The 56,493-nt window shown below is 60.3% G+C and carries 55 protein-coding genes, 2 tRNA genes and 2 pseudogenes (1 of these 59 only partly in view); 24 read left to right on the plus strand and 35 right to left on the minus strand.

The annotated features are described in order from the left end of the window. Positions 1–205 precede the first annotated feature (205 nt). Positions 206–430: pseudogene (locus tag QF010_RS30990) on the plus strand (hypothetical protein). 549 nt (positions 431–979) lie between these two features. On the opposite strand, the gene QF010_RS30995 reads toward QF010_RS30990, so the two are convergent. The 4 genes from QF010_RS30995 to QF010_RS31010 form a co-directional block, all read right to left on the minus strand. Continuing rightward, on the minus strand, positions 980–2,302 hold the full coding sequence (locus tag QF010_RS30995; protein ID WP_429534589.1) for a tyrosine-type recombinase/integrase: 1,323 nt from the start codon (positions 2,300–2,302) through the stop codon (positions 980–982). A 172-nt stretch (positions 2,303–2,474) separates the two neighbouring features. Then, positions 2,475–2,561 (minus strand) — tRNA-Leu (locus QF010_RS31000). A 195-nt stretch (positions 2,562–2,756) separates the two neighbouring features. Next, positions 2,757–2,830: transfer RNA gene (locus tag QF010_RS31005), tRNA-Cys, on the minus strand. Between the two features lie 204 nt (positions 2,831–3,034). Next, the gene (locus QF010_RS31010) at positions 3,035–3,256 is read right to left on the minus strand and encodes a DUF3079 domain-containing protein (protein ID WP_033055179.1); all 222 of its coding nucleotides are present in this window, start codon (positions 3,254–3,256) and stop codon (positions 3,035–3,037) included. A 169-nt stretch (positions 3,257–3,425) separates the two neighbouring features. Here QF010_RS31010 and QF010_RS31015 point away from each other — a divergent pair, with 169 nt between their 5' ends. From QF010_RS31015 to QF010_RS31035, 5 genes are all read left to right on the plus strand, one after another. Beyond that, positions 3,426–3,779: a hypothetical protein gene (locus QF010_RS31015; protein WP_033055180.1), complete on the plus strand. Its 354-nt coding sequence runs from the start codon at positions 3,426–3,428 to the stop codon at positions 3,777–3,779. Between the two features lie 87 nt (positions 3,780–3,866). Beyond that, complete coding sequence (locus QF010_RS31020; RefSeq protein WP_429534590.1) at positions 3,867–4,397, plus strand: iron transporter; 531 nt, start codon at positions 3,867–3,869, stop codon at positions 4,395–4,397. Next, a complete protein-coding gene (locus QF010_RS31025; RefSeq protein WP_033055182.1) occupies positions 4,398–4,730 on the plus strand; it encodes a cupredoxin domain-containing protein in 333 nt (110 codons plus the stop codon). Positions 4,731–4,752: 22 nt separating this feature from the next. Further along, positions 4,753–5,607, plus strand: a complete 855-nt coding sequence (locus QF010_RS31030; RefSeq protein WP_429509717.1) for an FTR1 family iron permease — start codon at positions 4,753–4,755, stop codon at positions 5,605–5,607. After that, positions 5,595–6,974: a 4Fe-4S binding protein gene (locus QF010_RS31035; RefSeq protein ID WP_429534591.1), complete on the plus strand. Its 1,380-nt coding sequence runs from the start codon at positions 5,595–5,597 to the stop codon at positions 6,972–6,974. Before QF010_RS31030 ends, QF010_RS31035 begins: the two co-directional genes overlap by 13 nt. A 29-nt stretch (positions 6,975–7,003) precedes the next feature. Here QF010_RS31035 and QF010_RS31040 read toward each other — a convergent pair whose 3' ends face one another. The 13 genes and pseudogenes from QF010_RS31040 to QF010_RS31100 form a co-directional block, all read right to left on the minus strand. Further along, the gene (locus tag QF010_RS31040) at positions 7,004–8,065 is read right to left on the minus strand and encodes a methyl-accepting chemotaxis protein (RefSeq protein WP_429534612.1); all 1,062 of its coding nucleotides are present in this window, start codon (positions 8,063–8,065) and stop codon (positions 7,004–7,006) included. A 33-nt stretch (positions 8,066–8,098) separates the two neighbouring features. After that, positions 8,099–8,665: pseudogene (locus tag QF010_RS31045) on the minus strand (MCP four helix bundle domain-containing protein); the annotation flags it as partial. A 51-nt stretch (positions 8,666–8,716) separates the two neighbouring features. Then, complete coding sequence (locus tag QF010_RS31050; RefSeq protein WP_033055186.1) at positions 8,717–9,412, minus strand: anaerobic ribonucleoside-triphosphate reductase activating protein; 696 nt, start codon at positions 9,410–9,412, stop codon at positions 8,717–8,719. Continuing rightward, on the minus strand, positions 9,409–9,576 hold the full coding sequence (nrdD, locus tag QF010_RS31055) for an anaerobic ribonucleoside-triphosphate reductase (protein ID WP_017338867.1): 168 nt from the start codon (positions 9,574–9,576) through the stop codon (positions 9,409–9,411). Before nrdD ends, QF010_RS31050 begins: the two co-directional genes overlap by 4 nt. A 32-nt stretch (positions 9,577–9,608) precedes the next feature. Beyond that, on the minus strand, positions 9,609–11,624 hold the full coding sequence (locus QF010_RS31060; protein ID WP_429534592.1) for a ribonucleoside triphosphate reductase: 2,016 nt from the start codon (positions 11,622–11,624) through the stop codon (positions 9,609–9,611). A gap of 390 nt (positions 11,625–12,014) precedes the next feature. Further along, positions 12,015–13,007 (minus strand): GTP 3',8-cyclase MoaA, encoded by a 993-nt coding sequence (gene moaA / locus QF010_RS31065; protein ID WP_429534593.1) that lies wholly within the window; start codon positions 13,005–13,007, stop codon positions 12,015–12,017. A gap of 24 nt (positions 13,008–13,031) precedes the next feature. After that, complete coding sequence (locus tag QF010_RS31070; protein ID WP_033059090.1) at positions 13,032–13,991, minus strand: peptidylprolyl isomerase; 960 nt, start codon at positions 13,989–13,991, stop codon at positions 13,032–13,034. A gap of 10 nt (positions 13,992–14,001) precedes the next feature. Then, positions 14,002–14,682 carry a respiratory nitrate reductase subunit gamma gene (gene narI / locus QF010_RS31075; RefSeq protein ID WP_033059088.1) on the minus strand — a complete coding sequence of 227 codons (681 nt, stop codon included), beginning with the start codon at positions 14,680–14,682 and terminating at the stop codon, positions 14,002–14,004. Further along, entirely contained in the window at positions 14,675–15,430 is a 756-nt protein-coding gene (narJ, locus tag QF010_RS31080) for a nitrate reductase molybdenum cofactor assembly chaperone (protein ID WP_033059087.1), read from the minus strand. Before narJ ends, narI begins: the two co-directional genes overlap by 8 nt. Before the next feature lie 2 nt (positions 15,431–15,432). Continuing rightward, positions 15,433–16,971: a nitrate reductase subunit beta gene (gene narH / locus QF010_RS31085; protein WP_046047388.1), complete on the minus strand. Its 1,539-nt coding sequence runs from the start codon at positions 16,969–16,971 to the stop codon at positions 15,433–15,435. 1 nt (position 16,972) lies between these two features. Beyond that, positions 16,973–20,746 carry a nitrate reductase subunit alpha gene (locus QF010_RS31090; protein ID WP_429509713.1) on the minus strand — a complete coding sequence of 1,258 codons (3,774 nt, stop codon included), beginning with the start codon at positions 20,744–20,746 and terminating at the stop codon, positions 16,973–16,975. A 68-nt stretch (positions 20,747–20,814) separates the two neighbouring features. Beyond that, a complete protein-coding gene (locus QF010_RS31095) occupies positions 20,815–22,212 on the minus strand; it encodes a NarK family nitrate/nitrite MFS transporter (RefSeq protein ID WP_033059082.1) in 1,398 nt (465 codons plus the stop codon). Then, positions 22,190–23,494, minus strand: a complete 1,305-nt coding sequence (locus QF010_RS31100) for an MFS transporter (protein WP_033059080.1) — start codon at positions 23,492–23,494, stop codon at positions 22,190–22,192. The genes QF010_RS31095 and QF010_RS31100 overlap by 23 nt, the downstream gene beginning before the upstream one ends. Positions 23,495–23,799: 305 nt before the next feature. On the opposite strand from QF010_RS31100, the gene QF010_RS31105 reads away from it, so the two are divergent. The 4 genes from QF010_RS31105 (at position 23,800) to QF010_RS31120 (ending at position 27,480) form a co-directional block, all read left to right on the plus strand. Next, positions 23,800–25,602 carry a HAMP domain-containing protein gene (locus QF010_RS31105; RefSeq protein ID WP_033059078.1) on the plus strand — a complete coding sequence of 601 codons (1,803 nt, stop codon included), beginning with the start codon at positions 23,800–23,802 and terminating at the stop codon, positions 25,600–25,602. Next, the gene (narL, locus tag QF010_RS31110) at positions 25,599–26,246 is read left to right on the plus strand and encodes a two-component system response regulator NarL (RefSeq protein WP_429534594.1); all 648 of its coding nucleotides are present in this window, start codon (positions 25,599–25,601) and stop codon (positions 26,244–26,246) included. The genes QF010_RS31105 and narL overlap by 4 nt, the downstream gene beginning before the upstream one ends. Positions 26,247–26,332: 86 nt before the next feature. Continuing rightward, the gene (locus QF010_RS31115; RefSeq protein WP_033059073.1) at positions 26,333–27,007 is read left to right on the plus strand and encodes a Crp/Fnr family transcriptional regulator; all 675 of its coding nucleotides are present in this window, start codon (positions 26,333–26,335) and stop codon (positions 27,005–27,007) included. Between the two features lie 74 nt (positions 27,008–27,081). Beyond that, on the plus strand, positions 27,082–27,480 hold the full coding sequence (locus tag QF010_RS31120) for a putative zinc-binding protein (RefSeq protein WP_429534595.1): 399 nt from the start codon (positions 27,082–27,084) through the stop codon (positions 27,478–27,480). An 807-nt stretch (positions 27,481–28,287) separates the two neighbouring features. Here the strand turns inward: QF010_RS31120 and ubiT are convergent. The 7 genes from ubiT to norR form a co-directional block, all read right to left on the minus strand. Next, entirely contained in the window at positions 28,288–28,758 is a 471-nt protein-coding gene (gene ubiT / locus QF010_RS31125) for a ubiquinone anaerobic biosynthesis accessory factor UbiT (protein ID WP_046046528.1), read from the minus strand. Continuing rightward, complete coding sequence (locus tag QF010_RS31130; RefSeq protein ID WP_429534596.1) at positions 28,752–29,642, minus strand: U32 family peptidase; 891 nt, start codon at positions 29,640–29,642, stop codon at positions 28,752–28,754. The genes ubiT and QF010_RS31130 overlap by 7 nt, the downstream gene beginning before the upstream one ends. A gap of 10 nt (positions 29,643–29,652) precedes the next feature. Next, positions 29,653–30,648, minus strand: a complete 996-nt coding sequence (gene ubiU, locus QF010_RS31135; RefSeq protein ID WP_033059066.1) for a ubiquinone anaerobic biosynthesis protein UbiU — start codon at positions 30,646–30,648, stop codon at positions 29,653–29,655. A gap of 214 nt (positions 30,649–30,862) precedes the next feature. Continuing rightward, positions 30,863–32,098, minus strand: coding sequence for a molybdopterin molybdotransferase MoeA (locus QF010_RS31140; protein ID WP_429534597.1), 1,236 nt, complete (start codon positions 32,096–32,098; stop codon positions 30,863–30,865). Further along, positions 32,095–32,649 carry a molybdenum cofactor biosynthesis protein B gene (moaB, locus tag QF010_RS31145; RefSeq protein WP_046052662.1) on the minus strand — a complete coding sequence of 185 codons (555 nt, stop codon included), beginning with the start codon at positions 32,647–32,649 and terminating at the stop codon, positions 32,095–32,097. Before moaB ends, QF010_RS31140 begins: the two co-directional genes overlap by 4 nt. 116 nt (positions 32,650–32,765) lie before the next feature. Beyond that, complete coding sequence (gene pdxH / locus QF010_RS31150) at positions 32,766–33,413, minus strand: pyridoxamine 5'-phosphate oxidase (RefSeq protein WP_429534598.1); 648 nt, start codon at positions 33,411–33,413, stop codon at positions 32,766–32,768. 88 nt (positions 33,414–33,501) lie between these two features. Then, entirely contained in the window at positions 33,502–35,031 is a 1,530-nt protein-coding gene (norR, locus tag QF010_RS31155; RefSeq protein ID WP_033059058.1) for a nitric oxide reductase transcriptional regulator NorR, read from the minus strand. A 156-nt stretch (positions 35,032–35,187) separates the two neighbouring features. On the opposite strand from norR, the gene ytfE reads away from it, so the two are divergent. Then, positions 35,188–35,862: an iron-sulfur cluster repair protein YtfE gene (gene ytfE, locus QF010_RS31160; protein WP_033059057.1), complete on the plus strand. Its 675-nt coding sequence runs from the start codon at positions 35,188–35,190 to the stop codon at positions 35,860–35,862. A gap of 75 nt (positions 35,863–35,937) precedes the next feature. Here ytfE and QF010_RS31165 read toward each other — a convergent pair whose 3' ends face one another. Continuing rightward, positions 35,938–36,378 (minus strand): CopD family copper resistance protein, encoded by a 441-nt coding sequence (locus QF010_RS31165; RefSeq protein WP_033059055.1) that lies wholly within the window; start codon positions 36,376–36,378, stop codon positions 35,938–35,940. Between the two features lie 25 nt (positions 36,379–36,403). Then, positions 36,404–37,594, minus strand: coding sequence for an NnrS family protein (locus QF010_RS31170; RefSeq protein ID WP_429509708.1), 1,191 nt, complete (start codon positions 37,592–37,594; stop codon positions 36,404–36,406). A gap of 573 nt (positions 37,595–38,167) precedes the next feature. Between QF010_RS31170 and QF010_RS31175 the strand changes: the two genes are divergently transcribed. Together QF010_RS31175 and QF010_RS31180 are read left to right on the plus strand one after the other, a co-directional pair. After that, positions 38,168–38,851, plus strand: coding sequence for a Crp/Fnr family transcriptional regulator (locus tag QF010_RS31175; protein WP_033059051.1), 684 nt, complete (start codon positions 38,168–38,170; stop codon positions 38,849–38,851). Positions 38,852–38,856: 5 nt separating this feature from the next. Then, positions 38,857–39,045, plus strand: coding sequence for a hypothetical protein (locus QF010_RS31180; protein ID WP_033059096.1), 189 nt, complete (start codon positions 38,857–38,859; stop codon positions 39,043–39,045). A gap of 185 nt (positions 39,046–39,230) precedes the next feature. On the opposite strand, the gene QF010_RS31185 is transcribed toward QF010_RS31180, so the two are convergent. The 6 genes from QF010_RS31185 to QF010_RS31210 all read right to left on the minus strand — a co-directional run bounded on the left by QF010_RS31185 (position 39,231) and on the right by QF010_RS31210 (position 44,944). Beyond that, positions 39,231–41,072, minus strand: coding sequence for a nitric oxide reductase activation protein NorD (locus QF010_RS31185; protein ID WP_429534599.1), 1,842 nt, complete (start codon positions 41,070–41,072; stop codon positions 39,231–39,233). Between the two features lie 77 nt (positions 41,073–41,149). Next, positions 41,150–42,580 (minus strand): cbb3-type cytochrome c oxidase subunit I, encoded by a 1,431-nt coding sequence (locus QF010_RS31190; RefSeq protein ID WP_033062195.1) that lies wholly within the window; start codon positions 42,578–42,580, stop codon positions 41,150–41,152. A 3-nt stretch (positions 42,581–42,583) separates the two neighbouring features. Beyond that, a complete protein-coding gene (locus tag QF010_RS31195) occupies positions 42,584–43,024 on the minus strand; it encodes a c-type cytochrome (RefSeq protein ID WP_033062194.1) in 441 nt (146 codons plus the stop codon). Positions 43,025–43,301: 277 nt separating this feature from the next. After that, positions 43,302–43,559, minus strand: coding sequence for a cytochrome C oxidase subunit IV family protein (locus QF010_RS31200; protein WP_429534600.1), 258 nt, complete (start codon positions 43,557–43,559; stop codon positions 43,302–43,304). 10 nt (positions 43,560–43,569) lie between these two features. After that, positions 43,570–44,157, minus strand: coding sequence for a cytochrome c oxidase subunit 3 family protein (locus QF010_RS31205; protein ID WP_429534601.1), 588 nt, complete (start codon positions 44,155–44,157; stop codon positions 43,570–43,572). After that, on the minus strand, positions 44,141–44,944 hold the full coding sequence (locus tag QF010_RS31210; RefSeq protein WP_046052673.1) for a CbbQ/NirQ/NorQ/GpvN family protein: 804 nt from the start codon (positions 44,942–44,944) through the stop codon (positions 44,141–44,143). Before QF010_RS31210 ends, QF010_RS31205 begins: the two co-directional genes overlap by 17 nt. A 199-nt stretch (positions 44,945–45,143) precedes the next feature. Between QF010_RS31210 and QF010_RS31215 the strand changes: the two genes are divergently transcribed. The 11 genes from QF010_RS31215 (at position 45,144) to QF010_RS31265 (ending at position 54,371) form a co-directional block, all read left to right on the plus strand. Then, entirely contained in the window at positions 45,144–46,832 is a 1,689-nt protein-coding gene (locus tag QF010_RS31215) for a nitrite reductase (RefSeq protein WP_033062189.1), read from the plus strand. 24 nt (positions 46,833–46,856) lie between these two features. Beyond that, entirely contained in the window at positions 46,857–47,171 is a 315-nt protein-coding gene (locus QF010_RS31220) for a c-type cytochrome (protein WP_033062188.1), read from the plus strand. Between the two features lie 16 nt (positions 47,172–47,187). Then, entirely contained in the window at positions 47,188–47,514 is a 327-nt protein-coding gene (locus QF010_RS31225) for a c-type cytochrome (protein WP_429534602.1), read from the plus strand. Further along, positions 47,511–48,689, plus strand: a complete 1,179-nt coding sequence (locus QF010_RS31230) for a cytochrome D1 domain-containing protein (RefSeq protein WP_429534603.1) — start codon at positions 47,511–47,513, stop codon at positions 48,687–48,689. Before QF010_RS31225 ends, QF010_RS31230 begins: the two co-directional genes overlap by 4 nt. A 1-nt stretch (position 48,690) precedes the next feature. Next, positions 48,691–49,149, plus strand: a complete 459-nt coding sequence (locus tag QF010_RS31235) for an Lrp/AsnC family transcriptional regulator (RefSeq protein WP_033062184.1) — start codon at positions 48,691–48,693, stop codon at positions 49,147–49,149. Next, positions 49,146–49,661, plus strand: coding sequence for a siroheme decarboxylase subunit beta (gene ahbB / locus QF010_RS31240; RefSeq protein WP_033062182.1), 516 nt, complete (start codon positions 49,146–49,148; stop codon positions 49,659–49,661). Before QF010_RS31235 ends, ahbB (QF010_RS31240) begins: the two co-directional genes overlap by 4 nt. Beyond that, positions 49,654–50,097, plus strand: coding sequence for an Lrp/AsnC family transcriptional regulator (locus QF010_RS31245; protein WP_033062181.1), 444 nt, complete (start codon positions 49,654–49,656; stop codon positions 50,095–50,097). The genes ahbB (QF010_RS31240) and QF010_RS31245 overlap by 8 nt, the downstream gene beginning before the upstream one ends. Next, complete coding sequence (gene ahbB / locus QF010_RS31250) at positions 50,072–50,587, plus strand: siroheme decarboxylase subunit beta (RefSeq protein WP_033062180.1); 516 nt, start codon at positions 50,072–50,074, stop codon at positions 50,585–50,587. Before QF010_RS31245 ends, ahbB (QF010_RS31250) begins: the two co-directional genes overlap by 26 nt. A gap of 205 nt (positions 50,588–50,792) precedes the next feature. Further along, complete coding sequence (gene nirJ / locus QF010_RS31255) at positions 50,793–51,971, plus strand: heme d1 biosynthesis radical SAM protein NirJ (protein ID WP_429534604.1); 1,179 nt, start codon at positions 50,793–50,795, stop codon at positions 51,969–51,971. Between the two features lie 70 nt (positions 51,972–52,041). After that, positions 52,042–52,881, plus strand: coding sequence for a uroporphyrinogen-III C-methyltransferase (gene cobA, locus QF010_RS31260; RefSeq protein WP_033062177.1), 840 nt, complete (start codon positions 52,042–52,044; stop codon positions 52,879–52,881). Then, a complete protein-coding gene (locus QF010_RS31265) occupies positions 52,878–54,371 on the plus strand; it encodes a cytochrome D1 domain-containing protein (protein WP_429534605.1) in 1,494 nt (497 codons plus the stop codon). The genes cobA and QF010_RS31265 overlap by 4 nt, the downstream gene beginning before the upstream one ends. Before the next feature lie 517 nt (positions 54,372–54,888). On the opposite strand, the gene QF010_RS31270 is transcribed toward QF010_RS31265, so the two are convergent. From QF010_RS31270 to QF010_RS31280, 3 genes are all read right to left on the minus strand, one after another. Then, positions 54,889–55,632: an SDR family NAD(P)-dependent oxidoreductase gene (locus QF010_RS31270; RefSeq protein ID WP_429534606.1), complete on the minus strand. Its 744-nt coding sequence runs from the start codon at positions 55,630–55,632 to the stop codon at positions 54,889–54,891. 110 nt (positions 55,633–55,742) lie between these two features. Then, positions 55,743–56,246, minus strand: a complete 504-nt coding sequence (locus QF010_RS31275; protein ID WP_429534607.1) for a nitrous oxide reductase accessory protein NosL — start codon at positions 56,244–56,246, stop codon at positions 55,743–55,745. 33 nt (positions 56,247–56,279) lie between these two features. Further along, on the minus strand, positions 56,280–56,493 hold the 3' end of the coding sequence (locus QF010_RS31280; RefSeq protein ID WP_429534608.1) for an ABC transporter permease. It continues 617 nt past the right edge of the window; only the last 214 of its 831 coding nucleotides appear in the window; its start codon lies beyond the right edge, outside the window; its stop codon occupies positions 56,280–56,282.

Genomic DNA, 56,493 nt, shown 5'->3' on the forward strand with positions numbered 1-56,493 from the left:
ACTGGATTCGGCCTCATCAATTCAACGATGGGTTGGCACCAGCGCAGGCCGAGGAAAAACTTAACGTCGTGTCCGGGATTAGTTGACCACTACAGTAGCCGGAAAACATGAGGTTACTTTAACCATCCTTAAGGCGCGCACTCTGAGTAACCCGACTGACATTTGTCCTGCTACGCTTCCGATTTCCTCGAACGGAGTCGAAGCCATGTCCGCCCCTGAATACTCTCTGTCTGACACCCTCGAACGTCTGTAAAACAATCAGCTGGCTTTGGAAGCGGCCATCATGGAGCTGGCGCTGCTAGTCGAGTGCCAAGGCCATGCAGTGACCGGTGAGAACAACCGTGGTGCCCTGCAGGCCATTGGCAAAAACGAGGGGTACATCCGCCAGGGCCTGGCCAAGCTGGTGCTTCAGCACCGCGGCGACGATTGAGAATCCTAATTCCATCATCAGCAGGACGCCTCATGATAGAAACTGATATCCCGGACGACATCGTAGTCAGAAGGTATTTAACTCCCCCTCAAATTCGAGTACCTCATAAAAAATAAGTCTCTTTACATGGCCAGTTACTCCGGCTTTTCAGACCAGCTCGAAGGAGGAATAACCGCTGCGGATTATATTCGTAATTCAAACGAGCCAGACCTGTTAAGTGCTGCAGACGGTGTCTACTGCGCAATAAAAAATCCGACTGAATGGCAGCGTATCGCAATCATCAGGCCTTAGAAATCAGATGCTAACCATCATTTTGCAAGTGTCTCCCAGTACTTCAAGCGGGTCCTGAACTTCAGATATCCAGCGGCTTATCGAAGAAAAATGAACGCTCATTAGAAACACTCAAGCATGGTGGTAACGTCCGTAGTCATTGCTCGAAGTTAACATCTCAGTGCTGAGCCCCGGAGCACGGCACACGAGGAAGCAGCAAAACTTTCCAGATTGAGGGCGAACAACCTTTAGCCCCCCTATGAAGCATTCGCGACACGCCTACTTCATCGCACCACGTTTGACGTTTAATCGTGTGGCATTCCGGCCGGCCTGATTCCCAAATTCATGAGGCGTGACATGCTCCCGAAGATTCGCCGTAAGGTACCTGCTCCACCAGTTCATGATCAACCGACGCTCTTCAATAAACTCTGCCTTGTGAATGTAGGCGGCTCTAACGCTGTTGCGCTCTCTATGACTCATTTGCCTTTCGATGGCCGTCTCAGACCACAGACCTGACTCGATCAGTGCGCTACAGGCCATTGAGCGGAATCCGTGACCACAAATCTCTGTCTTCGTGTCGTATCCCATGGTGCGCAACGCTTTGTTCACGGTGTTTTCTGACATCGGCTTCCAGGCCCTAGCATCACCGGCAAACACCAGGTCGAATGTGCCAGTGAGGGTGTGGATCTGTTCAAGCACGGCCACAACTTGCGGCGATAAAGGCACAAGATGAACATCGCCCGCCATTTTCGTCCCCCGTGTTGAATGGCGTACGTCCTCCAGCTCCGGCCGAGTATCCGGGATCTCCCATACGCAACGCTTAAGGTCGAACTCACACCAACGAGCGAAACGTAACTCACTCGAGCGAACAAACACGTGCAGCGAGAGCATGAGCGTTAGCCGGGTCAACTCTCGGCCCTTGTAGGCATAGATTCGTGCCAGTAATTCAGGCAGGCGTGACAGGGGCAATGCAGGCCGATGGGAGACTCGCGGCGCTTTGATCAAGCCCTGAAGATCGTACGCAGGGTTTATCGGAATAAGACGAAGGCGTTTTGCCTCACGCATAATACTTTGCAGGTATCTTTGTACCCTTAAGGCGACGTCAATCGTTCCACGTTTTCTGATCGCCTCCAAAGGTAGCATCAGATCATAAGTATCGAGATCAGCAATCGCGCGAGCACCGATAAACGGGAAAACATAGTTATTCAGACGGTTGAACACATTTTTGGAATGGTCGGGTGTCCATCTGGCCGACATGTTCTTGTGCCAGTCCAACGCAACGCTTTCAAAGGTACGGCCGTTGACAGCATTTTCCGTTTTGGCTTTACGCTTGTTCTCAACGGGATCAATGCCGTCTGCGAGCATCCGCTTCGCATCTAAACGCTTCTGGCGCGCATCGGCAAGGCCAATCACAGGATAGCTGCCGAGGGAGGTCAACCCCTCCCGGCCGTCAGGCTTTACGTACCTGAGACGCCAGCCTTTACGGCCATTGGGTTGGATTAGGAGATAGAGACCGTCGCCGTCGAAAAGTTTGTAGGGACGGTCTGTTGGCTTGGCTAAACGGCAAGCAGCGTCGGTAAGCGGAGCAGTTGTGCGCGACATAAGGGTACTATCCTTAATCGAACCAAAGACTACCCCTAACTTTACCCTCTAAATGACTGGATTCGAGAAGAATGGGCAAGATTCCGACGGAATGCTAAAACGAAAAAACCCGCCAGAAGGCAGGTTTTTCAAGGCTTCCAAAGAACTCAAAAGCGCTCTGTGGAATGCAAGATGGTGCCCGAAGCCGGAATCGAACCGGCACGCCCTTACGAGCGGGGGATTTTAAGTCCCATGCGTCTACCAGTTTCGCCATTCGGGCGGTAGCGCGGTGAAGCAGTCTGAAGACTGTCAAATAACGATCTGGCAGTTCTGACGCCTGTGCAGCAGAGGGGGAAATATATACATCCCGCTCCGGTGAAGCAAGTTCGCGACTGGCCTTTTCAAGACTAAATCTTGCAGGACAGTACAAATAAAAAAGCTCCGTAAATCATAGATCTACGGAGCTCGTTTAAAGTGGAGGCCGAGGTCGGAATCGAACCGGCGTAGGTGGATTTGCAATCCACTGCATAACCATTTTGCTACTCGGCCTCAAACATTTGATGTCATGTAGCACAACAACAAACGCGTACAAACTTGGAGTAAGATTCGTGATCTAACTCCTTGAAAACATTGAGCTTTTTCAGCGGTCAGTGCTTTCGATGGCGTGAATTATGTACTGATTTCCCGAGGCTGGCAACCCCTTGATTTCAAAAAAAATTCCGTCAGGTGGTTTCTATGTTTCCAGGGGGTTGCTCAGCCCTTCAGGCCGGGATCGTCCGTCACGTCTTCTACCGCGATCAACGGTTCAATGCCCCAGTCGCCATGCAGATACCAATCGTCTCCGATCATTTCGGCTGGATGCATTGTCCTGTCGGAGCCATTGCCGCACGCCAGGGAGTTTGCTGGACAGTACCTGTCGCAGCCCCAGCAAATGCGCTCGGGGTGCTTGGGGCTGATGGGAAAATTCTTGGCCATGTCGATCCCCGGTTTACCACTAGGATGTACCTCCAACCTACATCGCTCGCGCATAGGTGACCTTGATACGGATCAAGGTACGGCTAAGCTTGTCCTGCCGGGAAATCGGGTATGTCATAGCGTTTCCGGCCCTTGGGCAGCCACATAAAAACACCTGGAGAAGCTTCTTATGCCTGGTAAAAAAACACCTGCCGGAGATCAAAGCCCTGTTCGATTGTCGACCTGGGATGATGAAGTCGCGGAAAAATCACTCGACGCCGAAGCATTTTCCTCTCCCCCCGAATTGACCAATGCAGAACTGGTCCACCTTCGTGTCCGGGTGATTGCCCTGGAAAACCTGGTTATCGCGTTACTGACACAAGGTTCGGATCAACAGTTAGCCGTCGCCCGCGAAATGGCCGCCTACATATCACCCCGGCCTGGCTTCACCCAGCATCCTCTGACGATTCACGCGGCGGCGCAGATGAGCGACAGCGTCGACCGCGCCGAGCGGTTTCGCAAGCGTTCCAAGCCGCAGGCTTAATTGCTGAAAACTTGATAACAATCATTATTATTCGCAGGAAAGCTTCCTACACTCGGGCTCTTACTCGTTAGTGCCCAGGAAGACATCATGCGTACGACCTTTTCGCTGTCACTCGCCCTGCTCTTGCTCTCACCGTTGGCTCAGTCCAAGGAATACCCGATCGGGGAACCCCAGTTGTGTCCGGGGCTGGAAGTCGGGGCGGTGTATTTGCAGCCGATCGAGATGGCGCCTGCCGGCATGATGCGGGCCACCGCGGATTCCGATGTGCACCTGGAAGCCGACATCCGCGCCACGGCGGACAATCGACAGGGCTTTCAGGAAGGCAGTTTCGTGCCTTACCTCAATGTCTCGTTCAACCTGAAAAAACAGGGCAATGAGAACGAACTCAAAGGCGATTTCCACGCCATGGTCGCCAATGACGGCCCGCACTATGGCGACAATGTAAAGCTGCTCGGCCCAGGCAAATATCAGCTGACCTTCACCGTCCTGCCACCCGGTGGTCATGGGTCCCTTGGCCGCCATACCGATAAGGAAACCGGCGTAGCCCCCTGGTTTGAACGCTGCGAATTGCACTACGAGTTCATCTATGCCGGCATCGGTAAAAAAGGCGGCTATTGAATGAAGCGCCTGCAGATTGCCTGGCTGATGCTGGCCGGAGCAGTGGCGCCGTTCACGGCGTATGCCGAATTACCGAGCTATGAACTCAGCTTGCGCGATGGCCACTTCTCCCCTGCCTTGCTGGAGGTTCCGGCCGGACAGCGCTTCAAGATCATCCTGAAAAATATCGGCAAAGGGCCTGCCGAGTTCGAGAGCACGCCATTGCGGGTTGAAAAAGTATTGTCGCCGGGAGTGACAACCTTCGTGGTCATTCACCCGCTCAGGCCCGGCCACTACCCCTTCTTCGACGAGTTCAATCCGCAACTGCCCGAGGGCGGCATCCTCGCGAAATAACCCGTTCAAACACGGAGTTTCCATGAATCAATCAATGTTCATTGTCTGGCGCGAAAGCGTCGAGGCGCTGCTGGTGATCGGCATTCTCCAGGCCTGGGTCAGCCAGCAGCATCAAGGTGATCGACTGGCGAAGTACTTGTGGGCCGGCGTCGTGCTGGGGTTGATGCTGTCGGGGCTGCTGGCGGTGTTGATTCTGTTTGCCGGTGAGGCCATGAGCGGCTCGGCCAGTGAATGGTTCCAGGCCGCACTCGCGCTGGTGGCCAGCCTGCTGATCGTGCAAATGGTCGGCTGGATGCACCGTCACGGGCGCACGCTCAAGCACGATTTGCAACGACACGCCGATAGCCACCTGGCCCGGCAAGGTGGCGCAGGTCTGTTACTGCTGGCCATGCTCGCCGTCAGCCGCGAAGGCAGTGAAACGGTGGTCTTTCTCTATGGCGCCGGCGCGCAGTTGCGAGGCCCGCAGCTCGGTTTGTTTGCCATCGGCGGCGCAATGGGACTGGTGCTGTCCGCGCTGACCATTGCCCTGCTGCACAGCAGTCGCCGGTTCATCTCGTGGCAACGATTCTTTGCCATCAGCGAAGCTGTTTTGCTGGTACTCGGCGCGGCATTGCTGGTCAGCGGCACCGAGCGAGTCGGCGGCCAATTACTCGCCCTGGATTTACCGGAGGTGATGTACAGCCTCGTGGGTGATGCGCTTTGGGACAGCAGTGCCTTGCTCAGCGACAGCCATGGGCTGGGTGGTTTTCTCGCAGGGTTTGCCGGTTATCGTGCGACACCCAGTAGCATGACGTTATTGGTGCTGGCCGGTTATTGGCTGGCCGTCGGCGGTTGGCTGCGTCAACGGGCTACGGAAAAAGTCCCATGCCTGAGCTGAGTCGCCGCAATCAATGGTTGCAGTGCCTGGGCGACGGCATGCGTCGCCATGCGCCCGTCATTCGTGCTGTGCAGTGGGTCGTCGTGTTGTTCTACGCGTTGCTGTTGGTGATCCCGGCGGTGTTGCCGCTGCCGGACAGCCAGGCACGGCTGCTCGATAACCTGACCCTGTTCGCGCAGTTTTTGTTCTGGGGCGTTTGGTGGCCATTCGTGCTGCTGTCGATCGTGCTGTTCGGCCGACTCTGGTGTGGCGTTCTCTGCCCGGAAGGCTCACTCAGCGAATGGGCCAGTCATTACGGCAAAGGTTTGGGTGTGCCGCGCTGGTTGCGCTGGGGTGGCTGGCCAACCCTGGCGTTCTGCCTGACAACCCTCTACGGCCAGTTGATCAGCGTCTATGACTACGCCCAGGCGGCGCTGGTGATTCTGGGCGGCTCGACCGTCGCCGCGGTCATCGTCGGGTTACTGTTCGCCCGGGGCAAGCGGGTCTGGTGCCGTTACCTGTGCCCGGTCAGCGGCGTCTTCGCCCTGCTCGCCCGCCTGGCACCCGTGCATTTTCAGGTCGACGAACAACGCTGGATGGAAAACTCCGCACCTCGCCTGCCGCCGCCCAACTGCGCGCCCTTGCTCGATATCCGTCGCATGCAAGGCGCCAGTGACTGTCACGCCTGCGGACGCTGCAGCGGCCAACGCGGCGCCGTTCAACTGATTGCCCGTTCCAGCAACCAAGAGATTCTTCACGCAACGGCGCAAACGCTTTCACCGTGGGACGCGCGCCTATTGCTGTTTGGTGTGATCGGCCTGGCCATGGGCGCCTTTCAGTGGACGGTCAGCCCATGGTTCGTCGCCCTAAAACAAACCCTCGCCCAATGGCTAGTCGAGCACGACCAACTCTGGGCATTGCAGGACAACGCGCCCTGGTGGCTGCTGACCCATTACCCGCAGCTCAACGACAGCTTCAGCTGGCTCGACGGTTTCAGCATCGTCGTCTATCTGGGTTTGAGTTCGATGGTGTTGGGCACTGCGCTGATGATCCTTCTGCGCCTGACGGCTCGACTGGCGCAAGATCCTGCACTGTATTGGCCCCTGGCGCTGACACTCACGCCCTTGGGTGGTGCGGGATTGTTTCTCGGGCTGTCGGCCACAACGGTGAAATTGCTGCGCTACGAAGGTCTGTTGCTGGAGTGGGTACAACCGGCCAGGGCCTGTTTGTTATTGGCCGCGATGGGATGGAGCCTGCTGCTGGGATGGAAACGGCTGGACCGCGAAGGCCTTTCCCAGGTTCGTCGCTGCGCTGGCAGCACTTGCCTGTCACTCGCCATCGGCTTGGTAGGGTTCGGCTGGTGGTTGCTGTTCTGGGGCTGGGCCTGAGCCCCCGACACAACCACCCACCGGATCGACTAGACCTTAAAACGCGCCACCGTCTGGTGCAGCGCCCCGGCCATCTGCGCTAAATCGTGACCCGCCGTGTGAGTATGCTGAGCGCCGAGCAAGACCTGCTCGGACAAGTTTCGAATCCCCATCAGATTGCGATCCACCTCACGCGCCACCAATGCCTGCTCCTCCGTGGCGCTGGCAATCATCAGGTTGCGCTCGTTGATCTGCGAGATCGACCGGGTGATTTCATCCAGTGCATCGCCCGAGCGTTGCGCCACTTCCAGGGTGGCCCGCACCAGGTTGCTGCTGCTTTGCATGGCGGTCACCGCATGGCCGGTATCGAGACGAATGTTGCCAATCATCTGCTCGATCTCCTGGGTGGACTCTTGAGTGCGATGCGCCAGGGCGCGCACTTCATCGGCGACCACGGCAAAACCGCGTCCGGCATCCCCCGCCCGCGCCGCTTCAATCGCCGCGTTGAGGGCCAGCAAATTGGTTTGCTCGGCGATGCTGCGAATCACGTCCAGCACCTTGCTGATGTCCTGCACCCGGCCCGCCAGTTGCTCGATGCGTTGTGAGGTGTCGGTGACGCCATCGGCCAGTGCGCCGATTGAAACCACGGTTTCCTGAACCTGCTCACGCCCGCGCTGCGCGGTTTGTTCGGACTGCCGCGAGGCCTCGGAGGTGCTCACCGCATTGCGCGCCACTTCATCGACTGCTGCGGTCATCTGGTTCACTGCGGTGGCTGCTTGCTCGATCTCCAGCCCCTGCAATTGCAGGTTACTGCTGGTCTGGCTGCTGACCGCGCTCAGTTCTTCGGAGGAGCTGGCCACCTGGTCCACCGAGGTCGCGATGTGCCTGACCATGGCATTCAGACTTTGCTGCATCTGATGCATGTTCATCATCACGCTGCCGCCGACACTTGAGTTCACGGGCACCTGAATCGTCAGGTCGCCTAGAGCAATTTGACTCAAAAACCGTGCGGCATCATCCGGCTCGCCACCCAATGGACGGGTCACACTGCGCGTGACGACTACCGCCGCGGCAATGACCAGCGCCACACAGAACAAAAACAACCCGAACATATTGCGCCGGGCATCGCTGTACAGTGCCTGCGCTGCCTGTTCTCGGTCGGCGAATATTTTGCCTTGCAGCGCCATCAACTGATCCAGGCTGGCATAAACCTCGCGTTCGGCCGGCACGACCTTTTGTTTCAGCTGTGCCATGGCGTCATCGAAGGCCCCTTGCCGGATCAACACCTGCACTTGAGTGAACGCCGCAACGTAGGCTTCGCGATTCTTTTTCAGCGCGGCGTAAGCGGTTTTGCCCTCAGGCAAGTAGAACAGCGGCTCAAGCGTTTCGAGCGCCTGAGTGATCCGCTTCTTGGTGGCATCGATCGACTGCTGCACTTGCTGATTGTCTTTATCGATCAGTAGATCCCGTGTGTTCCTGGCGTTATCGCGCACGCCGGTGGCGATGACCATGATCGGATCGATCTTCGGCCAGTCCTGTTTGACGATCACCACCGCCTGTTCCTTGAGCGTTGCCAGATCGTGCAACGCGTAAAACGCCATGCCCATCAATGCCAACGGCGCGATGGCAAAGCCGATGACGATCCGTTGTGCTGTGGTTAATTTGGCCATATCAAATGCTCCCCGTTTGATACCTGCCGATTGGCAGCGCATTTGAAAACCTAATGATGGATGTCCCTGTTAAACGTTAAAACTCAGCCTCGGTTACCCCCGTAACACGAAGGCTGGAAACAACTCGCGCATGGCCTCCCACAGCTCAGGAAGCAAGGCTTGTGCCGAAATGCTGGGCAACAGCGGATCGAACATCCGCTCGGTGCGAACCAACTGCACGGCGAAGCGTTTGACGCCGAGTTCGCTCAAGCGCTTGGCGAGGATCAGCAGACGCGCCGGCTCGAACAGATGCCAATGCACCGTGGTGCGACATTCGTAGTCGACACCGCTGGCCAGCAGATACTCAAGACTGCGCCAGTTAGCGGTTCCGCTGCCCTCGACCCGAGTGATCGCCTGGCAATCCTCGGGTAACGCCTTGACATCGAAACCGACCCAATCGGCCCCGGTCAGTGCCTTGGCGAACGCGGCGGGCTTGATGCCGGCGCTGTGCAAACCGATGCGAAATCCCATCGCCCGCACCTCATCCATGGCACCGAGCAAACCGTCCTGCAAGGTCGGCTCGCCGCCACTGAACACCACCGCATCGAGCAGGTCCTGACGCCGTTGCAGAAACGCCAACACCCGCCGCCAATCCACTTCGTCTGTGCCACGAGGCGGGATCAACTGCGGGTTATGGCAGTAACGACAACGCCAGGCGCAACCCTGGCAAAACAGCACGCAGGCGAGCTGTCCCGGATAGTCGATAGTGGTCAGGGGCACCATGCCCCCGACCCGAAGCGTTCGACTCATTGGCGCCCGGCCAGCGCCGCGCTTTCAGTGAAGTGCACCCGCTCGCGGTGCTCCGACTGTTTGCCCGGATTGAACGCCGACACAGGGCGGTGATAGCCCATTACCCGAGTCCAGACTTCGCAGCGTTGACGTTGAGCCTGGGGCAATGTTTGCGATGCAGTCATGGTGTAGCTCCTTGCAGTTGAGTGGATCGAAATCAATGAACGGTGCCGAGCTTCTGTTCTTGCAGCAGCAGTGCTTCGTCGCACTTGGGGCAGAACTCATGCTCGCCATCGAGGTAGCCGTGCACCGGGCAGATGGAGAATGTCGGGGTCACGGTCAGGTACGGCAGGCGGAAGCGGCCAAGGGCTTTGCGCACCAGTTGCTTGCAGGCTTCGGTCGAAGAAATCCGCTCGGCCATGTACAGGTGCAAGACCGTGCCGCCGGTGTATTTGCATTGCAGCTCGTCTTGAAGTTCCAGCGCCTCGAAAGGGTCTTCGGTGTAGCCCACGGGCAATTGCGAGGAGTTGGTGTAATACGGCGCTTGCACGCTGCCAGCCTGGAGAATGTCGGGGTAGCGCTTGAGGTCTTCCTTGGCGAAGCGGTAGGTCGTGCCCTCGGCCGGCGTCGCTTCCAGGTTGTACATGTGGCCGGTTTCTTCCTGGAAACGCAGCAACGTGGCGCGCACATGATCGAGCATCTTCAGGGCAAACTGCCGGCCGAGCTCGGTGTGCATGCCCTCCTCGTCTCCGGTGAAATTGCGCAGCATTTCATGCATGCCGTTGAGGCCGATGGTGGAGAAGTGGTTGCGCAGGGTTCCGAGGTAACGCTTGGTGTATGGGTACAAACCGGCATCCATGTGGTGCTGAATGACTTTGCGCTTGACCTCCAGGCTTTCCATCGCCAGTTCCATCAGCGTGTCCAGGCGTTGCAGCAAACCGCTGGTATCCCCCTTGAACACATAGCCGAGCCGCGCGCAGTTGATGGTGACGACGCCGAGCGAACCCGTCTGCTCCGCCGAGCCGAACAAACCACCGCCACGCTTGAGCAACTCGCGGACATCCAGCTGCAAGCGGCAGCACATCGAGCGCACCTGATTGGGTTGCAGGTCCGAATTGAGGAAATTCTGGAAGTACGGCAGGCCGTAACGCGCAGTCATTTCGAACAGGCGGTCGGCGTTTTCACTGTCCCATGGAAAGTCGTGGGTGATGTTGTAGGTCGGGATCGGAAAGGTGAACACCCGCCCTTTTGCATCGCCGGCCTGCATCACCTCGATGTAGGCGCGATTGAGCAGCTCCATTTCGACTTGCAGATCGCCGTAGGCAAACGGCATTTCCTCACCACCGATGACGGGTATCTGCTCACGCAAATCCTGCGGGCACACCCAGTCGAAGGTCAGGTTGGTGAATGGCGTCTGGGTGCCCCAGCGGGAGGGCACGTTGAGGTTGTAGATGAACTCCTGGATAGCCTGGCGCACCTCCTGAAAACTCAGCTGATCCTTGCGCACATAGGGCGCCAGGTAGGTGTCGAACGAGCTGAACGCCTGGGCGCCGGCCCATTCGTTTTGCAGGGTGCCGAGGAAATTCACCATTTGCCCCAGGGCACTGCTCAAGTGCTTCGGCGGACCGGCTTCGACTCGCCCGGGCACACCGTTGAGCCCTTCGTGCAACAGGGTGCGCAGCGACCAGCCGGCGCAGTAACCGGCGAGCATGTCCAGGTCATGCACATGCAAATCCGCCTCGCGGTGAGCCTGGCCGATGGTCTCGCTGTACACCTCGTCCAGCCAGTAGTTGGCGGTGACCTTGCCCGACACGTTCAGCACCAGGCCGCCCAGGGAATAGCCCTGATTGGCGTTGGCCTGGACCCGCCAGTCTTCACGGTCCAGGTATTCGTTCATCGAGGTCGCCACTTCGACCATGGTCCGGCGGTCGCGGCGCAAACGACCGTGCTGTTCGCGGTAGACGATGTAGGCGCGCATGGCGAGGAAAAAACCGGCGTCCATCAACACCCGTTCAACACGGTCCTGGATTTGCTCGACATGCAGCCTCGGCACCCCTTCGAGCCTGGCCAATACCGCGTTAAGCAAGCCTTCAACCTCAACCTCGCCGTACTCCCCTGTCGCCTTGCCGGCGGCGATCAATGCCTGACGGATTTTGTCGGCATCGAAGGCGACCTGACTGCCATCGCGTTTGTGCAAGCGGTTACATCCTACTGCGATCAGCGTGCTCTGCATTTGGCCTCCAGACACTACATATAGACTTAATCAAACTTAAAACCACAACATGCAGTAAAGGCTACGGACAAAGTGCTGATCTGCAATTGATCGATATCAAGATTTGCCGGCGAAAAAAAACCGCCCGGAGACGGCAAAGGGAAACTGTTGGTAAGCCGGGGTAAACACTCTGATCTGAAATCCACCCCTCACCCTAACCCTCTCCCCAAGGGGGCGAGGGGACTGACCGAGTTGTTCTTAGAGTTACATCGACCTGAGAGATCAAGTCGAACTCAGGTATAGAAGCACACGGAGATCTGCTCCCTTTCCCCCTCTCCCCACTAGGGCGGTCCGACGTTTCGGGAGGGCTGGGGTGAGGGGTGGATTTCGGATCAGCACACACCCCCAAAATCAACCACCACTCATATTCATGAACCGCACAATCTGCACCTCCCCGTCGGGGCTGAAATCGTGGCGCAGTGGCTTGCCGCGCAAAGCCTTCTGCACCGCATTGATCACCGGTTGGTCATCCAGCGGATAACGCCGCAGCAATCCTCTTAAATCCAGGGAATCGTCCTGGCCCAGACACAGCAACAACTTCCCTTCAACCGTCATCCGCACCCGATTACAGCTGCCACAAAAGTTGTGGCTGTTGGGTGAAATGAAACCGATCCGGGTCTCGGAATGGCGTTCCAAACGCACATAGCGCGCCGGTCCGCCGCTGTTTTCGGTGCTGTCGAGCAATCGATGCTGGCTGGCAATTAGCGTGCGCACTTCGTCGCTGGAACAGAACGTTTCGCCACGGGAGCGACCGACGTCGCCCAAGGGCATTTCTTCGATGAAACTGATATCGATGCGCTGATCAATCGCGTATTGCACCAATCCCAGGACTTCATCGAAGTTGCGCCCCTTCATCACCACGCAGTTCAGTTTGACTCGCTCGAACCCTGCGTCCCGCGCCGCTTCAATGCCATTGAGCACCTGGTCGAGATCGCCGTTACGGGTGATCGCCCGAAATTTCTGCCCGTCCAGGCTATCGAGGCTGATGTTCATCCGCTTGACCCCGGCGTCGACCAACGGCCGGGCCAGACGGCCCAGTTGCGAGCCGTTGCTGGTCATCACCAGTTCGCGCAAACCGGGCAAGGCGGCGATGTTGCGGCACAGTCCGACAATGCCGGGCCGGATCAGCGGCTCGCCACCGGTCAGACGAATTTTGCGTACGCCCAGGCCAACGAACAGTGTCGCCAAACGCTGCAATTCCTCCAGCGTGAGCACCTGCTGACGCGGCAGGAACGTCATGTTTTTCGCCATGCAATACACACAGCGAAAATCACAGCGGTCCGTCACCGACATCCGCAGATAATCGATCTGCCGCCCAAAACCATCCTGCATCACAGCGTTCATCACTTCTCCCGGTTTGCCCAAGGCTCACTGCACCAGCGGTGAGTCGGCGCCCTGCAAGTGGATACCACGAATATCGGCTGCACCAATCAGGGTTTGCAGGTACTGCACCAGCGCTTTCTGCCACACGCCTTGCTGCAACTGCGTGCGGATCGCCGTCGACACCACTTCATAGGGCAACGGCATACCTTCGATTCGCTGATCGACACTGATCACATGCCAGCCGTAGCGACTTTCCAGCGGTTTGCTGGCCAGGCCCGGTGCCAGGGTGAACAGCTGACGCTCCAGTTCGGGCACGGTCTGGCCCTTGCTGATCTGCCCCAAAGAACCACCCTGAGCCTTCGACGGGCAGGCCGAATATTTCACGGCCAGCTCGGCGAAACTGCCGGGAAATTCATCCAGTTGCGCCAGCAGGACTTCCGCCTGGCCATGCGCAAGCTCGCGGGCCTCGACATCGTCCGGCGCGCACTCGAGCAAGATGTGCCGCACCGCCAGCAACGGCGCGCTGTGGAAGCGCCCGCGATTGTTTTCGTAGTACCGCAGACTCGACTCCTCGTCGCACTGCGGCACTTTCACCTCACGTTCGAGCAGCAAGCGCGTGGCCGCTTCTTCTTCGTTTTCACCGGCGCCGATTTCCAGCGCCACCCCGAGTTCGGTGATGCGCTGCTGCAACAACTCGCGGATCACCAGCGCACGGGCGGCCAGATACACCGCCTCCTCGCGGCTTTCGGCCGGGTGATATTGCAGCTCCTGGGCCATCGCTTCCGGGGTGATCGACACCTCGTTGACGCTGATGATCGGCCACTCCTGCTCACTGCTGGCGATCAACTGCGCCGGGGCGCCATCGGCCGCCGCAGGTTCAACCGGCAGTGCTTCAAACTGCGCCGCTGCGACCGGCGCGATGTCGAGAACAGCCTCCGCTTTTTTTGAAGAACCGCAGCCACCGCTGCCCCCGTTACCGCCACCACATCCACATCCACCTGACATGATTTTCTCCTCAGTACTTCTGACGAACGATTTGATAACGACGCCCCAGGTACCAGATCGGTGCGCTGATCATGTGTACGAGACGGGTGAAGGGGAACAGCACAAACAGGGTCAAACCGAGAAACACATGCATCTTGTAGATCAGCCCGACCGGCGCGATGGCCGCCGCCGCTTCCACTGGCCGCAACAGCACGGTGTTCTGCGCCCAATCGGCGAGCATCACCATTACCGAGCCGTCCATGTGTCCGGTGGACGCGACGATGGTCAGCAGACCGAGCAGCAACTGCGCGAGCAGCACCAGCAGAATCAGGATGTCCGAAGGACTGGAAGTCGCGCGGACCCGAGGGTCGCTGAGCCGCCGGTTAACCAGCATCAGCAGGCCGATCAGGCACAACAGACCGAAGAGCCCGCCCGAGACCATCGCCAGCAACTGCTTGTTCTCAGTGCTGATCACATGGTGATAAATCGATGCTGGAGTGAGCAGGCCGACAAAGTGCCCGGCCAGCACGAACAACACACCGATGTGGAAGAAGTTGCTCGCCACGCGCATGCCGCGCTGATTGAGCATCTGGCTGGAGCCCGCCTTCCAGGTGTACTGCGACAGATCGAAGCGCGCCCAGCTGCCTATCAGGCAAATCGCCAGGGCCACGTAGGGATAGACCCCGAACAACAACAGGTTCCATTTAGACATTGTTTGCCTCCTTGGCTGGCACGGCGGCCAGCCCTTCATGCTGAAAATCCACCCAGTGCAACGGCACCGCGCTTTCCTCACGGGCCTTGCCCGGTGCGCTAGGCAACGAACTGCAACGGTCCTGCTGTTCGGCCTGGAGGAAGTCCACGGCCTCCTCTTCCCAGATCTTGTCGAGGGCTTCGAGAGAGTCGTCGCGAGGTTCCGCCGCGACCTGCGCCCGCAGGTCGGCGACCGCTTGATGCGGCTCGGCCCCGGCAATTTGCAGCAGCGCCCGGAAGCAGCTGGCATAGGCGCTTTCGCGCTCTTCCAGACGTGCCGCGAGCAAGGCCAGCAAGTGCGAAACATCCGCCAGGCCCTCGCGGGCCTCGATGTCTTCGCGGGTGGACAGGAACTCCAGGTACAGCGGGATGTAGTCGGGCAGCTCTTTGACGCCGATGGCAAAACCGGCCTCTTCGTATTGCGCCATCATGTCGACCATCGCCTGGCCACGGTCGCGGGACTCACCGTGCACATGCTCGAACAACAGCAGCGACAGCGAGCGCCCCCGACCGAACAGCGCACCGTAGTGCTCCTGCCCGTCCATCAGGTCATTGCCGCAGATCAGCTCGAGCAATTCGAACAACGCACCGCGCTGCGTCGGGCTGATTTCCCGCGACTGGATGATCGCTTGCTCCAGTTCGTCGCGACCGCCAATCAGTGTCTCGGTCGGGTAATCGAGCAGCAGCGAAATCACTTTGAGAATTTGCATGCTCATTCCTCCCACAACTGGACGGTTTTCAAGATGTCGCGGCGGTTGGCCTTCTTGGCGCCGAACATGTTGGTGTCGGAACTGCCGCTGCAGCCGCTGCCGAAACTGAAGCCACACCCGGAACGTTCGGCGAAGGCGTCGCTCATGGCGTCTTCACGGTGGGCACTCGGCACCACGAAACGGTCTTCGTAGTTGGCAATCGCCAGGTAGCGATACATCTCCTCGACCTGGGCCACGCTCAGGCCGACATCCGCCAGCACTTGCAGGTCCTGAACGCCGTCGACTTGCTCGGAACGTTTGTAGGCGCGCATCGCCAGCAAGCGTTTAAGCGCACGCTTGACCGGTTTTTCATCGCCAGCGGTCAGCAGGTTGGCCAGGTACTTCAGTGGAATACGCAGGCTGTCGACATCCGGGATGACTCCGTTCATACCGACGGTGCCGGCAGTGGCAGCGTTCTGGATCGGCGACAGTGGCGGTACGTACCAAACCATCGGCAAGGTGCGGTATTCCGGGTGCAGCGGCAGTGCGAGTTTCCAGTCCACGGCCATTTTGTAGACCGGCGAACGTTGGGCTGAATCGATCACCGACTGCGGTACGCCATCGGCCAGCGCCTGACGAATCACCGCCGGGTCGTTCGGATCGAGGAAGATCTCCAGTTGTTTCTCGTACAGGTCCTGCTCATTGGCGGTGCTCGCCACTTCGCTGATGCGGTCGGCGTCATACAGCAACACACCGAGGTAGCGGATGCGCCCGACGCAGGTTTCCGCGCAAACGGTCGGCATCCCGGCTTCGATACGTGGGTAGCAGAAAATGCATTTCTCGGACTTGCCGCTCTTCCAGTTGAAATAGATCTTCTTGTACGGGCAGCCGCTGATGCACATCCGCCAGCCACGGCATTTCTCCTGGTCAATCAGGACGATGCCGTCTTCTTCACGCTTGTAGATCGCCCCGCTCGGGCAAGCCGCGGCGCACGTCGGGTTGAGGCAGTGCTCACACAGACGCGGCAAATACATCATGAAGGTGTTTTCGTACTCGCCGTAAATGTCCGCCTGGATCTTGTCGAAGTTCTTGTCCTTGCGACGCTTGGCGAACTCGGTGCCGAGGATTTCTTCCCAGTTTGGGCCCCACTCGATTTTCTCCATGCGTTTGCCGGAGATCAGCGAACGCGGACGCGCGGTGGGCTGATGCTCGCCCAGCGGCGCGGTGTGCAGGTGCTGGTAATCGAAGTCGAACGGCTCGTAGTAGTCGTCGAGGCTCGGCAGGTCCGGGTTGGCGAAAATGTTCGCCAACACGCGGAATTTACCGCCGATGCGCGGGTTGATCGTGCCGTTGGCATTGCGGATCCAGCCACCCTTCCACTTGTCCTGGTTTTCCCATTCTTTCGGGTAGCCGATCCCGGGTTTCGATTCAACGTTGTTGAACCAGGCGTATTCCATGCCTTCGCGGCTGGTCCAGACGTTTTTGCAGGTGATTGAACAGGTGTGGCAACCGATGCATTTGTCCAGGTTCAGAACCATGCCGATTTGTGAGCGAATCTTCATCTCAGTTCTCCTCAATATCGGACGGCAGTGGACGCGGCAGGTCATCACCGGATGAACCATCGAGCCAGTCGACTTTGGACATTTTGCGCACCACGACGAATTCGTCGCGGTTGCAACCGACGGTGCCGTAATAGTTGAAACCGTAGGCCTGCTGGGCATAGCCGCCGATCATGTGGGTCGGCTTGAGCACCACCCGGGTAACCGAGTTGTGATGGCCGCCACGGGTCTTGGTGGTTTCCGAGCCGGGCACGTTCACGATCCGTTCCTGAGCGTGGTACATCATCACCATGCCGTCCTTGACCCGTTGGCTGACCACCGCACGGGCGGTCAGTGCACCGTTGATGTTGAAGCACTCGATCCAGTCGTTGTCCTCGATACCGGCGCGTTTCGCGTCGTTCTCCGAGAGCCACACAATCGGCCCGCCACGGCTGAGGGTGAGCATCAGCAGGTTGTCGCTGTAGGTGCTGTGGATGCCCCATTTCTGGTGCGGGGTGATCCAGTTCAGGACGATTTCAATCTCGCCGTTGCTGCGCTTGCCTTTCACCCCTTCGATGGTGCGGGTGTTGACCGGCGGCCGATAACTCATCAGTTGCTCGCCGAACGCCTGCATCCACGGGTGATCCTGGTAGAACTGCTGGCGACCGGTGATGGTGCGCCATGGAATCCCTTCGTGAACGTTGGTGTAACCGGCGTTGTAGCTGACGTGATCGTCTTCGAGACCCGACCAGGTCGGGCTGGAAATAATCTTGCGCGGCTGTGCCTGAATGTCGCGGAAGCGAATCGCCTCGTGGGCCTTGGACAGCGCCAGGTGGCTGTGGTCGATGCCGGTGAATTCCGACAGCGCGGCCCAGGCCTTGACGGCAACCTGGCCGTTGGTTTCCGGCGCCAGCGACAGAATCACTTCAGCGGCGTCGATCGCCGTGTCGATTTTCGGCCGACCCTGGCTGATACCGGCATCGCCTTCTTTGTGATTGAGTTCACCGAGGAATTTCACTTCGTCTTCGGTGTTCCAGTTGATGCCTTTGCCGCCGTTGCCGTTTTTCTCCAGCAATGGCCCGAGGGACGAGAACTGTTTGTAGATGTTCGGGTAATCACGCTCCACCACATGCAGGTTCGGCGCGTTCTTGCCCGGCTCCGGTGCGACGCCGGCGCTTTTCCAGTCAGTGCCGCCAAACGGTTGAGCCAGTTCGCCGACGCTGTCGTGCATCAACGGGATGGTTACCAGGTCCTTTTCAACGCCCAGGTGCCCTTCGGACATTTTCGAAAATGCCTTGGCGATGCCTTTGTAGATTTCCCAATCGGAACGCGATTCCCATGCCGGGTCGATGGCGGCCGACAACGGGTGAATGAACGGGTGCATGTCCGAGGTGTTCATGTCGTCTTTTTCGTACCAGGTTGCCGTCGGCAACACGATGTCGGAATAGACGCAGGTCGAGGACATGCGGAAGTCCAGCGTGGTGACCAGATCGAGCTTGCCGATGGCGCCCTCGTCCACCCATTCGGCTTCTTCAGGTTTGCAGTCGCCGACTTGGCCGATGTCTTCGTTCATCACCCCGTTTTTGGTGCCCAGCAGGTACTTGAGCATGTACTCGTGGCCCTTGCCCGAGGAGCCCAGCAGGTTGGAACGCCAGATGAACATGTTGCGCGGGAAGTTGACCGGGCTGTCCGGCTGTTCGCAGGAGAAGCGCAGCGAGCCGTCTTGCAACGACTTGACCACGTAGTCTTTCGGGTCCATGCCGGCCGCAGCCGCGTCGCGGCAAATGTGCAGAGGGTTGGTGTTGAGTTGCGGTGCGCTGGGCAACCAGCCGGCGCGTTCGGCGCGGATGTTGTAATCCAGCGCATGCTCAGGGAATTGTGATTTATCGGCCAATGGCGAGAGCACGTCGTGCATGCTCATCTTCTCGTGACGCCATTGCGAACTGTGGGCGTAGAAGAAGCTGGTGCCGTTCATTTGGCGAGGCGGACGGTTCCAGTCCAGGCCGAACGCCAATGGCAGCCAGCCGCATTGCGGACGGAGTTTTTCCTGACCGACGTAATGCGCCCAACCGCCACCGGTCTGACCGACACACCCGCAGAGCATGAGCATGTTGATCAGCCCGCGGTAGTTCATGTCCATGTGGTACCAGTGGTTCATGGCCGCGCCGACGATGATCATCGAGCGACCCTTGGTCTTGTCGGCGTTGTCGGCGAACTCACGGGCAATCTGGATGGCTTTCTCACGGCTGACGCCGGTGATCTGCTCCTGCCACGCCGGGGTGCCAGGCACGGAAGCGTCGTCGTAATCCTTGGCCACGTTTTCGCCGCCGAGACCGCGATCGATCGCCAGGTTGGCGGCCGACAGGTCGAACACGGTCGCCACTTTGGCCACGCTGCCGTCCGCCAGCACCACGTTATGCACCGGCACGCGGCGGTATTGCACGGCATCGCCGGCCACGTGCTGGAAGTGCTCGTGGGACTCGCCGGCAAAATACGGGAACGCCACTTCGGCAACGTCATCACCGATCAGGCTCAGTTTCAGATCGATCTCACGGCCTTCGCCGCCTTCACGGGGCAGGATGTTCCACTTGCCCTTCTCGCCCCAGCGATAACCGATGGAACCCTGAGGGGAGACCAGTTCGCCGCTGACATCGAGGGCGATGGTTTTCCATTCCGGGTTGTTTTCCTGGCCGAGGTTGTCGGTCAGGTCACTGGCACGCAGGAAGCGGTCCGGCTGATACCCGGCGCCCGGGGTCTTGTCGACCATTTGCTTGAGCAGCACCAGCACCGGCAAATCGGTGAAGCGCTTGGCGTAGTCGGTGAAATAGGCGCTCGGTTTGTCCAGGTGGAATTCTTTGAAGATCACATGGTTGAACGCCTGGGCCAGCGCCGCATCGGTGCCTTGTTTAGGGTTCAGCCACAGGTCGGTGAGCTTGGCGACTTCCGAGTAATCCGGGGTGATCGCGACCGTCTTGGTGCCCTTGTAACGGACCTCGGTGAAGAAGTGCGCGTCGGGGGTACGGGTCTGCGGGACGTTGGAGCCCCAGGCAATGATGTAGTTGGAGTTGTACCAGTCGGCCGATTCCGGCACGTCGGTCTGCTCGCCCCAGACCATCGGCGAGGCCGGTGGCAAGTCGCAGTACCAGTCGTAGAAACTCAGGCAGGCGCCGCCGATCAGCGACAGATAACGCGAGCCTGCGGCATAACTGACCATCGACATGGCCGGGATCGGCGAGAAGCCGACGATCCGGTCAGGGCCGTATTGCTTGATCGTATAGACGTTGGCGGCGGCGATGATCTCGTTCACCTCCTCCCAGTTGGAGCGAATGAAGCCGCCCATGCCGCGTTTGCTTTTATAGGAGTCGGCCTTGGCCTTGTCCTCGACGATGCTGGCCCAGGCTTCGACCGGCGCCATGGTCTGCCGCGCATCGCGCCAGAGCTTGAGCAACGGCTTGCGGATTTTCGGGTACTTGAGCCGGTTGGCGCTGTAGATGTACCAGCTGTAACTGGCACCACGCGGGCAGCCACGGGGCTCATGGTTTGGCAGATCGTTACGGGTACGCGGGTAGTCGGTCTGCTGGGTTTCCCAGGTAATCAGGCCGTTCTTGACGTAGATTTTCCACGAGCAGGAACCGGTGCAGTTCACCCCGTGGGTGGACCGCACAATCTTGTCGTACTGCCAGCGCGAACGGTAGACGTTCTCCCAGTCGCGAGACTCTTTGCGGGTCTCTCCATGACCGTCGGAAAACTCGTTTTGCTTACGGTTGAAAAACCGCAATTGATCCAGTAAATGACTCACGGTGTAGTCCTCTCAGGCTTTGTCGCGGAGTCTGTGCCCCGCCCACGCAATGGTTGGATTCGGCTCGATTAGCAGGGTGTCGCGGCGCCTTTGCGCGCGTACCACCACCACGTCACGACGATGCAGCTCAGGTAAAAGCCGACGAACATGTAGAAGGCCATCTCCGGGCCGCCGGTCTGGGCCATCGAAGTGCCGAAGGATTTGGGAATGAAGAACGCACCGAAGGCGCCCATGGCCGAGCTGAAGCCCAGGACCGCGGCGGACTCTTTGCCGGCATTCTTCAGCGCTTGTTCGCGCACGGCGGGTGGTTTGCCGGCCGAGGCTTTTTCGTGCTGGGTGCGGAAGATCACCGGGATCATGCGGAAGGTGGAGCCGTTGCCCACACCAGTAGTGATGAACAGCAACATGAACATGCCGAGGAAGCCGTAGAAGTTGCCGCCGGTACCGTTCTGCGGCAGAAAGTGCAGCACCCCGAAGACCATCACGATCATCAGCACGAAGTTCCACAAGGTCACTTTCGCGCCGCCGAGCTTGTCCGCCAGCCAGCCGCCCAATGGGCGTACCAGCGCGCCAACCAATGGGCCGAGGAAGGCGAATTTCAACGCGATGACATCAGGGAACGAGGTTTTGATCAGCAGCGGAAACGCGGCGGAGAAACCGATGAACGAACCGAAGGTCGCCAGGTACAACCAGCACATCAGCCAGTTGTGTTTGCGTTTGAAGATGACGGCCTGCTCGCTGAAAGAAGCGCGGGCACTGGACAGGTCATTCATGCCGAACCAGGCGAGCACCGTCACCAGGACAATAAAAGGCACCCAGATGAAGCCGGCGTTCTGCAACCACAACTGGCCGCCGTCCGGCAGTGCTTGCGGCGAGCCGCCCATGAAGCCGAACACACCGAAGGTAATCACCAGCGGCACACAGAACTGCATCACCGAGACGCCCAGGTTACCCAGCCCGGCGTTGAGGCCAAGGGCTGTGCCCTGCTGCGACTTGGGATAGAAGAAGCTGATGTTGGACATGCTCGAGGCGAAGTTGCCGCCACCAAAACCGCAGAGCAAGGCAATCAACACGAACACGCTGTAGGAGGTGCTCGGGTCCTGCACGGCGAAGCCCATCCAGATCGAGGGCAACAACAGCGACGCGGTGCTCAGGGCCGTCCAGCGACGGCCACCGAAGATCGGCACCATGAAGGAATAGAAGACGCGCAAGGTTGCCCCGGACAGCCCCGGCAACGCCGCCAGCCAGAACAGCTGGTCGGTGGTGAAGCTGAAACCGATGGCGTTCAAGCGCACGATCACCGTGCTCCAGACCATCCACACCGCAAAGGCCAGCAGCAGCGCAGGAATGGAAATCCACAAGTTGCGCGTGGCGGTCTGTTTGCCGCTACGTCCCCAGAATGCTGGGTCCTCGGGGCGCCAGTCATGAATGACCGGGCCTTTGTCAGGCTTTTGCAGAACGGACATGTTCTTCTCCTAGGGCAATGCTGGAAATCGGGATTGGGGTCAGCAGCGGCGCTTTACCCAGCACCGGGCTTTTGCGTATTTCGCTGAAGTACATCCAGGTGAGGGAGACCCAGACCACGCCGTACATCAACATGAAGCAGGAAGAGCGCACGCCGGTGAGGTCCACCAGGGCGCCGAACAGGATCGGCAACACGAAACCGCCCAGGCCACCGGCGAGGCCGACGATGCCGGACACCGCACCCATGTTTTTCGGGTAGTCGTTGGCGATGTACTTGAAGACCGAGGCCTTGCCGAACGCGAAGGCGATGCCCATGACGAACAGCAGCACGGTGAACAGCGCGGGATTGAGGCCAATGTGGAAATCCACCGGGCCATTGATCGTTTGCACTTGCAGTTGGGTCTGGGGATACGAGAGCAGGAACAGGCAGATCCAGCTGACCCACAACACCCACCAGGTCACGCTTTGCGCACCCCAGCGATCCGACATCCAGCCACCGACCGCACGCAGCACGCCACCGGGCAGGGAGAAACAGGCCGCCAGCAGCGCCGCGCTTTGCAGGCTGAAACCGTATTCCTGCACGTAGTATTTGGTCATCCACAGCGCGAGGGCGACATAACCACCGAAGACGATCGAGTAGTACTGGCAGTAGCGCCACACCGCCGGGTCCTTCAGCGAGCTGAGTTGCTCACGCAACGTGGCGCCGGTGGCACTGCGATGGTTCTTGTTTTCAGCGCTGAGGAACCAGAACAACAGCGCAGTAATAAAGAGGATTGCGCTGAAGACTTTCGGCACCAGCTGCCAGCTGCCGGCAGCAATCAACGCCGGGGCGAGAAACTTGGTCACCGCGGCCCCGGCGTTACCGGCGCCGAAGATGCCCATCGCGAAGCCCTGATTCTCTTTGTCGAACCATTTGGCGACGTAGGCGATCCCGACCGAAAACGAGCCGCCGGCCAGGCCGACGAACAAGCCCAGTACCAGGAACTGCCAGTAGGCGGTGGCGTGACTGATCAGGTAAAGCGGCGTGACGCAGGCCAGCATCAGCAGGAAGAACACGCTGCGCCCGCCAAAGCGGTCGGTCAGCAGGCCCAGCGGCAACCGCACCAGCGAGCCGGTCAGGACCGGGGTCGCGGCCAGCAGGCCGAACTGGGTTTCATTGAGCTGGAGAAGGTCCTTGATCGGTACACCGAGCACGGCAAACATCATCCAGACCATGAAACACACGGTGAAGGCCAGCGTGCTCATGCCCAACACCAAGCCTTGTCGTACACGCGGTGGGTTCACAAATGCTCTCCAATCAATTAGCCATGGCGGCAGACTAGAGAGACGAACCCTTCAAAAACTTGATCCATGTCAACGAAGCCCATGGGGGCATAGGCCTATGCTTGCGCGGTCTACCTCTAAGGAGGTAGTACAGGGAAACCCTAAAACCGTTTGTTTATCAGCGTCTTAAGGTTTTCTGCCAAGTTTTTTGCTGACAAGGATCAGTCGACAACTCTTTAGAGGTAGCGCGCCCGGGATCGGCGGCAAAACCCCTTCCTGGAGCTCCACGTGCTCTGTTTTCCTGAATTCTTCCGGGACCTGCGCTGATGATCCGCTGGTTGCGCAGCTCCCTGCCCGCTCGCGCCGGGCTGGCGGTGATTCTGATCGCCGTGCTCGCCCTCGCCAGTTCGCTGAGTGCCGGACTGATCGCCTGGTTCAGCCAGGGCGATGCGGCCGCCATCAACACCGCAGGCTCGGTGCGCATGGAGACTTACCACCTGAGCTGGAAACTGGCCGCGGGTGCAACCGGCGAAGAAATCATCGCCATCAGCGACAGCCTGCAAACCCGCCTCAACAGCCAGTCACTCAAGGCGGTGCTGGAAGATGGCCCGACCGCCGCCCTGCAAATCAGCTACGGGCAAATCCAGCAGCAATGGAACGAGGATTTGCGCCCGGCACTGGAGCGCGGCGATGCCGCCTACTTTCAGGTCCAGGCCCTGCCCTTCATTGAACAGCTGAACCAGTTCGTCAACCTGTTGCAGCGCCAAAGCGAACAGAAGCAAGGCTGGCAACAGGCGATCCAGGGCCTGGCCTTGTTCACCACTATGATTATCCTGCTGCTGGGGCTCTACGAATTGCAGTACGGGGTCGTCATGCCCTTGAAAGAGTTGGTGGATGCGACCCAGCGCTTTCGTCGCGGCGATTTCAAGGTGCGGGTCAACCATCAGTCCCAGGACGAACTGGGCCAGTTGGCCACGAGTTTCAACGCCATGGCCGAGACGATTGAAGACTCCCATCGCACCCTTGAGAGTCAGGTCCAGCAAAAAACCCTGAACCTGCAACAAGCCAACGCTGCTCTCGAGTTGCTGTATCAAAGCAGTCGAAGCCTGGCCACGCGCCTAGCCAATGCCGAAGGCCTGGATGAGTTGATCCGGCGCTTCCAGCAACGCCTGCCCGGCTTGCGCCTGTCGCTGTGCCTGCAAGGACAAATGCAGGCACCGGCCCAGCAGTTGCTCGCCCTCCACGGCGCGAACATCCGCGAAGTGTGCGCCAGCAGCGATTGCGCCACGTGTCAGAAGCACCATAAAGCCAGCCCGCAAACCTTCAGCATCAGCAATCAGGGCAGTGAACTGGGTGAGCTCAAGGCGCACTTTGTCGACGGACACCCAACCCAAGCCTGGGAAACCCAATTGATCCAAGCCTTGGCCAACCTGATTGGCACCTCGCTCTCGCTCAAGCGTCAACGGGAGCAGGATCATCGCCTGCTGCTGCTCGACGAGCGCACGATCATCGCCCGCGAACTGCACGACTCACTGGCCCAGGCCCTGTCCTATATGAAGCTGCAAGTCAGCCGCCTGCAGACCCTGATGCGCCGTGGCGAACCGGTCGAAACCCTGGAAAACGTCACTGCCGAACTGCGCGAAGGGCTGAACAATGCCTACCGCCAGCTACGCGAGCTGCTGACCACCTTTCGCTTGCAGATTCACGATGCGGGGCTGGTGCAGGAACTCAAGGACACCGCCGAGGAGTTCTCCCGGCGCGGCGAATTCCAGGTGCACCTGCACGTCGACGCGCTGGCCTTTCAGTTATCGGCCAGCGAGCAAATCCACATTCTGCAGATCACCCGCGAAGCGCTCTCCAACTGCCTGCGCCACGCCCATGCGCAGAACGCCTGGCTGCAACTGCGTCAGGACGGTGAAACCGTTCGGCTCATCGTCGAAGACGACGGGCGTGGCTTCAGCGGCAACGTCGACCAACGCGAACACCACGGCCTGAAAATCATGGATGAGCGGGCCCGCAGCTTGCGCGGTCAACTCGAAATAGTCTCCAGGGAGCCGCAAGGCACCCGCGTCCAGCTGGAATTCCAACCGGAGTTTCTCGGGCAGCAAACAGAAGGTAGCGTCACATGAACCCGTCCCTGCAACACACCATTCTGCTGGTCGACGACCACCCGATGATGCGTCACGGCATCCGCCAGATGCTCGAACTCGAAGATGATTTCCTGATCGTCGGTGAAGCCAGCAACGGTGAAGAAGCCCTCGTTCTGATCGAACCGCTGAAACCGGATCTGGTGTTGCTCGACAACAACATGCCGCTGATGAATGGCATTGAAACCCTGCGCCAATTACGGGCGATGCACTACACCGGCAAGGTGCTGCTGTTCACGGTCTCGGACGCCGAAGACGATATTCGCGACGCATTGCGTCTGGATGCTGACGGCTACCTGCTGAAGGACATGGAACCCGAACTGTTGATTCAGTACATCCGCAATGCCTTGAACGGCGAATTGGTGATCAGCCCGGGGCTGACCCAAGTCATGGCCCAGGCACTGCGCTCACCGCAGCGCCAGACCGTGGTGGAACTGACCGAGCGTGAACGCCAGGTGTTGAAAACCATCGCCAGCGGCTTCAGCAACAAGGTCATCGGGCACAAGCTGGGCATCACCGAAGGCACGGTCAAGGTTCACGTGAAAAACCTGCTGCACAAACTCGGCTTGCGCTCGCGGGTCGAGGCGGCGGTGTGGGCCATGGAGCATCTGCGCAATGCGGGCTGACGGGCATCCCTCCTTGGAGGTAGGCCGGCAGAGGCATAGGTCATTCGCCTCTTGCTCTCTACTATGACCGTCAGCGGAGGTACGCCATGCTGACCCACCCTTCCATCGTTTTAACGTTGCGCCGTCATCATCTGTTCAGCCAACTGCCGGAGAAAATCTTCGAGGAAGTCTGCGGCCTGGCCATGCTCAAGCGCCTGGCCTGTCACAGCACACTCATGCATCAAGGGGACCCGGCCAAGCGTTTTTTCCTGCTGGTCAGCGGCCAGATCAAGTTGTATCGACTTACCGGTGAAGGCCAGGAGAACCTGGTGGAGATCATTCAGCCCGGCCAGACCTTTGCCGAAGCCTTGCTGTTCAGCCAGGCCCGTCTCTACCCGGTGAGCGCCACGGCGCTGAAGGACAGCGTGCTGGTGAGTATCGAGGGCAGCCATTACCGCAACGCCCTGGAAGACCAGCCGAAAGTCTGCCTGGCGATCCTGGCGAGCATGAGCGTGCACCTGCACCTGCGTCTACGCGACATCGACACCTTGACCATGGCCAGCGCGAGCCGTCGGGTGATCAATTTCCTGTTCCAGGAACGCAACCCGGTCAGCGGCTTGATTGTCTTGCAGGTGTCCAAACGCCTGGTGGCCTCGAAGCTGGGTATTCAGCCGGAAACCTTTTCGCGGATTTTGCACCGCTTGGTGGACAGCGGCCTGATCGCGATGGAACGACGCAATATCAGCATCCTCGCCGAAGAGGATCTCGCGGCTTTCCAATAGACGGAATTGACCGCAGTCAATGCGCAATGCCACCGGCCTTGCACACTGAAGAAGTCCATCCATGGAGAACGCTCATGTCCCGTTCAACCTTGCCCCTGATTTACTCCTGTTCAGGCTGCTCCAACGTCGCCCAACTGGCCAATACCCTGGCCGTGCGGCTTGATCGCAGCGGCCTGGCTGAAATGTCCTGCATCGTCGGGGTTGGCGGGCATGTGGCGGCGTTGGTCAGCAAGGCGAGCTCGGGACGGCGGATTTTTGCGTTGGATGGTTGCCCGTTGCAATGCGTGGAAAACTGCTTGAAGCAGCATGGTTTGCATGCGGATGTGCATTTGATTCTTAGCCACTATGGGCTGCGTAAGCGTTATGGCGAGGACTGCACGCCAGCAGAGAGTGATGAGTTGTTTGAACAGATCAAAGAGTTGATTAGCAGTGATGCCCGGCAGCATGAAAGCCGGCAGGAAACGATGGCCTGAAGAACACAAAAACCCTGTGGGAGCGGGCTTGCCCGCGATGGCGTAGTGTCAGGCGATGAGGTTTTTGAGGGTGGTGTACATATCCATTCCTGCGGTAACGGCTTCTATTGGTTTCGCTTTTACAGCGAGTCACTTGGAAAAGCCCCAAGTAACCAAGGGCTCTTGCCCCTGTCGTTCGGTGCCTCGCCTAGGCTCGGCATGCCCTCGCTCCGGTCCTGCTCCGTGGGCCCGCCGCCATCGGCCATCCATGGCCGGGGGCGGCTAACCCGGCATCCATGCCGGGTTGCCCACTGCGCAGAACCTCCACTCGGCCTCTCGAGGGGGCGAACACCGCAAAAGCAGCGCGAGGCGGCCTACCGGCCGGCCTGATTCTTCAAGTGCACGCATCCCCCCTGTGGGAGCGGGCTTGCTCGCGAAAGATGTAAACGATATCGCGTGCTGTCTGAATGAACGCGGTGTCCGAGCGTTTTTCGCGAGCAGGCTCGCTCCCACAGGTACAACGCCGGGCTTTTGATCTTGCTTTTGATCTTGATCTGCCCCGTCGGAAGGCCGAGCGCAGGTTGTGCGCAGTGGGCACCGCGGCAAGGATGCCGCGGTAGCCGCCCCCGGCCATGGATGGCCGATGGCGGCGGGCCCACGGAGCAGGACCGGAGCGAGGGCATGCCGAGCCGAAGCGAGGCACCGTACGTCAGGGGCGAAAGCGTTTGGTTACTTGGCGCTCTTCCAAGTGACCCGCCGTAAGGGCGGAACCAATAGCAGCCGTGACCGCAGCAACGGATATGTACCCCAACCAAAAACACAGATCGGCTAACCGGCAGCCAACCCCTTCCCCGCCCGCTCCAGATTGCGCCACAGCCACACAGGCAACACATCAGGATCAAGACTGTCGATCAAGTTCTTCAACGCCAACCCCAACTCCGTATCACCCTCAATCACCAAACGCCGGCGAAAGAACAACGTATCCGGATCTTCCTGACGGCTCGCCAGCAATAAAAACTCTCGCCAGTTACCGCTAATAGTCACATGCGCCGTGGCATGTTCAGCAATTCGCAACCCTTGACGGGTCAGCGTCAAATACCAGGACAACCCCAGATCTGGAATCCGCAAGCACAACCAACGCCCCCGCAACACTTCAAATTCGCCATCGCGCAACGGCTCGGCGAGGCAGCGATTGAGCGCCTGCTGCAACGCCAGGCGCTGCACCGCAAAAGGCACCCGGCGCACCAGCGGCAATAACCGGTCGGCACCTTTCAACAACCACTTTTTACGATTCAACACAGGCCGACCTCCTCGACGCGCAACATGCCGGCCTGGCCATGCCAGTAGCCGTTGCAGCCGTCGACGAACAACGGCGGCGTCTCGCCCAGACGAACCCGTTGATAGGCAGCAATGACCTCGGCCATGCCCTGAGCGCGAGGGCTCAGACGTAACAGATCGGCACCGCAGGCCACCAGCCCGGTGTAATCCGCCAGCAGATTGGTCACCTCCGCCGACATTGTCTGAATACCGTTGATGGTGAACAGCGCCTGCCCTTCCTGACTGGTCAACGGCAGGCCATCGGGGTAGTTGAGGCAGCAAAACCGGCAGTCGTCCTTGGGCAGGTTTTCCGCCCGGGCCGTGAAGCAGCGTGCGGAATAGGCCAACGGCAAATGCCCATAGGCAAAGATCTCGACTTCCGGCACCTCACGGCCCAGTTCGCGCACTTGATCGAGCACATCGCCAATCAGCGCCGCGGAACATTCCACGGGCGGCACCCAACGGGTCATTCCGCAGTCCAGCAGTTGCGCCAGCGTGTGACCGTTGTACAAATTCAGCGCCGGGCCGCCCACGAACGGCAACTTGCGCTCGGCCAGAAACTGCACCGCGCCCATGTCGTTGGCCTCCACCAGCAATTGGCCGTTGTCGCAGAGCCTTCGCAGGCTGGAGAGCTCGGAGGCCGCTTCGATCAGCGTCAGGCTGGAGATCACCAACTGTGCCTGGCTGCACTCCTGCAACTCGCGCCCCAATCCCAGCCATTGATCCAGTGAAAAAGACCGACGTTTCGAACACACGGTTTCCCCCAGATAAATCACATCCAGGGGCAAGGCCGACATCTCGGCGTAAAAGTTGCTGAGTTGCTCTTTGTCCCAATAAAACAGGACCGGTCCAAGACTGAGCTTCATGTGGCCTCCCTCATTGCCATGATCGATGGTAAGCACCCAGGGTGGTCTGGCTGCCTTCGGACAAACCGGCCAGCACCCGGCGCCATTCCTCCTTGACCCGAAAACTGCCCGGCGAACCGCGATGGGCATCCAGTGCCGCACGCCAGACGCGGGTGACTTGTTCGACATAGGCCGGACTGCGTTGCCGGCCTTCGATTTTTACCGCTTCGACGCCGATGGCCGTCAATTCCGGCAACAAGTCCAGGGTGTCGAGGCTGGTGGGTTCTTCCAGCGCATGAAAGCGTTTGCCGCCGACCAGGAAGCGGCCCTTGCACAGGGTTGGGTAACCGGCGGGTTCGTCAGGGGTGTAACGGTCGATCAGCACTTCACTGAGCCGTGCGCTCAAGCCGTCGGCGTCGTCGCTCCAGCGCACCGCTTTGGCCGGCGAACAGACACCGCACAGGTTCGGCGACTCGCCAGTAATGTAGGAAGACAGATGGCAGCGCCCTTCGGCCATGATGCACAAGCTGCCGAAGCCAAACACCTCGATGGGCACCGGGCTGCTCGCAGCGACCTGGCGCACTTGCGCCAACGACAACACCCGAGGCAGTACCGCGCGCCGAATCCCGTAGCGCTGCGCATAAAACTCCAGCGCCGCAGCGTGGGTTGCCGAGCCCTGGACCGACAAGTGCAACGCCAATTGCGGATGGCGCTGGCTGGCGTAGTTGAGCACCCCGGGGTCGGCGGCGATCAGCGCATCCACGCCGAAATCGGCGGCACGATCGACCGCCCGCTGCCAACGTTCCCAGCCCTTGGGTTGTGGGTACGTGTTGACCGCGACATAGAGTTTGCGTTGATGCTGGCGGATGTGGGCGACCGCCGCGTCGAACTGTTTGTCGTCCATGTTCAGCCCCGCGAAATGCCGGGCATTGGTGTCATCGCGAAAACCGACATAAACGGCATCGGCGCCTTCGCGCACCGCCGCTTTCAGCGCAGGCAGGTTCCCTGCCGGGCAGACCAGTTGCATGGGTAATCCTCATGGAAAAACGCAGTCCGGGGCCTAATCAGTCATGGTTGGAATGCACTTGTGGCGAGCGAGCTTGCTCCGGGCGGCGTTCCGACGCTGGACTGCGCAGCAGGCCTGAATAACAGGGCCGCTTCGCGACCCAGCGGGAGCAAGCTCCCTCGCCACAGAGTCTAACGAGACCGGCAGGCGCGGCCTTGACGGCAATCAATTGCCATCAATGCATCAGGTCGGCGAAGGACAGGAACATCACGTTGTCGTGCTTGAGCACTTGCTGCTCGCACTCGATCACCGCCAGCCCGTCGGCCCAACACGCGGCGGTCAACATCGCCGAGCTTTGCTGAGGGTGCAGCTCCACGCTCATCTGGCCGTTAGCGTCAGGAGTGAGTCTTGCCCGCAAGTACTGCCGACGTTTGTTGCGTTGCAACCAGTCGAACCCGGCGGGCACGGCCAATGGCACCGGCAACACGTCTTTGACACCCTGCGCCCTGAGCAGGAACGGACGCACCACCACCAACGCGGTAATCAGCGCCGCCGAAGGATTGCCCGGCATGCCGATCCAGGGTTTTCCGGCCACTTCGCCGAAGGCCAGCGGTTTACCCGGCTGAATGGCCAACCGCCAGAAATCCAGGCTGCCCAGTTCCTCGATGGCCTGCTTGAGGTGATCTTCCTCGCCCACCGAGACGCCACCGGAACTCAACAACAGGTCGCATTCCGAGGACGCCAGGCTCAAGGCATGCCGGCTGGCCGCCAACTCATCGGCCATGACGCCATAGTCATGCACCTCGACGCCCCAGCCACTCAACAACGCCGCGAGGCAGTAGCGATTGCTGTTGTAAATCTGTCCGGGCGCCAATGAATCGCCCGGCTCACGCAGTTCATTGCCGCTGCTGAGCAAGCACACCTGCAACGGTCGATAAACCTCGACCTGCGCGATACCCGCGCCGGCCAGCAACCCCACTTCCTGCGCACGCAGGCGTTTACCGGCCTGGAGTAACAGGTCTCCCCGGCGAACCTCCTCGCCTTCCTTGCGCACGTGATCGCCAGCGCTTACGGGTGGAAACCAGACACGCTCGCCGTCGATCCGGCAGCGCTCCTGCGGCACCACGGTGTCGGCGCCCGGCGGCAATGGCGCGCCGGTAAAAATCTGTACTGCCTGCTGCGCGAGCAAGGGCGAGCACGCCTGATCTCCCGCCGCAATTCGTCCGCCAATCAACAAGCAGCCTCCGTCCGGTGGCAGGTCAGCGGCCCTGAGGGCGTAACCGTCCATGGCACTGTTGTCCCAGGCCGGCAGGTTGACGGGGGAATGTATGTCCGCCGCCAACACCCGCCCCAAGGCTTGATCCAGTCCGATCTTTTGCGCCAGGGGCGGCGGCGGTGCCTGATCCAGTAGACGGCTGATGGCCTCGTCTACCGGCATCAGGTGGCCGAGGTCGCACACCCGGCCGGTCATGAGCGTGTCTCGCAGGCGTCGATGACCCGCTGTGCTTGCGGTTTCAAATGCGGGGCGAAATTGCACGGGCCGGTGCGGCTGTCCAATTGTTCGAGCAGGATCTGATTCCAGGCGGTTCGACACGCGCCCGGCGAACCCGGCACGCAGCACACCAACACGCCGTTGCTCATCCCGGCCAATGCGCGGGATTGCAGACTCGACATGCCGATCTCCGCCAGGGACACCTGACGGAACAGTTCACCGAAGCCTTCCACGTGCTTGTCCAGCAATGGCAAAACCGCTTGCGGAGTGTTGTCGCGCGCGGTGAAGCCGGTGCCGCCGGTCATCAGTATCACTTGAACCTGAGGGTCGGCGATCCAGTGAGAGACCTTGGCGCGGATCTGATAAATATCGTCCTTGACCAGATCACGGTCGATCAATACATGCCCGGCCGTTTGCAGCAAATCCGTCAGGGTCTGCCCCGAGGTGTCGGTGTCAAAGGTGCGCGTATCGCTGATGGTCAGCACGGCAATGTTCAGGGGTTCAAACGTGCGTTGCGCCAGATGGGCCATATCCAAGCCTTCCCGTAAATGAGGGGTATGGGACAAAGCGTGAACCGGAATCCCTGGTGAGCCTATTCCTCCAAGGAGGTACCTCCACAGGTTCTGCGCTAGTTTGATAATGGGGCTCAAGGTGCCAGGCGGTTTCGTTGCCAGGCGCCATCGCGCAACCGGTAATCGAGACGGTCATGCAAGCGGTCGGCGCGCCCCTGCCAGAACTCCAGACGTTCAGGGTGCAGGCAGTAGCCGCCCCAATGCTCGGGCCGCGGCACGGTCTTGCCGGCAAAACGTTGAGTGGTTTGTAGCAACAGCGATTCAAGCTCGGCCCGATTGGCCAACGGCCGGCTTTGCGGTGAAGCCCAGGCGCCCAGGCGACTGTCCTGTGAGCGGGAATCGAAGTACGCATCCGACAGCGTCGGGTCGAGCCTGGAGACCTGGCCTTCGATACGCACCTGGCGCTCCAGGCTCGGCCAGAAAAAGGTCATGGCGGCATGCGGGTTAGCGGCCAGTTGCTGGCCTTTGTCACTCTGGTAATTGCCGAAAAAGGTGAAGCCTTCATCGCTCAAGCCCTTGAGCAGCAGGACCCGGCAGTGTGGACGTCCTTCACTGTCGACCGTCGCCAACACCATGCTGTTGGCTTCGACCGGCACGCGCTCGGTGTCGCGGGCCAGTTGTATCCATTGTCGGAACATGGCCATCGGGTCGTCCAGCGCCGACTCGTCTTGCAGGCCAAAAAGGGTGTAGTTACGGCGCATCTGTGCCAGGGAAAGGGGCATGACGGTGATCTCCAGGAAGGTTCCGCCCAGTGTGCAATGCACGGCGCAACACCACCTTGACCACCATCAACACTGCGCACGCCCAGCCTTATTTAAGGCGCAGACGCCGAGCCAGTTTGTGCAGGTTGCTGGGATCGACTTCCAGAATCCGCGCGGCGCTGGCCCAGTTCTCCCCGGAGAGGCTCAAGGCCTGGAGGATTTTCTTGCGCTGATAATCGTCGACCGCTTCACTCAGGGGCTGGAACGGCTCATCCGCCGTCACGTCCAGGGGACTTTCGACGACCGCGCCCTGCCCGCCCATGGCACTGTCGAGGTCCAGAATTTCGGGCTCCAGCGTCATGATCAGGGTGCGACTGGTGCCGCGACTGAGCTGCTTCAACGCGGCGCGGCTGATCACATGCTCCAGCTCGCGCACGTTGCCCGGCCAGCTGTAAGCCAGCAGCGCCCGCTCGGCCGCCGGCGACAGACGCAAGCCGCGCAAGCCAAGCCGCGCCCGATTGAGCTCAAGGAAATGCCCGGCCAGCATCAACACATCGTTGCCCCGCTCGCGCAGCGGCGGAATCGGCACCGGGTACACCGAGAGCCGGTGATACAGATCGGCCCGAAACAAGCCGTCGCGGATGCTGTCCGGCAAGTGCCGGTTGGTCGCGGCGATGATTCGCACATTGACATGCAACGGCTTGTCGGCACCGAGACGCTGGATCTCGCCGTTCTGCAGAGTGCGCAGCAGCTTCGCTTGCACGGCCAATGGCAATTCACCGACTTCGTCGAGAAACAGCGTGCCACCGTTGGCCGCATCGAAACGTCCGGCACGGTCACTGGTGGCGCCGGAAAACGCGCCTTTGACGTGGCCGAACAACTCACTCTCTGCCAGAGACTCCGGCAAGGCGGCGCAGTTGACCTGCACCAGCGGCTTATGACTGCGGCGCGACAGACGATGCAAGCGCCTTGCGAACAGCTCTTTGCCGACGCCGGTCTCGCCCAGCAGCAACACCGGCAGCTCGGAATCGGCCAGTACGTCCAGTTCATTGAGCAACTGATGCAGCACTTCACTCTGCCCGAGGATTTCGCCTTCATCTGCCGGCCGCCGCACGTCTTGAATATCGCTGCGGGACAAGCGCAGGCTGCGGTTTTCCTGCTCGAGTCGGGTGACTCGCACGGCGGCTTCGATCTGCAAGGTGCAGCGCTTGAGCTCTTCCCGCGCACGGCTGTCGAAGGTCCCGGCGTGTAGCGCATCGAGGGTGATCGCGCCCCAGATCCGCCCCTCCACATACAGACTTACGCCCATGCAGTCATGCACCGGCAGCGGTTCGCCGACGTGGTCGTCGAGCAAGCCGTCATAAGGGTCCGGCAGGCGACTGTCGGGCTCGAACCAGGTGGGTTCGCGCGACGCCATGATCGCCGCCAGCCGCGGATGCTGGGCGATGACAAACCGGCGGCCCAACGCTTCATGCACCAGCCCCACCGTCGCGACCGGCCTCAAACTGTCGTCATCCAGACGCAGTAATCCCACGGCGCCACTGTTGAAGTACTCGCGCAGGGTCTGGACCAGTCGTTGCAACCGCACAGCATTGGGCAACTCGACAATCAGGTCGGCCGCCAGGCTTTCACGCAGCATGGTAGTTATTACCCTCTATGGTTGGATTCACCCTAATGCGTCCGGGTGTCTATCACCACAACTAAAAATAAAGCCCTATTTTTCAATACGTTAGATATGGCATGCCGGGTGCAATGAGTTTGGGGAACCGTTGAAATCCAAACAAGGAACCTCCTGATGAGCCTGAACCTACTGGAACAAAGCCTCGGCCAACTGGCCTGCGACATTCCCGGCGCCACGCGGATTTTTCACACCTTCAAACTGGACTTCTGTTGTGGCGGGCATAAAAGCCTGCGCGAAGCGGCCGCTGGCAAAGACCTCGACCCGGCCTTGATTGCCGACGCGCTGCACCGGCTGCAAGACACCGGCGAAACCCAACACGACTGGCGCAATGAACCGTCGGAGCTGTTGATCGCCTACCTTCTGGCGCGCTACCACGCCCGCCATCGCGAGCAACTGCCGGAACTGATTCGCCTGGCCCGTCGCGTCGAGCAGGTCCACGGTGCGCGCAGCAGCTGCCCCAATGGCCTGGCCGATCTGCTGACCGACATGCAACAAGAACTCGAAGGCCACATGCTCAAGGAAGAACAAGTGCTCTTCCCGATGCTGCAACAGGGCATCGGCCCTCAGGCCGCCCCGCCGATCCAGGTGCTGCGCTTTGAACATGATCAACATGGCGAAGCCCTCGAAAAGCTGCTCGCGCTGACCAACAACATCACCCCGCCGCCCGATGCCTGTAATACCTGGCGGGCCCTTTATCGTGGGCTGGTGGAGTTTCGTGATGACCTGATGCAACACATCCATCTGGAGAACAACGTGTTGTTTGTTAATGCCTTGAACCGTCGTCATTGATCGATTGCCGCTCACACCCGACCCGCGCCAGCCCACCGGTTGACGCGGGTTTTGTCTGTCAGGGAAGGCGAGCGATCAACCGTGCCAATAGAACATCGCCTTGGCCAGGATCACGATCAACACCATGTGCCCGAGGATGCTGCGGCGAATCCAGCTGGCGCGGGTCGTGGTCAGTCGTGCGCTTTTCAGCCAGTACGCCAGCAAAAAGTAATGGCCGATGATGCTCAAGGCCAGGACGATTTTCAGGCTCAGCAACGTGCCAAAACTACTCGCCAGCGGCTGACTCAATACGCCACGGTGTTGCCACGCCAGGCTGATGCCAGCGCCATACAACAGCAACACCACGCCATGCAGCACCTTGCGCGAACGTACTGCAATCGCTTGATCTGCGGTCGTTTGCGCGGTATCCGCCAACTGCTGGCGGGCGCGGTGCCAGATGACCACTTCGAAAAACAGCGTGCCGATGAAGGCAATCGCTGCCAGCAAGTGGGTGACCAGTAAAAAGGGATATAACACTGGCAGCCTCCATCAGTTGACTTGCTTAGCCCGGATGGCCATCCACCCGCGCCCGCAGCAGCATCGGCCCATAGCGCCAGGCGTACAGCGCAAACGCCAGCGCCCAGCACAGACCGGCCAGCCACAACGCTGGCAGCGGAAAGAACAGGATCAACACGACCCGGCTCAGACAGGCCAGGTTGAGCAAAATGAACGCCAGGGTCATGCCCGACGGCGGCTCCAGCGCGCGGCCGGTATGCCCCAGGCTGACCCGCGCAATCATCGCCAGCACCAGGCCGCCCATGGCGCCGATGGTCAGGCAATGCACCGCCAGACTCGCGTTGATCGGCACGCCAAAATGCCACAGCGCCATTGCGAGACAGGCCACCGCCAACCAGGCATACGCCAGGTACAACGACCACAGCAACGGCACGCGCCAGAGAGCGCGATCATGCCAGCGAACCAGACGCACCAGATGCCCGGCGGCCAACACGGCGAACAACAGCCCGACCCAAAGAGTGGGGTCAAGCGCAGGTCCGGCGGCGTACAACAACGCCACCAGCGGTGAACCAATCAGCAGCAGCCAATCCAGCCACGGCCAAGGGGTAACGCCTTCGACCTTGCCGAGACCGCGCTGGATGAAGAACGGAATGACGCGCCCGCCGATCAGCCCCATCATCGCCGCCACCAGCCAGAGGCCGGTCAGCACGCCTTGGCGCTGCCAGCCTTCATGACCTTCGACCAGGCCGTACAGGGACAACCCGTCGGCCGCCGCTAACAACAGCAGCACCACCGCAATCGGGTAGTTACGAGTCTGCCGCACCTTCCACAAGGTGAAACCCATGAGCGCGGCCACCGCCAGCGGGAACGCCAATTCCAGCACCGCAAGCACCGGCCACGGTGCATTGACCAGCCAGGCCACACGCGCCAACAACCACAGCAATGCCAGCGCGGCCAAGGGTCGACCGCTGAGGCCGGGGCGACCGGTCCAGGTCTGCACTGCCGTCAGCAGAAAGCCCGCGATGATCGCCAAGCCGAACCCGAACAACAATTCATGTCGATGCCAGCCCAGCCAGCCACCCGCCGGCTGCCAGCCGGAAAGCGCACCACTGAAGGCGGCCAGCCAGAGCGGAATGACCAGCACTGCCAACAGGCAGCCGGCGAGGAAAAATGGCCGAAAGGCCAAACGTAACAGCGGCGCGATGGCCATCGCTTTACGGCGGTCGAGCACTTGCATAAAGCCACTCCTTTACCTTGCTGCTGACCTGACGCTAACCCGCACGCGTCGAAGTAAGTCCGGGGGCAATGATCGGGTATTGGCGATCAATTGCCTTTGTCGCAGATCAAGTGTGCAAGGGGCGTGCCCTGCAGCTTTCTCGTATTCCTGTGGCGAGGGAGTTTTCCCTTGTAGGAGCGAGCCTGCTCGCGATAGCGGCGGGTCAGCCGACATGGATGCTGAATGTACCGCCATCATCGCGAGCAGGCTCGCTCCTACAAGGGTGATCGGCTCAGGGTAGAAATGACCCTTTAATGGTTAATTAGACCCTAAACATCGCGGTCTTTTTTACCCTCTTTTCCGACAACCCCAATAAACAAGGGCCTCCAGGCATGGCCCGCGTCTTGCTCAAGCTTTCAGCAATCAAAGAAACCTTGATCCCTCTCGATCCCCAGGAGTCGTCATGAAAAAAGTCATCCAGCCACTGGCCTGGTTTGTCGTGTTGACCTCGGTTCTGGCGTTGGCCAGCGGTGTCTCGCTGGGCCTCGTTTGACTTGATTGCCATCCCCTCCTCAATCCTCAGGATGAATTCTTATGGTGCTTCATCGCGTCCATCACCAGATTCTGCGCAGTCATCACTTGTTCGAGCCGTTGAACGAAGAACAGCTGGATGAGTTGATGAGTACCAGCCACTTGCTGAGCATCGACAAAGGCGAACCGCTGTTCCGCCAGGGTGAGCCGGCAGACTCGTTTTATTTCATCATTGCCGGTGCGGTGAAGATCTACCGACTGACACCCGATGGGCAGGAGAAAGTGTTCGAGGTGATCAGCGATCGGCAAACCTTCGCCGAGGCGATGATGCTGATGGATACCCCGAACTACGTGGCCTCGGCCGAAGCGATCTGCCCCACCCAGCTCTATCGGTTATCCAACAACACCTACATGCGCCTGCTGCAAAGCAATAGCCGACTGACCTTTGCGCTGCTGGGCAAACTCTGCGTTCGCCTGCATCAACGGGTCAACGAAATCGAAACCCTGTCCCTGAAAAACGCCACCCACCGGGTCGTGCGTTATCTGCTGACGCAGCTGGTGCGCCAGCAAACCGTTGACAGCCAATTCGAACTGCCGATGGCCAAGCAACTGATTGCCGGGCACCTGTCGATCCAGCCGGAAACCTTTTCGCGGATCATCCGTCGCCTGATCGACGAAAGAATCATCACCCAGGACGGCCGCCAGATCGCCATTCTCGATCGTCTGCGCCTGGAACAGTTCGAGTGAAAGCCATGCCCGTCTGTTTGTATTGCCAACACGTAAACCCTGCGCAAGAAACCGAGTGCCGCCAATGCGGCATGCCCCTGCCGGCATTCGCCGCACAGGCGGGGGAACGCCGGCTGCGCCGATTCATGTGGTTCTGCATCGGTCTGACGATCTTCTGCGTGACGATGTTTTTCTGGTTGCCACGCAGCATCTGATCCCCACACATCCCCCTGTAGCAGCTGCCGAGCCTGCGAGGCTGCGTCCGGCTGCGCAGCAGTCGTAAATCCTGAGCCCACGGTATTTCTGATACACCGCGGTGAATGGTTTTGCGACTGCTTCGCAGCCGAACGCAGCCTCGCAGGCTCGGCAGCTGCTACAGGGATGCAGTTCGCCAAGGAGATCACGGCTGGGTCAGCTGCCGATACAACTGCGGCAAGCGCAGGGGTAATTGCTCGGGCTGGCGGATCAAGGTGTAGCCATTGGCGCCGAACATGTAAGGCAGGTAATCCCCGGCCTCGCGGTCAATCGTGATACAGAACGGCGTCAACCCTTGACGCCGTGCCTCCAGCACCGCCTCGCGGGTGTCTTCAACACCGTAGCGGCCCTCATACAGATCCAGATCATTCGGTTTGCCATCCGTCAGCAGCAGCAACAGTTTGCTGCGGCGTTTGCTCTTGCCCAGCAGTTGGGTGGCGTGGCGAATGGCGGCGCCCATGCGCGTGTAATAACCCGGTTTGAGCCCTTGAATGCGACCGCGGGTGTTGTCGTCATAGCGTTGGGTGAAGGACTTGAGTTCCTGCATCCGCACTTGATGACGACGCAGCGAGGAAAACCCGTACAAGGCGAAATCATCACCCAGCACCGACAGGGTTTCGCCGAACAGCAGCAGGCTGTCGCGGATCACATCAATCACCCGGTGCTCATCGTTTAAATGCGCGTCGGTGGACATCGACACGTCGGCCAGCAACAGGCAAGCGAGGTCGCGGCGCGTCTGCCGTTGTTCCATGAACAGACCCCGCTCCGCACACTGGCCATGCTCGCGTTCGACGTGAAAATCCAGCCAGGCCTGCATGTCCAGTTCAGACCCTTGAGGTTGCTGGCGTAACCATTGGCGATCATTGCGCAGGTGCTCGAACTGGCGGCGCAGGCGGTGCGCCGGGGCCTTCAGCCGTGACGGCAGTGGCTGCGCTTCACAGTCGCGGGGCACCATCATTTGCAGATTGACGAAGGCGTCCTGCATTTGCTGTTTGCGATAGTCCCACTCCGGCAACTTGATGCCTTCGCCCAGGGGAATATCGTCGACATCGGCTGGCGGCAAATCCAGGTGCAGCTTGAGGCCACCGCCCTTGCGCAGACGGGTGCGCGACAAACTCAACTCGTCCAGGTCTTCGGCGACTCTGGCTGCGTCAGGGTTTTCGCTGTCGTCTGACCAGCGATCCAGGTCGACGTGTTCGGTCCAACTGAACAGGTTCTCCAGGCGCACGATCAGCAACCCACCGTCGCGGGTGCCTTCATCGATCCGCTTGGCGCGTTTGCTTCCACCTTTCTGCTCACCGGGTGGGGTCGTCAGCGACTCTTCCGACTCGTCACCGAGGTCGGCCGCCTGCGGGCTCGCGAGGTTTTGCGGCGGGTACAACCACAGCGGCAACGGCCAGGCCGCCCGTTCGCTGCGGGGAAAGTGTTCGACGCTGCCGGGCTCGCGCAACGCCTGACATAACGCTCGTTCCAGCGCTGCTTCGCCGGGGTTCAATGTTGCCGGATCCGGGCGCAATTGCAGATGGGCATCGACCAAACGTTTGTACCGGCTACGCAACGCGGGATAGCGCCGCAACAGCTGTTGCGTCCAGCGTTGATTGTCCCGCCCCCAATGTCGCATCTGGCCGGCCTGAGCCGCCAGCAACGCGAGCCAACGATAGAGTTCCTCGTTCAGCGCGACTTCAGGAAACACCGCGAGGCTCGACGGCAGACGAAGATTCGTCTCGTCACACCACGCCAAGGGCACTTGCTTGCAGGTGCCGGCGATCTGCTGCAGCACGTTGCGTCGCAACAGCAGATCGCGGTCGCTGGCGGCTTCGACACCGACGCCATTGGCGCCACCCATGGCGCGAAACAACAACGCCAGCGGTCGCTGCTGGTGGATCAGTTCGACCCGGGCCTCGGGAAAGTCCGGGCTGGCGCGCCGGGTGATAAAGCGATGCCAGACACTGCCGACCCACTCTTCCAGTTCGACGGTAAAGGCCATGGTTTTTTTCCTCTGAAAACCAATGTGAAACGGCCCGCTGTACCAGCCGGGCCGTCCTCCTTCAGGTGGTTATTGACTCACGAACGAACAGCGGATGCGGCAGTTGCAGTCATCCCCACTGGCACCCGCCGCTTGAAGCTGGACAGGTAGCAGAGCAGCCCTGCGAAGAAACCGAGACCGGCGCCCAGACGGGCCCAGAACAGCACTTGCAGATGTTCGACCGTGGCCATGAACGGTAACGCGACGCCATCCACCGGCCAGCGTTGCAGGTAGATCTGCACGGCACCGGCAGCGGTGAGCAGCAGCGTGATCATGACCATCGACAGGGTCATCAACCAGAAGCCCCAGATCTCGAGTTGCTGCGAACGCTCGTCCGCTGCTTCGCCGAGCCCGCGCAGTTTCGGCATGGCATAGCTGATCAAGGTCATCACGATCATCGCGTAGGCACCGTAGAAGGCCAGGTGACCGTGAGCCGCCGTCAACTGCGAACCATGGGTGTAGAAGTTGACCGGTGCCAGGGTATGCAGGAAGCCCCAGACGCCAGCGCCGAAGAAAGCGGTGACCGTGGTGCCCTTGGCCCACAGCGTGGCCGCGCGGTTCGGGTGGTCCCGCCGACGGTTCTTGACCATGCTGAAGGCGAATATCACCATCGCCAGGAAGGGTAGCGGCTCGAGTGCCGAGAAGATTGAACCCACCCACAACCAGACCTCAGGTGCACCAATCCAGAAGAAGTGGTGACCGGTACCGATGATCCCCGTTATCAGCGCCATGGCGATGATCACGTAGAGCCATTTCTCCACGACCTCCCGGTCCACACCGGTGATCTTGATCAGGACGAAGGCCAGCATCGAACCCATGATCAGTTCCCACACGCCTTCTACCCAAAGATGCACCACCCACCACCAGTAGAACTTGTCGCGGGCGAGGTTGCCGGGGTTGTAGAAGGAGAACAGGAAGAACACCGCAAGCCCGATCAGCCCGGTCATCATGACCATACTGACGGTGGTCTTGCGCCCTTTGAGCAAGGTCATGCCGATGTTGTAGAGAAAGCCCAGGCAGACCACCACAATGCCCATCTTGGAGATGGTCGGCTGCTCCAGGAACTCCCGACCCATGGTCGGCAGCAGCTCGTTGTGGGTCAGCCTGGCCAGGCCGGCATAAGGCACCAGCAGGTAACCGAGGATCGTCAGCACGCCAGCGGCGGCGAATACCCAGAACAGGATGATCGCCAGCTTCGGACTGTGCAGCTCGCGGTCGGCCTCTTCCGGAATCAGGTAGTAGGCAGCCCCCATGAAGCCGAACAATATCCAGACGATCAGCAGGTTGGTGTGCACCATCCGCGCCACGTTGAAGGGGATGATCGGGAACAGAAAGTCTCCGATCACGTATTGCAGGCCCATGATCAAACCGAACACTATCTGACCGAGAAACAGGATCAGAGCAAACACGAAGTACGGTTTGGCCACAGATTGCGAGGCGAATTTCAGATGCGGATTTGCAATGCTCATCTCTTAGCCCTCCTTGTTTGGCGGCCAGCCATTGGTGTTGATTTTCGAGCTCCATTTGAGGAACTCGGCGATGTCATCCACCTCCTGGTCACTCAACTTGAACTGAGGCATCGCGCGCCGACCCGGTACGCCCAGTGGCTGCATTTTCATCCAGGCATGCAGGAAGGGTTTGAAGCCCGCCTCTCCGCCGCGCCGCTGGAACACGTTGCCCAGCTCAGGCGCGAAGTAGGCGCCCTCGCCCAACAGCGTGTGGCAGCCGATGCAATTGTTTTGCTCCCAGACCAACTTGCCGCGCACCACTGATTCGGTTAGCTGCGCTTCATTGCTGCGCTCTGGAAAGGTCTGTTCCGTGTGATAGGTCAAAGCCAGGAATATCAGGAAGAAGAAGATGCTTCCCCCGAAGTAGATGTTCCTGGCCATGCCTTTGGTGAAGGTGTCTGACATGGTCGCTTCCTCTTTGCTAGGCCCGTCCATCATAGGAAGCGAAGGGTCAAAACCTGCTTGATGGCGATCAAGAAAGGCAGATGGTTTGGGTCGGGTATTCCACGTAAGCCAAACTCGGTCCGTGTAGCAGCTGGCAAAGCCTGCGTTCGGCTGCGCAGCAGTCGTGAAGTCAGACGCCGCGGTGTTTCAGATTGACCAAGGTGGCAGGATTTACGACTGCTGCGCCCGAGCGCGGACCGAGCCGAACGCAGGCTTCGCCTGCTGCTACAGGGATCGGTTAACGGAACAAAATCAGCGTCAGCCCCACAACGCTCGCCACCACCAGCGCCCAGCTCAACATCAAGCGGCGCCACAGTCGCGGTGCGTGGCGCATCTCCATGAAGCCATCGGTGATCAGCCAGGCCTTGCCGACTGCCACCAGCAAGATGGCAATCGACAGCAGCGATGTCGCGCCAACGTGGGCCAGCACCACGGTGCAGACGCTTAGCGTCGCAAGCGCTGCCCAACAGACGAGCAAAACCCTGGGAACAGTCATGAGAACCTCGTCAACTCAGCACGTAGACCAGCGGAAACAGCATGACCCAGATCAGATCGACCATGTGCCAATACAACACGCCGGATTCAAACCCGCTGCACGTATTGGCGTCATACAGGCCACGGCGACAGCGCTCGGCCAGCCATCCGAGAATGACCATGCCGAGCACTACGTGGAGAAAATGAAAACCGGTGAGAATCCAGTACAACGTGAAAAACGTGTTGTGCTCCATGCCCAGCCCCGAGGCCAGCAAGTGCCGGTATTCCGTGACTTTCAGCACCACGTAGACACTGGCGGCGAGCAACGCCATCAGCAGGAAGACGGCGCCATGGCGGGACCGTGAGCGCCTGACCTGCTCCTGCGCCAGCGCGGCGAACAGCCCCGCGGTGAGCAGGCTCAGGGTCATCGCCAACCCGGTGGAGGTGTTCAGCAACAGACGGCTTTCGCTGAACATCTGCGGCTTGAGCGCCTGGGTCATGGCGAATGTCAGGATCAGGATGGCGAACACCGACAGCTCGGCCAGAATGAAAAACCACATCGCCAGATCGCCCGGCAAATGACGTTTCGAGACGCCCGGGGACTCAGCCGAAGTGGACATCAACCACGTCCATCAGCGCGGCAACGGTCAGCGGATCGTCGCTCAGCGGTTCGGCCAGGCAGGCCATGCAGGCCTCACGCGGGCTCATGCCGGAGCCGATCATCCGCGCGGTAAAAATCAGCAGTCGCGTTGAGGCGACCTCCTCCAGGTCATGTTGATCGAGCCGGCGCAGCGCCTGCCCCAGCCGCACCACTTGCGCCGCCAGCGCGCTGTCCACCTGAGCCTCCCGGGCAACGATGCGCTCCTCATCGGCCACCGGCGGATAGCCGAAGCGCATCGCCACAAAGCGTTGGCGGGTGCTGGGTTTCATGCCCTTGAGCAGGTTCTGGTAGCCGGGGTTGTAGGACACCACCAGCATGAAGGACGGCGGCGCCTTCAGCACTTCGCCGGTGCGTTCCAGGAACAACTCCCGACGATCATCAGCCAGTGGATGCAACACCACCACTGTGTCCTGACGCGCCTCGACCACTTCGTCGAGGTAACAGATGCCGCCTTCACGCACCGCACGGGTCAGCGGTCCGTCCTGCCACCAGGTGCCCTGGGCACCGATCAGGTGACGGCCGATCAGGTCGGCCGCGCTCAGGTCGTCATGGCAAGCCACGGTGTACAGCGGCAGTTTCAGCCGATGGGCCATGTGCTGGACGAAACGGGTCTTGCCGCACCCCGTCGGGCCTTTGATCAGTACCGGCATGCCGTGTCGCCAGGCTTGTTCGAACAGCGCTTCCTCATTATTCAGCGGTTGGTAGAAGGGTTCGATCGGGTGTTCGCAAGACTGGGTACGGTCCATGGGGTGCCTGTTCCAAAAGCGGATTCAAGGAACACGCTACGGGCCCCTGCGACAACCTGGCAAGTGAGATGGCCGGCAAACTTGATCGTCGTCAAGCGAACATTGGCCTGCTCGGGCATAGCCTTGCACGGCACTAAGAACCTGCGTTCTGCGCTGCCGTTTCAGCACATCGCAAAGGTCTTGCCTGAGGAGAAATGGAATGCTGATCAGCAACAGAAAAACGTTTGCCCTGACCCTCGCCACATTGTGTTCGTCACTGGCCCTGGCGGTGAGTCATGCCGCCAGCGCTGAAGAGCCCGCCGCCGCGGCCATCCCGCCCATGGTCAAAACCGCCGGCGCTCCCGACATGAGCCAGGACGAGTTCGACTCATCCAAGGAAATCTACTTCCAGCGCTGCGCAGGCTGCCACGGTGTTCTGCGCAAAGGCGCGACCGGCAAACCGTTGACACAGGACATCACCCAGAGCCGCGGACAACCGTATCTGGAGGCCTTGATTACCTACGGCTCACCAGCGGGCATGCCGAACTGGGGGACCTCCAATGCGCTGACCAAGGATCAGATCACGTCAATGGCCAAGTTCATTCAGCACACGCCGCCGACGCCACCGGAATGGGGCATGGCCGAGACGCTGAAAACCTGGAAAGTACTGGTCAAACCCGAGGACCGTCCGAAGAAGCAACTGAGCAAACTCAACCTGCCGAACCTGTTTTCGGTGACGTTGCGCGATGACGGCAAGATTGCCCTGATCGACGGTGACAGCAAGAAGATCGTCAAGCTGATCGAGACCGGTTATGCCGTGCACATCTCGCGGATCTCGGCTTCGGGCCGCTATCTGCTGGTGATTGGTCGAGACGCGCGGATCGACATGATCGACCTGTGGCCGGTGGAGCCGACCAAGGTCGCCGAAGTCAAAGTGGGCATCGAGGCGCGCTCGGTCGAGACCTCCAAGTTCAAAGGCTACGAAGACAAATACACCATCGCAGGTTCTTATTGGCCGCCACAATTCACCATCATGGATGGCGAAACCCTGGAGCCGAAGCAGATCGTTTCGACCCGCGGCATGACCGTCGACAAGCAGGAATATCACCCGGAACCACGGGTCGCGGCGATCATCGCCTCCCACGAATGGCCGGAGTTCATCGTCAACGTCAAGGAAACCGGCAAGGTCATGCTGGTCAACTACCAGGACATCAAAAACCTCACTGTCACCTACATCGACGCCGCGCCCTTCCTGCATGACGGCGGTTGGGACAGCACGCACCGCTACTTCATGACCGCCGCCAACAACTCCAACAAGGTCGCCGTGATCGACTCCAAGGAGCGCAAGTTGACCGCGCTGGTGGACGTCGGCAAAACCCCTCACCCAGGTCGCGGCGCCAACTTCAATCACCCGATCTACGGCCCGGTCTGGGCCACCAGCCACCTGGGTGATGACGGCATCTCGCTGATCGGCACCGACCCGACCAAACACCCGCAATACGCCTGGAAGCAGGTCGGCTCGCTCAAGGGCCAGGGCGGCGGTTCGCTGTTTATCAAAACCCATCCCAAGTCTCATCACCTGTACGTCGACACCACCCTCAACCCGGACGCCAAGCTCAGCCAGTCGGTGGCGGTGTTCGACATCGACAAGCTCGACGCCGGCTACACCGTGCTGCCCATCGCTGAATACGCCGGCATCAAGCAAGGCGCCATGCGCGTTGTGCAGCCGGAATACAACAAGGCCGGCGATGAAGTCTGGTTCTCCGTCTGGAGTGGTCAGGCCGACGAATCGGCGCTGGTGGTGATCGACGACAAAACACTGAAGCTCAAGTCAGTCATCAAGGACAAACGACTGATCACACCCACCGGGAAGTTCAATGTCTACAACACCCAACACGACATCTATTGAGCTCCATCAATGCAAGGAAACACCATGAAAAATACTCTGTTCTCACTGTTCGCCCTGACCGCTGCGCTGAGTGTGCAGCCGGCCATGGCCCAAGACGCGCTGGAGCTGTTCAAGAGCAAACCCTGCGCAGCCTGCCACTCCGTCGACACCAAGATTGTCGGCCCGGCGCTCAAGGATGTAGCGGCCAAGAACGCTGGCGTACCTGGGGCCGTGGACACCCTGGCCGGCCACATCAAGAACGGCACACAAGGCAATTGGGGCCCGATGCCAATGCCGGCCAACCCGGTGACTGAAGAAGAAGCGAAAATTCTCGCGACCTGGGTACTGACACTCAAATAACCGACTGGAGGGCGCCATGATGGTTTATCGACACGCTGTGATTCTGGCGGCCCTCCTCCTCATTTGCGCAACTGCGGTTGCGGCACCTGACGCCCCGCGTCAGGTGCAACTCGAACACCTGCTGACCCAGGACTGCGGCGCCTGCCATGGGCTGCACCTGACCGGCGGGCTGGGCCCGGAACTGACGCGCGCAGCGCTGGCCGGCAAGTCACGGGACAGCCTGATTGCCACCGTCACCCAAGGCCGGCCCGGCACCGCGATGCCCGGTTGGGCCCCGTTGCTCAGCCCCGACGACATCCATTGGCTGGTCGATCTTCTTCTCCAGGGATATCCCGCACTATGATCCGTTCATTCCTGCTGTCAGCGGCGACCGGGCTGCTGTTGTCCGCTTGCGTTCAGCCACCGTTGCGTGGCACCGGCGACTTGGGCGTGGTCGTGGAGCGCGCCACCGGTAGCGTACAAATCATCGAAAGCGACACCCACACCGCGCTGGCCCGACTCAAGGGTTTAGGCGACCTGTCCCATGCCTCAGTGGTGTTCTCGCGGGATCAGCGCTACGCCTATGTGTTCGGGCGCGACGGCGGGTTGAGCAAAATCGATTTGCTGACCCGGCGTATCGATCATCGCGTCATCCAGGGCGGCAACAGCATTGGTGGCGCCATTAGTCAGGACGGCAAGTTGATCGCGGTGTCGAACTACGTGCCCGGCGGGGTCAAGGTGTTCGATGCCGACACCTTGCAACAGGTGGCCGATATTCCGGCCACATCCCTGGCCGATGGCAGCAAGCGCTCCCGGGTGGTCGGTCTGGTTGACGCGCCGGGGCAACGTTTTGTCTTCAGTCTGTTCGATACCGGCGAGATCTGGACCGCCGATTTCAGTCAGGGCAGCACACCGCAGATCAACCGTTTCACCGGCATCGGTGAGCAACCCTACGACGCCCTGATAACGCCCGATGGGCGCTATTACATGGCCGGCCTGTTTGGTGAAGACGGCATGGCGCAACTCGACCTCTGGCATCCGGAGCGTGGTGTGCAGCGGGTACTCGGCGATTACGGACGCGGCCAGGCGAAACTCCCGGTCTACAAGATGCCGCACCTGGAAGGCTGGGCCGTCGCCGACAACCAGGCCTTCGTGCCCGCTGTCGGCCGTCATCAAGTGCTGGTGATGGACTCGCGCACTTGGCAGCAGACCGCTGTGATCCCGGTGGCCGGTCAACCGGTGTTCGTCACCTCGCGTCCGGACGGTCGGCAGCTATGGGTCAATTTCGCCTACCCGGACAATGATCGGGTTCAGGTCATCGACACCGAAACCCATGCCGTGGTCGCGGATCTGAAGCCGGGGCTGGCGGTGCTGCACATGGAATTCACCGCACGCGGCGACCAGTTGTGGCTGTCGTTACGCGACGGCGATCAGGTTCAAGTCTGGGATCCGTACCGCCTGAAGCTGCTGAGCACCCTGCCAGCCTCCGCGCCGAGCGGCATCTTCTTCAGCAGTCGCGCGCAGAAAATGGGGTATTGAAATGAACCTTGAGCAGCTCAGCCGCCAACTCATCGACCGCTTCCAGCACGGCATGCCGTTGTGCCCGTCACCGTACAAGGAGATGGCGCGGATTCTCGGGTGCCGCGAATCGCAAGTAATGGCCTGCCTGGAAGAAATGGATCAGGCCGGCACCCTCTCACGCATCGGCCCGGTGTTCGAACACAGCCGCGCCGGGGCCAGCACCCTCGCCGCCCTCGCCGTGCCCGCCGACCGCCTGCAACAGGTGGCCGATCGCGTCAGTCAGTACCCGGAGGTTAATCACAATTACGCGCGGGAGCATTTCTACAACCTCTGGTTTGTGCTGACCGCTCCTGATCGCCAACACATCGATCGTGTGCTCAAGGAACTGGAGAACGACACCGGTCTCATGCCGCTGGACCTGCCGATGTTGACCGCCTACCGCATCGACCTCGGTTTTGCCCTGGGAGACAACTCATGACATCTGGATTGAGCCCCCAACAAGCGCTGGCGCTGCGCCGGCACCTCGAAGGCGGATTGCCGCTGGTAGCACGTCCCTATCAGGAACTCGCCGAACGGATAAACACCGACGAAAACCAGGTGCTCGAGCAAATGCGCCAGTGGAGCGAGCAAGGGCTGTTCCGCCGTATCGGCCTGGTGCTGCACCATCGCGCGCTGGGTTTTACCGCCAACGCCATGCTGGTGCTGGATATTCCCGATGCGCTGATCGACGAAGTCGGCCAGCGCCTGGGGCGAGCGCCCGGCATTAACCTCTGCTATCAACGACCCCGGCGATTGCCGCAGTGGCGGTACAACCTGTTTTGCATGGTGCACGGGCGTCAACGTGAACAGGTGGAGGCGCAGATCCAGGCGTTGCTGGAAGAACATCTGCTGAGCGACCTGCCCCATCAATTGCTGTTCAGCACCCAGGTCTTCAAGCAGTGCGGCGGACGCTTTGCGCCCTCGCGCACAGGAGCACCGACCCATGGATGACCTCGACCGTCGCCTGATCAACCGCTTGCAACTGGGCATGCCGCTGGTGCGTCACCCTTGGCGGGTATTGGCGGCCGAACTGGAGACCAGTAGCACTGAACTACTCGGCCGACTGCATACCCTGCTCGATGACGGAATGCTCACGCGCTTCGGCCCGATGTTTGACATCGAACGCCTGGGCGGCGCCTTCACCCTCGCCGCGCTGGCGGTCCCGGAAGACCGTTTTGAAGAGGTCGCCGAGCAACTGCAAGGCATGCCTGAAGTGGCGCACAACTATCGACGCGAGCACGCCTGGAACATGTGGTTCGTACTCGCCTGCGCAACTGAGCATGACCTGAGCGAAGCCCTGCACCGCATCGAAACCCTGACCGGCCTGCCGCTGCTCAACCTGCCCAAAGAGGAGACCTACCATGTCGGTCTGTATTTCCCGGCCTGAAGACACCCTTATCCAGCGCCTGATCGTGTTGACCCAGGCCGGTCTGCCTTTGCTGGACGACCCGTGGGCGTGGCTCGCCGAACAGCTGGGGCTGAACATCGAAGCCACCCTCGATCTGCTCAAGCGCTTGCAAGCCGAGGGCGCGATTCGGCGGATCGCCGCTGTGCCCAATCACTACCGACTGGGCTATCGCCACAACGGCATGACGGTCTGGGATGTGCGCGACACCGACATGCCGCGTCTCGGCGCACTGATCGGCGCGCAACCCTTCGTCAGCCACTGCTATCGCCGCCCGCGCCGAAACGACTGGCGCTACAACCTGTTCGCCATGGTGCATGGCCGCAGCAGCGATGAAATCAACAGCTACCGCGAGCACCTGCGCTACTTGCTGGGCGACGCCTGTGGGGCCGACGAAATGCTGGTGAGCAGCCGCATCCTGAAAAAAACCGGATTGCGTTTAAAGCCGGCCAGTTCAACGCCCCCCTTGTAGCAGCTGTCGAGCTTGCGAGGCTGCGTTCGGCTGCGCAGCAGTCGTAAAACCTGTGTGCGAGATTTATCTGAAACACCGTATCGCCTGATTTCACGACTGCTTCGCAGCCGAACGCAGCCTCGCAAGCTCGACAGCTGCTACGGGCATCAGGCTTGCGTATGCCTATGGCTTCGCGCTGAACACGCTCTGACTGAAGGAGAGTTACATGTTGAGGATCAGCCAATACCTGCGTGCGCTGGCCGGCCAGGCGCCTGCCCCCAGAACCAGTCCTCCGGGCAGCAATCGGGCGCCGGTGGTGATCTGGAACCTGCTCAGGCGCTGCAACCTGACCTGCAAACACTGCTACGCCACCTCGGCCGACAGTGTCTTTCGCGACGAACTGGATACGGCCGCGGCGCTGACCGTGATCGACGATCTGCACGATGCCGGCGTCAAGGTGTTGATTCTCTCCGGTGGCGAACCGCTGTTGCGCGAGGACTTGTTTGTGCTCAGCGCCTACGCCCGGACCAAGGGTTTCTTTGTCGCCTTGTCCACCAACGGCACGCTGATCGATGAGCAGAACATCGCGCAGATCAGCGCAGCGAACTTCGACTACGTCGGGATCAGCATCGATGGCCTGGAAGCCACCCATGACGCCTTCCGCCAACTCAAGGGCAGCTTCGGCCGTTCCATGCAGGCGATCCGGCTCTGTCGCGAACAGGGCATTCGCGTCGGGCTGCGCACCACCCTGACCCAGGAAAACCACCCACAGTTGCCCCAACTGCTGGCGCTGATGCGCGAGTACGACGTGCAAAAGTTTTACCTGTCGCACCTCAACTACAGCGGTCGCGGCAAACGCAGTCGCAAACTCGATGCGCACCAGCAGATGAGCCGGGAGGCCATGACGCTGATCTTCGAGCGCGCCTGGGAAGACATCCAACAAGGCCGCGACAGCGATTTTGTCAGCGGCAACAACGATGCCGACGCCATTCTCTTGCTGCAATGGGCAAGCCTTCGTCTGCCCGAGCATTACCCTCGCCTGGAAAAAATGCTCCGCGCCTGGGGCGGCAACGCATCGGGCAGCGGCATTGCCAACATCGACAACACCGGCGAAGTGCATCCGGACACCTACTGGTGGCAGCACTCGGTGGGCAATGTCCGCCGCACGCCGTTCCGCACGTTGTGGCTGGATCAGCCGGATGCCCTGCTGTTGCGCTTGCGTGAACATCCCCGCGCCGTCGGCGGTCGTTGCGCGCAATGCCGCTGGTTGCCCATCTGCAACGGCAACACCCGCACCCGCGCCTGGGCCGAGGGTGATTTGTGGGGCCAGGACCCCGGCTGCCACCTCAGCGATGACGAAATCGGTGTCGCGCCGTCAACGACCATCCCTTGCATCACCCACTGAATAGTCCGCACGGCCAACCACCTGACAAAGGCTGGGGCCGGTCAACCTGATGAAGCACCAAGGACGTCCCATGCCTCCATCGATTGCTATACCGGCCACACTTGAGTCCCCGTTCCGGCCGGGCGAAGTTGCCTTGGTCGGCGCCGGCCCCGGCGATCCACGCCTGCTGACCCTGCGCGCCTGGAGCCTGTTGATGCAGGCCGACGCCGTGGTGTACGACCGGCTGATCAGCCCCGAACTGCTGACCTTGATCCCCCTCACCTGCGCCCGCCATTACGTCGGCAAGGCCAGCGGCTGCCACAGCCTGCCCCAGGAACAGATCAACGAACTGCTGGCCGACCTCGCCGATCAAGGGCAGCGCGTGGTCCGGCTCAAGGGCGGCGACCCATTCATTTTTGGTCGCGGCGCCGAAGAGCTGGAATACCTGCTGCAACGCGGTGTTGATTGCCAGGTAGTACCGGGGATCACCGCCGCGTCCGGCTGCAGCGCTTACGCGGGCATACCGTTGACCCACCGCGACCTGGTCAATTCCTGCCGGTTTATCACTGGCCATTTGCAACGCGATGGCGAGTTGTCGCTGCCCTGGAGCAGCCTTGCCGACAGTAGCCAGACCTTGGTGTTTTACATGGGCTTGTCGAACCTGGGGATCATCGCTCAGCGCTTGATCGAAGCCGGACTGTCAGCCGATACGCCGGCGGCGCTGATCAGCAACGGCACGCGTCCCGACCAGCACGTCGCCCGCGGCAAGCTGCACCAATTACCAACCCTGGCGCTGGATTGTCCACCGGGCATTCCGACACTGACGGTGATCGGCACGGTGGTCGATCTGTTCGCTGCAGAACAGCTGGAATACCCGGCACGGCTTTACCCGGCGCAAGCACTGCAACGCCACGCCAAGGTGGCGATATGAGGCGCATCGTCCTTGCCCACCTGTTATGGATCAGTGCGGCCCAGGCCGGCGCAGCGGTTCCGGCGCCTGAACACGCCGCGCAAAACTATCAGCAGCATTGCCAGCGCTGCCATGGCGCCAATCGGTTCGGCGGCGCGGGCCCGGCGTTGTTGCCGGAGAGTCTCAGCCGGATCAAACCCAATGAAATCCGCAGCGTGATTCAGAACGGCCGCCCCGCGAGCCAGATGGCCGGCTATGCCAACGTCTTCAGCCCCGCGCAGATCGACGCGCTGGTGGACTACCTTCAGCAACCGCCCGCCACCCCGCCCACCTGGAGCAATGACGACATTCTCGGCAGTCACTCGATGCTCGCGGACCTCAGCAAGCTGCCCACCACGCCCCAGCATGGCGCCGACCCGTTGAACCTGTTCGTGGTGGTGGAAGCCGGCGACCATCACATCGACATCCTCGACGGTGACCGCTTTGAGGTGCTGGCGCGGTTTGCTTCGCACTTTGCCGTGCACGGCGGGCCGAAGTTCTCGCCGGATGGGCGCTTCGTCTACTTCGCCTCCCGTGACGGCTGGATCAGCCTGTATGACTTGCACAACCTGAAACTGATCGCCGAGGTCCGCGCCGGTCTCAACACCCGCAACCTGGCGGTGAGCAAGGATGGACGCTGGGTGCTGGTGGGCAACTATTTGCCCGGCAATGTGGTGGTGCTCGATGCCCGCGATCTGTCGCTGGTCAAAACCATTCCCACGATCGGGCAGGACGGCACCGCGTCACGGGTCAGCGCGGTCTACTCCGCCCCGCCGCGCGACAGCTTCATCGTGGCGCTCAAGGACGTGAAGGAAGTCTGGGAACTGTCCTGGGCCGGCACACCGGATTTCGAACCACGGCGGATTCCTGCCGGGGATGTTCTCGATGACTTCTCTTTTTCACCGGACTACAAACAGCTGCTGGCCACGTCGCGCAAAGCCCAGGGCGGTCAGGTGATCGACCTCGACAGCGGCAAGGTAATCACCGACATACCGCTGCCGGGCATGCCGCATTTAGGTTCGGGGACCTACTGGAAACGCAACGGTGAGTGGGTGTTCGCCACACCGAATATCAGCAAGGGGCTGATCTCGGTCATCGACTTCAAGACCTGGAAACTGATCAAGGAAATCCCGACCCTGGGGCCGGGTTTCTTCATGCGCAGTCACGTCAATTCGCGGTATGCCTGGAGCGACGTGTTCTTCGGGCCCGACAACGATGCGATCCACCTGATCGACAAACAGACGCTGGAGATTGCCCACACCTTGCGTCCGATGCCCGGCAAAACCGCCGCTCATGTTGAGTTCACCCGGGATGGCCGTTACTTGCTGCTGAGCATTTGGGACACCGACGGTGCGCTGATCGTCTACGACAGCAACACCCTCAAGGAGATCAAACGCATTCCGATGAACAAGCCTTCGGGCAAGTACAACGTGGGGAACAAGATTGAGTTTGCCGAGGGGACTTCGCACTAAGTCTCCTGCCCTGACGCACATCCCTGTAGCAGCTGCCGAAGGCTGCGTTCGGCTGCGAAGCAGACGCAAAATCAGACGCTGCGGTGTGTCAGGTTTACCGAGGAGGCAGGATTCACGACTGCTGCGCAGCCGAACGCAGCCTTCGGCAGCGGCTACAGACTGCGTAGTGGCTTCAGCTCAAGGTGTGATGATCGTTCCCGGCGGGACCTGTTGCTTTGCTTTGGCTTTGGCTTTGGCTTGTGATCTCGATCTGCCCCGTCGGAAGGCCGAGCGCAGGTTCTGCGCAGTGGGCAACCCGGCATGGATGCCGGGTTAGCCGCCCCCGGCCATGGATGGCCGATGGCGGCGGGCCCACGGAGCAGGACCGGAGCGAGGGCATGCCGAGCCTGGGCGAGGCACCGTACGTCAGGGGCAAAAGCGTTTGGTTACTTGGCGCTCTTCCAAGTGACCCGCCGTAAGGGCGGAACCAATACCAGCCGTTACCGCAGCAACGGATATGTACTCCAAACGTAAAAATTCAGCCCAACGTGTAACCGTTATCGACCTTCCAGTCCTGACCATAGACACCCCGAGCCCCCTGCGACAACTGAAAAACAATCACATTGGCCACCGCCGCCGCATCGAGAAAATGACCGGGCAACAGACGTTTACCAAGGGTGTCCGCAACGTCGCCGAGCTCCCCCTCGCTCAACCCCAGGTTGTCCCACATCGAAGTCGCTGTCGGTCCCGGAGAAACCAGATTGATCCGCACATCAAAACTCGCAAACTCCACCGCCAGCGTCCGCGCCTGAGCCGCCAGCGCAGCCTTACTGGCAATGCACGCAGCCAACCCGGGGAAGCTCGACCCCGTCAGGAAACTCCCGACAAACACCACCGAAGCAGGGTTCGCCAGTTCACCCCGCAACGCCGCCAGCGTATTCAACGCCCCGGCACCGTTGACCGCCCACTGACGCTGAAAGGCCTGCATATCCAGGCTGTCAGCCATTTCGGCAATCCCCGCATTGGGCACCAGATAATCCACCGGGCCCATCGCCGCCGCGCGCTCGGCCAGCTCGCGCAGGTCTTGCTGACTCGTGACATCCCCGGCAAACCACTGCAATCGCTCGCCGTAGATCTGCTGCAACGCCGGCAGTTCACCCAAGGTCCGTGACATCGCCAGCACCTTGACCCCGCGTGGTAACAACGCGGCGCACAGCGCCAGGCCAATCCCGGAGCTGGCACCCGTGACCACCGCCAAACGATCCTGAAACTCGGTTTTCATCATTCACTCCTGGGCATCACGGATGCCAAGCACTGGGGACATAGCGAGCCCCTATCTTTGAACAGGAGAAGAAAAAACGACTTGACGGCGATCAGATTTTTTCGACGTTGTTAGTGCTGTTGCAACAGCGCCGGAGTGATCTCGCTGAAGCGCAGCAAGCGACCACCCTGTTCAGCGGCAAGCTTTTCAGCAGCCTCGCGACTGGAGAACGACGCCAGCACCACACCCATGGCGCCTTTGAGTTGGGTGCCGACCACATAGAACGCGTCTCTGGCATCGATCAGGTGGGCGTCATCCGGCGCGTTCCAAGGGCTGCGGCCCATGTCGTGGACATACAGTTTTGCATCGCCTTGATGATTTTCCGGCTGCAACCACCAACCGATCATTTCCGCCGTAGAGCAGAATTTCTTGACCCCGGCCCGTTCGACCACTTCGCCCTTGGGCCCGGGAAATCCGTTGATGATCATCCCGCAGACATGGCATTCATCACTGGGATGAAAGGCTGTGGCGGCGCTGCTATAGGTGGCTTGCGCCGGGTTGTCACAGGCCGTCAGCAACAGGCACATCATCAGGCCCGCCACCGCGCGCATCGTCGTCAGATAAAAGGTGTTCATCGTCAACTGCTCCAAAACTATCAAAGTGGAAATTCATGTCGCCCGGCGACGAAACAACAGCCAGGCCGAGCCCAATGGCACCACCACCCACAGCAACAGGCACAGCCAGAGCATCGAACCCGGCATCGGTAAATCGCTGCCCAGCGTCAACACACCCGTGGTACCGGCGCCGGGCTCAAAACCGGAGAGGTTGATCAGGCGGTAGATGTCGGCCGGATTGAGCAGCAGCAACCAGGGCAGCACTTTC

This window comes from Pseudomonas silensiensis (assembly GCF_050434865.1).
Taxonomy (GTDB): domain Bacteria; phylum Pseudomonadota; class Gammaproteobacteria; order Pseudomonadales; family Pseudomonadaceae; genus Aquipseudomonas; species Aquipseudomonas fluorescens_W.

Coding starts and splice junctions, on each gene's coding strand:
- QF010_RS30995 (WP_429534589.1), bottom strand. CDS start 2,302: ATGTCGCGCACAACTGCTCCGCTTACCGACGCTGCTTGCCGTTTAGCC.
- QF010_RS31010 (WP_033055179.1), bottom strand. CDS start 3,256: ATGGCCAAGAATTTTCCCATCAGCCCCAAGCACCCCGAGCGCATTTGC.
- QF010_RS31015 (WP_033055180.1), top strand. CDS start 3,426: ATGCCTGGTAAAAAAACACCTGCCGGAGATCAAAGCCCTGTTCGATTG.
- QF010_RS31020 (WP_429534590.1), top strand. CDS start 3,867: ATGCGTACGACCTTTTCGCTGTCACTCGCCCTGCTCTTGCTCTCACCG.
- QF010_RS31025 (WP_033055182.1), top strand. CDS start 4,398: ATGAAGCGCCTGCAGATTGCCTGGCTGATGCTGGCCGGAGCAGTGGCG.
- QF010_RS31030 (WP_429509717.1), top strand. CDS start 4,753: ATGAATCAATCAATGTTCATTGTCTGGCGCGAAAGCGTCGAGGCGCTG.
- QF010_RS31035 (WP_429534591.1), top strand. CDS start 5,595: ATGCCTGAGCTGAGTCGCCGCAATCAATGGTTGCAGTGCCTGGGCGAC.
- QF010_RS31040 (WP_429534612.1), bottom strand. CDS start 8,065: ATGTTCGGGTTGTTTTTGTTCTGTGTGGCGCTGGTCATTGCCGCGGCG.
- QF010_RS31050 (WP_033055186.1), bottom strand. CDS start 9,412: ATGAGTCGAACGCTTCGGGTCGGGGGCATGGTGCCCCTGACCACTATC.
- nrdD (WP_017338867.1), bottom strand. CDS start 9,576: ATGACTGCATCGCAAACATTGCCCCAGGCTCAACGTCAACGCTGCGAA.
- QF010_RS31060 (WP_429534592.1), bottom strand. CDS start 11,624: ATGCAGAGCACGCTGATCGCAGTAGGATGTAACCGCTTGCACAAACGC.
- moaA (WP_429534593.1), bottom strand. CDS start 13,007: ATGAACGCTGTGATGCAGGATGGTTTTGGGCGGCAGATCGATTATCTG.
- QF010_RS31070 (WP_033059090.1), bottom strand. CDS start 13,991: ATGTCAGGTGGATGTGGATGTGGTGGCGGTAACGGGGGCAGCGGTGGC.
- narI (WP_033059088.1), bottom strand. CDS start 14,682: ATGTCTAAATGGAACCTGTTGTTGTTCGGGGTCTATCCCTACGTGGCC.
- narJ (WP_033059087.1), bottom strand. CDS start 15,430: ATGCAAATTCTCAAAGTGATTTCGCTGCTGCTCGATTACCCGACCGAG.
- narH (WP_046047388.1), bottom strand. CDS start 16,971: ATGAAGATTCGCTCACAAATCGGCATGGTTCTGAACCTGGACAAATGC.
- QF010_RS31095 (WP_033059082.1), bottom strand. CDS start 22,212: ATGTCCGTTCTGCAAAAGCCTGACAAAGGCCCGGTCATTCATGACTGG.
- QF010_RS31105 (WP_033059078.1), top strand. CDS start 23,800: ATGATCCGCTGGTTGCGCAGCTCCCTGCCCGCTCGCGCCGGGCTGGCG.
- narL (WP_429534594.1), top strand. CDS start 25,599: ATGAACCCGTCCCTGCAACACACCATTCTGCTGGTCGACGACCACCCG.
- QF010_RS31115 (WP_033059073.1), top strand. CDS start 26,333: ATGCTGACCCACCCTTCCATCGTTTTAACGTTGCGCCGTCATCATCTG.
- QF010_RS31120 (WP_429534595.1), top strand. CDS start 27,082: ATGTCCCGTTCAACCTTGCCCCTGATTTACTCCTGTTCAGGCTGCTCC.
- QF010_RS31130 (WP_429534596.1), bottom strand. CDS start 29,642: ATGAAGCTCAGTCTTGGACCGGTCCTGTTTTATTGGGACAAAGAGCAA.
- ubiU (WP_033059066.1), bottom strand. CDS start 30,648: ATGCAACTGGTCTGCCCGGCAGGGAACCTGCCTGCGCTGAAAGCGGCG.
- QF010_RS31140 (WP_429534597.1), bottom strand. CDS start 32,098: ATGACCGGCCGGGTGTGCGACCTCGGCCACCTGATGCCGGTAGACGAG.
- moaB (WP_046052662.1), bottom strand. CDS start 32,649: ATGGCCCATCTGGCGCAACGCACGTTTGAACCCCTGAACATTGCCGTG.
- pdxH (WP_429534598.1), bottom strand. CDS start 33,413: ATGCCCCTTTCCCTGGCACAGATGCGCCGTAACTACACCCTTTTTGGC.
- norR (WP_033059058.1), bottom strand. CDS start 35,031: ATGCTGCGTGAAAGCCTGGCGGCCGACCTGATTGTCGAGTTGCCCAAT.
- ytfE (WP_033059057.1), top strand. CDS start 35,188: ATGAGCCTGAACCTACTGGAACAAAGCCTCGGCCAACTGGCCTGCGAC.
- QF010_RS31170 (WP_429509708.1), bottom strand. CDS start 37,594: ATGCAAGTGCTCGACCGCCGTAAAGCGATGGCCATCGCGCCGCTGTTA.
- QF010_RS31175 (WP_033059051.1), top strand. CDS start 38,168: ATGGTGCTTCATCGCGTCCATCACCAGATTCTGCGCAGTCATCACTTG.
- QF010_RS31180 (WP_033059096.1), top strand. CDS start 38,857: ATGCCCGTCTGTTTGTATTGCCAACACGTAAACCCTGCGCAAGAAACC.
- QF010_RS31185 (WP_429534599.1), bottom strand. CDS start 41,072: ATGGCCTTTACCGTCGAACTGGAAGAGTGGGTCGGCAGTGTCTGGCAT.
- QF010_RS31190 (WP_033062195.1), bottom strand. CDS start 42,580: ATGAGCATTGCAAATCCGCATCTGAAATTCGCCTCGCAATCTGTGGCC.
- QF010_RS31195 (WP_033062194.1), bottom strand. CDS start 43,024: ATGTCAGACACCTTCACCAAAGGCATGGCCAGGAACATCTACTTCGGG.
- QF010_RS31200 (WP_429534600.1), bottom strand. CDS start 43,559: ATGACTGTTCCCAGGGTTTTGCTCGTCTGTTGGGCAGCGCTTGCGACG.
- QF010_RS31205 (WP_429534601.1), bottom strand. CDS start 44,157: ATGTCCACTTCGGCTGAGTCCCCGGGCGTCTCGAAACGTCATTTGCCG.
- QF010_RS31210 (WP_046052673.1), bottom strand. CDS start 44,944: ATGGACCGTACCCAGTCTTGCGAACACCCGATCGAACCCTTCTACCAA.
- QF010_RS31215 (WP_033062189.1), top strand. CDS start 45,144: ATGCTGATCAGCAACAGAAAAACGTTTGCCCTGACCCTCGCCACATTG.
- QF010_RS31220 (WP_033062188.1), top strand. CDS start 46,857: ATGAAAAATACTCTGTTCTCACTGTTCGCCCTGACCGCTGCGCTGAGT.
- QF010_RS31225 (WP_429534602.1), top strand. CDS start 47,188: ATGATGGTTTATCGACACGCTGTGATTCTGGCGGCCCTCCTCCTCATT.
- QF010_RS31230 (WP_429534603.1), top strand. CDS start 47,511: ATGATCCGTTCATTCCTGCTGTCAGCGGCGACCGGGCTGCTGTTGTCC.
- QF010_RS31235 (WP_033062184.1), top strand. CDS start 48,691: ATGAACCTTGAGCAGCTCAGCCGCCAACTCATCGACCGCTTCCAGCAC.
- ahbB (WP_033062182.1), top strand. CDS start 49,146: ATGACATCTGGATTGAGCCCCCAACAAGCGCTGGCGCTGCGCCGGCAC.
- QF010_RS31245 (WP_033062181.1), top strand. CDS start 49,654: ATGGATGACCTCGACCGTCGCCTGATCAACCGCTTGCAACTGGGCATG.
- ahbB (WP_033062180.1), top strand. CDS start 50,072: ATGTCGGTCTGTATTTCCCGGCCTGAAGACACCCTTATCCAGCGCCTG.
- nirJ (WP_429534604.1), top strand. CDS start 50,793: ATGTTGAGGATCAGCCAATACCTGCGTGCGCTGGCCGGCCAGGCGCCT.
- cobA (WP_033062177.1), top strand. CDS start 52,042: ATGCCTCCATCGATTGCTATACCGGCCACACTTGAGTCCCCGTTCCGG.
- QF010_RS31265 (WP_429534605.1), top strand. CDS start 52,878: ATGAGGCGCATCGTCCTTGCCCACCTGTTATGGATCAGTGCGGCCCAG.
- QF010_RS31270 (WP_429534606.1), bottom strand. CDS start 55,632: ATGAAAACCGAGTTTCAGGATCGTTTGGCGGTGGTCACGGGTGCCAGC.
- QF010_RS31275 (WP_429534607.1), bottom strand. CDS start 56,246: ATGAACACCTTTTATCTGACGACGATGCGCGCGGTGGCGGGCCTGATG.